Annotated in this window: 51 protein-coding genes, 1 tRNA gene and 2 pseudogenes (1 of these 54 cut by a window edge); 29 read left to right on the forward strand and 25 right to left on the reverse strand. The window is 69.3% G+C overall.

The features are described from left to right. From OG246_RS35095 to OG246_RS35110, 4 genes are all read right to left on the reverse strand, one after another. On the reverse strand, positions 1 to 395 hold the start of the coding sequence (locus tag OG246_RS35095; RefSeq protein WP_266472708.1) for a LacI family DNA-binding transcriptional regulator. 607 nt of this gene lie to the left of the window's left edge; 395 of the gene's 1,002 nt are visible here — the first part of the coding sequence; its start codon is at positions 393 to 395; its stop codon lies beyond the left edge, outside the window. 193 nt (positions 396 to 588) lie between these two features. Further along, on the reverse strand, positions 589 to 1,890 hold the full coding sequence (locus OG246_RS35100; RefSeq protein ID WP_266472709.1) for an ABC transporter substrate-binding protein: 1,302 nt from the start codon (positions 1,888 to 1,890) through the stop codon (positions 589 to 591). Between the two features lie 46 nt (positions 1,891 to 1,936). Continuing rightward, on the reverse strand, positions 1,937 to 2,857 hold the full coding sequence (locus OG246_RS35105; RefSeq protein ID WP_266472712.1) for a carbohydrate ABC transporter permease: 921 nt from the start codon (positions 2,855 to 2,857) through the stop codon (positions 1,937 to 1,939). After that, on the reverse strand, positions 2,847 to 3,821 hold the full coding sequence (locus OG246_RS35110) for a carbohydrate ABC transporter permease (RefSeq protein WP_266472714.1): 975 nt from the start codon (positions 3,819 to 3,821) through the stop codon (positions 2,847 to 2,849). The genes OG246_RS35105 and OG246_RS35110 overlap by 11 nt, the downstream gene beginning before the upstream one ends. A gap of 148 nt (positions 3,822 to 3,969) precedes the next feature. Between OG246_RS35110 and OG246_RS35115 the strand changes: the two genes are divergently transcribed. Further along, positions 3,970 to 5,331 (forward strand): glycoside hydrolase family 125 protein, encoded by a 1,362-nt coding sequence (locus tag OG246_RS35115; protein ID WP_266472716.1) that lies wholly within the window; start codon positions 3,970 to 3,972, stop codon positions 5,329 to 5,331. Positions 5,332 to 5,414: 83 nt separating this feature from the next. After that, positions 5,415 to 6,971, forward strand: a complete 1,557-nt coding sequence (locus OG246_RS35120) for a hypothetical protein (protein ID WP_266472718.1) — start codon at positions 5,415 to 5,417, stop codon at positions 6,969 to 6,971. A gap of 2 nt (positions 6,972 to 6,973) precedes the next feature. Here the strand turns inward: OG246_RS35120 and OG246_RS35125 are convergent, their stop codons facing one another. From OG246_RS35125 to OG246_RS35145, 5 genes are all read right to left on the reverse strand, one after another. Further along, on the reverse strand, positions 6,974 to 8,614 hold the full coding sequence (locus OG246_RS35125; protein ID WP_266472721.1) for a glycosyl hydrolase family 28 protein: 1,641 nt from the start codon (positions 8,612 to 8,614) through the stop codon (positions 6,974 to 6,976). Between the two features lie 304 nt (positions 8,615 to 8,918). After that, positions 8,919 to 9,488, reverse strand: a complete 570-nt coding sequence (locus tag OG246_RS35130; RefSeq protein WP_266474942.1) for a DUF305 domain-containing protein — start codon at positions 9,486 to 9,488, stop codon at positions 8,919 to 8,921. Between the two features lie 137 nt (positions 9,489 to 9,625). Beyond that, positions 9,626 to 10,261 (reverse strand): DUF3105 domain-containing protein, encoded by a 636-nt coding sequence (locus OG246_RS35135; protein ID WP_266472723.1) that lies wholly within the window; start codon positions 10,259 to 10,261, stop codon positions 9,626 to 9,628. Between the two features lie 68 nt (positions 10,262 to 10,329). Further along, on the reverse strand, positions 10,330 to 10,698 hold the full coding sequence (locus OG246_RS35140; protein ID WP_266472724.1) for a hypothetical protein: 369 nt from the start codon (positions 10,696 to 10,698) through the stop codon (positions 10,330 to 10,332). A gap of 2 nt (positions 10,699 to 10,700) precedes the next feature. Continuing rightward, positions 10,701 to 10,991 carry a hypothetical protein gene (locus OG246_RS35145; RefSeq protein WP_266472726.1) on the reverse strand — a complete coding sequence of 97 codons (291 nt, stop codon included), beginning with the start codon at positions 10,989 to 10,991 and terminating at the stop codon, positions 10,701 to 10,703. 161 nt (positions 10,992 to 11,152) lie between these two features. Between OG246_RS35145 and OG246_RS35150 the strand changes: the two genes are divergently transcribed. Further along, positions 11,153 to 11,659 carry a hypothetical protein gene (locus OG246_RS35150; protein WP_266472728.1) on the forward strand — a complete coding sequence of 169 codons (507 nt, stop codon included), beginning with the start codon at positions 11,153 to 11,155 and terminating at the stop codon, positions 11,657 to 11,659. A gap of 297 nt (positions 11,660 to 11,956) precedes the next feature. Next, the gene (locus OG246_RS35155) at positions 11,957 to 12,973 is read left to right on the forward strand and encodes a DNA-directed RNA polymerase subunit alpha (RefSeq protein WP_266472730.1); all 1,017 of its coding nucleotides are present in this window, start codon (positions 11,957 to 11,959) and stop codon (positions 12,971 to 12,973) included. Positions 12,974 to 13,276: 303 nt separating this feature from the next. Here the strand turns inward: OG246_RS35155 and sigJ are convergent, their stop codons facing one another. Then, complete coding sequence (sigJ, locus tag OG246_RS35160; protein WP_266472731.1) at positions 13,277 to 14,215, reverse strand: RNA polymerase sigma factor SigJ; 939 nt, start codon at positions 14,213 to 14,215, stop codon at positions 13,277 to 13,279. A gap of 149 nt (positions 14,216 to 14,364) precedes the next feature. Between sigJ and OG246_RS35165 the strand changes: the two genes are divergently transcribed. Beyond that, complete coding sequence (locus OG246_RS35165; protein WP_266472732.1) at positions 14,365 to 15,465, forward strand: LUD domain-containing protein; 1,101 nt, start codon at positions 14,365 to 14,367, stop codon at positions 15,463 to 15,465. Positions 15,466 to 15,496: 31 nt separating this feature from the next. Here the strand turns inward: OG246_RS35165 and OG246_RS35170 are convergent. Continuing rightward, positions 15,497 to 15,753 (reverse strand): annotated as a pseudogene (locus OG246_RS35170) (IS5/IS1182 family transposase); the annotation flags it as partial. On the opposite strand from OG246_RS35170, the pseudogene OG246_RS35175 reads away from it, so the two are divergent. Next, a pseudogene (locus tag OG246_RS35175) lies at positions 15,692 to 15,897 on the forward strand (hypothetical protein); the annotation flags it as partial. The pseudogenes OG246_RS35170 and OG246_RS35175 sit on opposite strands and share 62 nt — an antisense overlap. Before the next feature lie 93 nt (positions 15,898 to 15,990). Here OG246_RS35175 and OG246_RS35180 read toward each other — a convergent pair. Next, positions 15,991 to 16,064, reverse strand: a tRNA-Pro gene (locus tag OG246_RS35180). 101 nt (positions 16,065 to 16,165) lie between these two features. Here OG246_RS35180 and OG246_RS35185 point away from each other — a divergent pair. The 3 genes from OG246_RS35185 (at position 16,166) to OG246_RS35195 (ending at position 19,699) form a co-directional block, all read left to right on the forward strand. Further along, positions 16,166 to 16,690, forward strand: a complete 525-nt coding sequence (locus tag OG246_RS35185; RefSeq protein WP_266472733.1) for a DUF309 domain-containing protein — start codon at positions 16,166 to 16,168, stop codon at positions 16,688 to 16,690. Between the two features lie 70 nt (positions 16,691 to 16,760). Continuing rightward, on the forward strand, positions 16,761 to 17,531 hold the full coding sequence (gene cobF, locus OG246_RS35190; RefSeq protein WP_266472735.1) for a precorrin-6A synthase (deacetylating): 771 nt from the start codon (positions 16,761 to 16,763) through the stop codon (positions 17,529 to 17,531). Positions 17,532 to 17,611: 80 nt separating this feature from the next. Then, complete coding sequence (locus tag OG246_RS35195; RefSeq protein ID WP_266474943.1) at positions 17,612 to 19,699, forward strand: MDR family MFS transporter; 2,088 nt, start codon at positions 17,612 to 17,614, stop codon at positions 19,697 to 19,699. 21 nt (positions 19,700 to 19,720) lie between these two features. On the opposite strand, the gene OG246_RS35200 is transcribed toward OG246_RS35195, so the two are convergent. The 3 genes from OG246_RS35200 to OG246_RS35210 all read right to left on the reverse strand — a co-directional run bounded on the left by OG246_RS35200 (position 19,721) and on the right by OG246_RS35210 (position 22,096). After that, a complete protein-coding gene (locus OG246_RS35200) occupies positions 19,721 to 20,467 on the reverse strand; it encodes a cobalt-precorrin-6A reductase (RefSeq protein WP_266472736.1) in 747 nt (248 codons plus the stop codon). 79 nt (positions 20,468 to 20,546) lie between these two features. Continuing rightward, on the reverse strand, positions 20,547 to 21,320 hold the full coding sequence (locus tag OG246_RS35205; RefSeq protein WP_266472737.1) for a sulfite exporter TauE/SafE family protein: 774 nt from the start codon (positions 21,318 to 21,320) through the stop codon (positions 20,547 to 20,549). 209 nt (positions 21,321 to 21,529) lie between these two features. Beyond that, entirely contained in the window at positions 21,530 to 22,096 is a 567-nt protein-coding gene (locus OG246_RS35210) for a MarR family winged helix-turn-helix transcriptional regulator (RefSeq protein WP_266472738.1), read from the reverse strand. 218 nt (positions 22,097 to 22,314) lie between these two features. On the opposite strand from OG246_RS35210, the gene OG246_RS35215 reads away from it, so the two are divergent. From OG246_RS35215 to OG246_RS35245, 7 genes are all read left to right on the forward strand, one after another. Continuing rightward, positions 22,315 to 22,866: a YceI family protein gene (locus OG246_RS35215; protein ID WP_266472739.1), complete on the forward strand. Its 552-nt coding sequence runs from the start codon at positions 22,315 to 22,317 to the stop codon at positions 22,864 to 22,866. Positions 22,867 to 23,408: 542 nt separating this feature from the next. Next, positions 23,409 to 24,473 (forward strand): LacI family DNA-binding transcriptional regulator, encoded by a 1,065-nt coding sequence (locus OG246_RS35220; protein ID WP_266472740.1) that lies wholly within the window; start codon positions 23,409 to 23,411, stop codon positions 24,471 to 24,473. A gap of 304 nt (positions 24,474 to 24,777) precedes the next feature. Continuing rightward, on the forward strand, positions 24,778 to 26,109 hold the full coding sequence (locus OG246_RS35225; protein ID WP_266472742.1) for an ABC transporter substrate-binding protein: 1,332 nt from the start codon (positions 24,778 to 24,780) through the stop codon (positions 26,107 to 26,109). A 4-nt stretch (positions 26,110 to 26,113) separates the two neighbouring features. Continuing rightward, a complete protein-coding gene (locus OG246_RS35230) occupies positions 26,114 to 27,046 on the forward strand; it encodes a sugar ABC transporter permease (RefSeq protein ID WP_323178360.1) in 933 nt (310 codons plus the stop codon). Beyond that, complete coding sequence (locus OG246_RS35235) at positions 27,043 to 27,969, forward strand: carbohydrate ABC transporter permease (RefSeq protein ID WP_266472744.1); 927 nt, start codon at positions 27,043 to 27,045, stop codon at positions 27,967 to 27,969. The genes OG246_RS35230 and OG246_RS35235 overlap by 4 nt, the downstream gene beginning before the upstream one ends. A gap of 64 nt (positions 27,970 to 28,033) precedes the next feature. Then, positions 28,034 to 32,566: a discoidin domain-containing protein gene (locus tag OG246_RS35240; RefSeq protein WP_266472746.1), complete on the forward strand. Its 4,533-nt coding sequence runs from the start codon at positions 28,034 to 28,036 to the stop codon at positions 32,564 to 32,566. A gap of 96 nt (positions 32,567 to 32,662) precedes the next feature. Beyond that, positions 32,663 to 33,199 carry an NUDIX hydrolase family protein gene (locus tag OG246_RS35245; RefSeq protein ID WP_266472748.1) on the forward strand — a complete coding sequence of 179 codons (537 nt, stop codon included), beginning with the start codon at positions 32,663 to 32,665 and terminating at the stop codon, positions 33,197 to 33,199. Between the two features lie 21 nt (positions 33,200 to 33,220). On the opposite strand, the gene OG246_RS35250 is transcribed toward OG246_RS35245, so the two are convergent. Further along, a complete protein-coding gene (locus OG246_RS35250; RefSeq protein ID WP_266472749.1) occupies positions 33,221 to 34,318 on the reverse strand; it encodes a PP2C family protein-serine/threonine phosphatase in 1,098 nt (365 codons plus the stop codon). 214 nt (positions 34,319 to 34,532) lie between these two features. Further along, positions 34,533 to 35,456 carry a nitrogen assimilation transcriptional regulator NAC gene (nac, locus tag OG246_RS35255; RefSeq protein ID WP_266472750.1) on the reverse strand — a complete coding sequence of 308 codons (924 nt, stop codon included), beginning with the start codon at positions 35,454 to 35,456 and terminating at the stop codon, positions 34,533 to 34,535. A gap of 290 nt (positions 35,457 to 35,746) precedes the next feature. Between nac and OG246_RS35260 the strand changes: the two genes are divergently transcribed. The 7 genes from OG246_RS35260 to OG246_RS35290 are packed head-to-tail and all read left to right on the forward strand — an operon-like array spanning position 35,747 to position 42,311. After that, positions 35,747 to 36,517: a LamB/YcsF family protein gene (locus OG246_RS35260; protein ID WP_266472751.1), complete on the forward strand. Its 771-nt coding sequence runs from the start codon at positions 35,747 to 35,749 to the stop codon at positions 36,515 to 36,517. A 1-nt stretch (position 36,518) separates the two neighbouring features. Further along, positions 36,519 to 37,292: an allophanate hydrolase subunit 1 gene (locus OG246_RS35265; RefSeq protein WP_266472752.1), complete on the forward strand. Its 774-nt coding sequence runs from the start codon at positions 36,519 to 36,521 to the stop codon at positions 37,290 to 37,292. Continuing rightward, positions 37,285 to 38,304, forward strand: coding sequence for a biotin-dependent carboxyltransferase family protein (locus tag OG246_RS35270; RefSeq protein WP_266472753.1), 1,020 nt, complete (start codon positions 37,285 to 37,287; stop codon positions 38,302 to 38,304). The genes OG246_RS35265 and OG246_RS35270 overlap by 8 nt, the downstream gene beginning before the upstream one ends. After that, on the forward strand, positions 38,301 to 39,614 hold the full coding sequence (locus tag OG246_RS35275; protein ID WP_266472754.1) for an MFS transporter: 1,314 nt from the start codon (positions 38,301 to 38,303) through the stop codon (positions 39,612 to 39,614). Before OG246_RS35270 ends, OG246_RS35275 begins: the two co-directional genes overlap by 4 nt. Before the next feature lie 52 nt (positions 39,615 to 39,666). Continuing rightward, positions 39,667 to 40,410: an SDR family oxidoreductase gene (locus OG246_RS35280; RefSeq protein WP_266472755.1), complete on the forward strand. Its 744-nt coding sequence runs from the start codon at positions 39,667 to 39,669 to the stop codon at positions 40,408 to 40,410. Further along, complete coding sequence (locus OG246_RS35285; RefSeq protein WP_266472757.1) at positions 40,410 to 41,609, forward strand: aspartate transaminase; 1,200 nt, start codon at positions 40,410 to 40,412, stop codon at positions 41,607 to 41,609. Before OG246_RS35280 ends, OG246_RS35285 begins: the two co-directional genes overlap by 1 nt. Before the next feature lie 27 nt (positions 41,610 to 41,636). After that, positions 41,637 to 42,311: a 4-carboxy-4-hydroxy-2-oxoadipate aldolase/oxaloacetate decarboxylase gene (locus OG246_RS35290; RefSeq protein WP_266472759.1), complete on the forward strand. Its 675-nt coding sequence runs from the start codon at positions 41,637 to 41,639 to the stop codon at positions 42,309 to 42,311. A gap of 45 nt (positions 42,312 to 42,356) precedes the next feature. On the opposite strand, the gene OG246_RS35295 is transcribed toward OG246_RS35290, so the two are convergent. From OG246_RS35295 to OG246_RS35305, 3 genes are all read right to left on the reverse strand, one after another. Further along, complete coding sequence (locus OG246_RS35295) at positions 42,357 to 44,171, reverse strand: ABC transporter ATP-binding protein (protein WP_266472761.1); 1,815 nt, start codon at positions 44,169 to 44,171, stop codon at positions 42,357 to 42,359. 245 nt (positions 44,172 to 44,416) lie between these two features. After that, on the reverse strand, positions 44,417 to 45,208 hold the full coding sequence (locus OG246_RS35300; RefSeq protein WP_266472763.1) for a polysaccharide lyase family 7 protein: 792 nt from the start codon (positions 45,206 to 45,208) through the stop codon (positions 44,417 to 44,419). A 72-nt stretch (positions 45,209 to 45,280) separates the two neighbouring features. Next, entirely contained in the window at positions 45,281 to 45,721 is a 441-nt protein-coding gene (locus tag OG246_RS35305; RefSeq protein WP_323178379.1) for an enolase C-terminal domain-like protein, read from the reverse strand. An 8-nt stretch (positions 45,722 to 45,729) separates the two neighbouring features. Here OG246_RS35305 and OG246_RS35310 point away from each other — a divergent pair, with 8 nt between their 5' ends. After that, positions 45,730 to 46,491: a substrate-binding domain-containing protein gene (locus tag OG246_RS35310; RefSeq protein ID WP_266472765.1), complete on the forward strand. Its 762-nt coding sequence runs from the start codon at positions 45,730 to 45,732 to the stop codon at positions 46,489 to 46,491. Here the strand turns inward: OG246_RS35310 and OG246_RS35315 are convergent. Next, positions 46,450 to 47,664, reverse strand: coding sequence for a transposase (locus tag OG246_RS35315; protein WP_266472767.1), 1,215 nt, complete (start codon positions 47,662 to 47,664; stop codon positions 46,450 to 46,452). The two genes, OG246_RS35310 and OG246_RS35315, sit on opposite strands and share 42 nt — an antisense overlap. Before the next feature lie 52 nt (positions 47,665 to 47,716). Here OG246_RS35315 and tnpA point away from each other — a divergent pair, with 52 nt between their 5' ends. Together tnpA and OG246_RS35325 are read left to right on the forward strand one after the other, a co-directional pair. Next, the gene (gene tnpA / locus OG246_RS35320) at positions 47,717 to 48,145 is read left to right on the forward strand and encodes an IS200/IS605 family transposase (protein WP_266472769.1); all 429 of its coding nucleotides are present in this window, start codon (positions 47,717 to 47,719) and stop codon (positions 48,143 to 48,145) included. A gap of 294 nt (positions 48,146 to 48,439) precedes the next feature. Next, complete coding sequence (locus OG246_RS35325; protein WP_266472771.1) at positions 48,440 to 49,246, forward strand: alpha/beta fold hydrolase; 807 nt, start codon at positions 48,440 to 48,442, stop codon at positions 49,244 to 49,246. Between the two features lie 25 nt (positions 49,247 to 49,271). Here OG246_RS35325 and OG246_RS35330 read toward each other — a convergent pair whose 3' ends face one another. Next, on the reverse strand, positions 49,272 to 50,606 hold the full coding sequence (locus OG246_RS35330; RefSeq protein WP_266472773.1) for a hypothetical protein: 1,335 nt from the start codon (positions 50,604 to 50,606) through the stop codon (positions 49,272 to 49,274). Between the two features lie 113 nt (positions 50,607 to 50,719). On the opposite strand from OG246_RS35330, the gene OG246_RS35335 reads away from it, so the two are divergent. Continuing rightward, positions 50,720 to 51,952, forward strand: coding sequence for a molybdopterin-dependent oxidoreductase (locus tag OG246_RS35335; protein WP_266472775.1), 1,233 nt, complete (start codon positions 50,720 to 50,722; stop codon positions 51,950 to 51,952). 322 nt (positions 51,953 to 52,274) lie between these two features. Here the strand turns inward: OG246_RS35335 and OG246_RS35340 are convergent, their stop codons facing one another. The 3 genes from OG246_RS35340 to OG246_RS35350 all read right to left on the reverse strand — a co-directional run bounded on the left by OG246_RS35340 (position 52,275) and on the right by OG246_RS35350 (position 54,796). Then, a complete protein-coding gene (locus OG246_RS35340; protein WP_266472776.1) occupies positions 52,275 to 53,156 on the reverse strand; it encodes a bifunctional 2-polyprenyl-6-hydroxyphenol methylase/3-demethylubiquinol 3-O-methyltransferase UbiG in 882 nt (293 codons plus the stop codon). Positions 53,157 to 53,438: 282 nt separating this feature from the next. Then, complete coding sequence (locus OG246_RS35345) at positions 53,439 to 54,056, reverse strand: DUF2064 domain-containing protein (protein ID WP_266472777.1); 618 nt, start codon at positions 54,054 to 54,056, stop codon at positions 53,439 to 53,441. Then, positions 54,053 to 54,796 carry a glycosyltransferase family 2 protein gene (locus tag OG246_RS35350; RefSeq protein WP_266472779.1) on the reverse strand — a complete coding sequence of 248 codons (744 nt, stop codon included), beginning with the start codon at positions 54,794 to 54,796 and terminating at the stop codon, positions 54,053 to 54,055. Before OG246_RS35350 ends, OG246_RS35345 begins: the two co-directional genes overlap by 4 nt. Before the next feature lie 103 nt (positions 54,797 to 54,899). Here OG246_RS35350 and OG246_RS35355 point away from each other — a divergent pair, with 103 nt between their 5' ends. Together OG246_RS35355 and OG246_RS35360 are read left to right on the forward strand one after the other, a co-directional pair. Next, positions 54,900 to 55,673 carry a response regulator transcription factor gene (locus tag OG246_RS35355; protein WP_266472781.1) on the forward strand — a complete coding sequence of 258 codons (774 nt, stop codon included), beginning with the start codon at positions 54,900 to 54,902 and terminating at the stop codon, positions 55,671 to 55,673. A gap of 117 nt (positions 55,674 to 55,790) precedes the next feature. Further along, positions 55,791 to 56,903: a sensor histidine kinase KdpD gene (locus OG246_RS35360; RefSeq protein ID WP_266472783.1), complete on the forward strand. Its 1,113-nt coding sequence runs from the start codon at positions 55,791 to 55,793 to the stop codon at positions 56,901 to 56,903. Positions 56,904 to 56,912 lie beyond the last annotated feature (9 nt).

Raw genomic sequence — 56,912 nt, forward strand, 5'->3', positions numbered from 1 at the left:
ATCTCGTTGAGAAACGCGTGGTCGCCCTGGTCGGGCACGATGATGAGCCCGGCGACCCGCCGCCCGATGAGTTCGCCCACCGCACGGCGCTCGACCTCCGGGTCCTCGTCGGCGGTGCTGAGGAGCACCGCGTACCCGGCCCGGTTCGCCACGTCGACGGCGGCCTTCGCCAGGGACGCGTAGAAGGGGTTGGTCAGGTCGCCGAGCAGCAGACCGACGGTCATGGAGTTCTGCCCGGGGCGCAGTGAGCGTGCGATCTCGTTGCGCTGGTACCCGATGGCGTTGATGGCGGCGTTGACCCGGTCGGCCGTCTCCTCGCGGACCGTGCCGATGCCGTTGACGACGCGCGACACGGTGACGAGGGCGACGCCGGCCCGCTCTGCGACATCGCGCATCGTCGGCCTGGTGCTCTGGCGCTGCGGGGGACGACTGCTCACGTGGGGCGGAGACCAACTTTCATCGCCGGGGCGGCCGGGTGATCGCCCTCAGGATACGTTTCCGGATCCGGACGCATACCCCGGTCGGCAGGGTGGATTCCAGGGGCGACCGGGGCTGTGCGTCCACGCGGTTCGGGCGTTGGGGCCAGTCCTAACCGTTGCTCTTGATCACGTCGTTGATCTTGTCGGTCATGGTCTGCAGATCGGACAGCGGCTTCTTGCCCTGGAGGATGTCCGGCCAGTACGCCGTGATCAGGTCGTTGGACTGACTAGCCCACTGCGTGGTGAAGCGCACGCCCTGGGTCAGCGGGGCGTCGAGGTCCGCCTTGACGGTGGACGCCACGGTCGTCAGCCCCGCCTTGTCCAGGGCGTCGAAGTACGCGTCCTGAGCCGCGGTGTAGGCCGGCACCGCGACGGGAGAGTCCGGGAGCACCTTGGTCCACACGGTGGAGTCAAGGTACGAGAGGACCTTGAAGGTGACGTCCGCGTTCTTGGTGTACGAGGGGGTGCAGATGCCCACCGCGTCGTACAGGGTGGCCGCCTTGTCGACCTGGGGCAGCGGCGCGAAGCCGTACTCGATCTTCGGCTTGTCGGTGAGGAACCCTGCGGCCAGCCACTGGCCGCTCCACAGCATCGGGATCTCTCCGGCGGCGAACAGCGACTGCTGGCTGGAGATGTCGTAGCCGGGCGGGGCCACGGCGCCGCTCTTGATGCCCGCGACGAGTTTGCCGACGCCTTCGGTGTAGGTCGCGTCGGCGGTCACCTCGGTGGGCTGGTGGACGCTGTCGGCGAAGGCCGCGCCGCCGGCGGACAGGGAGTAGAGACTGGCGCTGAAGGGCCCGTCCAGTGCGGTCATGGCGTCGGCGACCAGGCCGTACTTGGCGCCCTTCTTGTGCAGCTTGTCGGCGGCCGCGTACATCTCGTCCCAGGTCCAGCCGGCGGCCGGCACGGGTATTCCGGCGGCCTTGAACGCGTCGATATCGTACCAGATGCCGTAGGTGTTCATCAGGGAGGGGACTCCGCCGATCTTTCCGTCGGCGGTCTTCCAGTTCTTCATGGCGGTGGGGACGAAGCTGCTGGTGGTGAAGTCACCGGAGCCGGAGCCGGACAGCCTGTCGGACCAGTCGGTGAGCAAACCCTGGCCGGTGTACTGCAGTTCGGTGTCGTTGCCGCACCAGAACAGGTCGGGCAGCTTCTTGGCCTGGGTGAGGGAGGCGAGCTTGTCCCCGTAGTTGCCGTTGGGGGTGTCGATGCGCTTGACCGTGATGTCGGGGTCGTCGAAGCCGGCCAGGGCCTTGTCGATGAGCTGGTTGGTCGCGTTCGACTCCCAGGTCATCACGGTGACCGTGGTCTTCCCGCCGGACTCGTTGCCCGAGGAGCCGCCGCAGGCGGACGTGGCCAGCAGTCCGCCTGCCGCCAACAGCGCTCCGGCGGTGTGCAGTGTTCGTTTCAACGTGGCCTCCTGGTACGTGTTTTGGGTCGGCCGACCCCGGTTCGGGTCAGCGCTGGTTGACGGTGCCCAGTGCGCTCAGACCTTGGATGAAGTAGCGCTGGGCCACGAAGAACACGGCCAGTGGGGGGAGCATGTAGAGCAGGTTCGCGGCCATGAAGAGGTTCCAGTCCGGGGTCTGGCCGGCGAACTGGGAGACGAAGGAGGCCATGCCGACGCTCAGCGGCCACTTCTCGGACGAGTACAGGTAGATGAGCGGGTTGAGGTAGTCGTTCCACGAGAACTGGAAGGCCAGGATGGACATGGTGATCCAGGCCGGCCGGGTGATCGGGAGCATGACGCTGAAGAAGATCCGGATGTGTCCGGCGCCGTCCACCTTGGCGGCCTCGTCGATGGAGTGGGGCACCGAGAGGAAGTACTGGCGGGCGAGGAAGATGAACAGCGGATTGCCGCCCAGGAAGGCCGGCACGATCAGCGGTAGCCAGGTGTCGTACCAGCCGATGTCCTTGAAGAGCTGGAACAGCGGGATGATGCCGACCACCGGGGGCAGCATCATGGAGCCGACGAAGACGTAGAACCAGAGCCTGCGGCCCGGGAAGCGGAGCCGGGCCAGGGCGTATCCGGTCATCATCGAGGTCATGACGCCGCCGATCACCGACAGACCTGTGATGACAAGGGAGTTCAGCAGCAGGCGGGGGAAGTGGATCGCCTTCGGTCCTTCGATGAAGTTCTCGAAGTGGAACTCGTTCGGCAGCAGCCGGGGCGGAACCTGGAAGACCGCCGAGTGGCCCTTCAGCGCGATGGTGAGCATCCACAGGATGGGCAGGACCATCACCGAGGAGATCAGCAGTGCGACGGCGTACCAGGACGCGGTCCGCAGTGCCTTCCGGGGCGGCCGGGGCGCACGCGTGGCGGCGGGCGGTCGAGGGGACGTCGCCGGCTCCGAGGCCGTCGTGACGTCAGGAGACATGGTCACTGTAGGTCCAGACGGAGGAGAAGCGGGCGGTGGCGGCGATCACGACGACGATGACCAGGAAGAGCACCCACACCTGGGCGGAGGCGTAGCCGAAGTCGGCGACCCGCCCGAGCGTGGGGAAGCCGTTGTTGTAGATCGACAGCATCAGGACCCTGGTGCTGAATCCGGGTCCGCCGAGGCCGTCCGGCGAGAGGATCTTCGGCTGGTTGAACGTCTGCAGGGCGGTCACCAGTTGGAGCACGACCTGTAGCACCATGATCGGGCTGATCAGCGGCAGGGTGATCCGGAAGAACATGGTCCCGGGGCCGGCGCCGTCGATGCGGGCAGCCTCGTAGAGCTCGGTGGGCACCGCTTGGAGCGCGGCGAGAAAGATGATCATCGTGGAGCCGACGCTCCACAGCATGACGATCACGATCGACGGCATCGCCGAGTTCGAACCCGACAGCCACTCGCTGGTCGGGAGGTGAAGCCACGTCAGCACCTGGTTTGCCAGGCCGACTTGGGGGTTGAAGACGAACTTCCACAGCGTGATCGTGGCGACCACCGGCAGCACCACCGGCAGGTAGACCAGGGTGCGCAGGACACGGACGCCCCGGATGCGCCGGTTGCAGAACACCGCCAGCGCAAGGCCGATGACCAGCGACGCCGGCACATACAGGACGACAAGGAGCAGGGTGGCGCGCACCGAGGGCCAGAACGACGGGTCGGTGGTGAACATCCTGCGGAAGTTGTCGAGGCCGACGAAGGTCGGGGCGGTCAGGCCGTTGTACCGCGTCAGCGCGAAGTAGGCCGACCGGATCAGGGGGTAGACGACGAAGACCGTGAAGCCGAGGAGCGCCGGCGCCATGAACGCGTACGCGGCCCGGGTGTCCGAGCCGAGCTTCGCGCGCCTGCGCGGTTTCGGGTACGGCGGTGGATGCGGGGGGCGGTGTCGCTGCTGGTGCGGAGTGGCTGTCACACGGGCTCACCTTCTCCTCCGAGGAGTTGGCGAAGACTCAGACCGGGCGGACCCGACCGTCTGGTGGTCTCCAGCTCCTTCAAGGTAACGTTTCCATTCCCTGTTGATCACACGGTGGCGCACGTCACAGAGGGAGTCAAGAGGCGCGATGGTAACGTTTCCCGGATCAACATCCGCAACAGCATGGGCAGTTCCGGATTCCCTGAGGACGCTCGGACGACGGCTGGCCACCGAGCTGCGGGGCAGCCCGGCAGCGGACATCGTCGAGAGCTGCCTGACCAACACATGGACCACGTCGATGAGTTGGGGCACACCACCATCGGCAGCCCCGGAGGTCTCGGAGGTCTTCGTCGGGACGGGAGACATCCCGGCGATGTGGCTGCGCGACAGCACGGCCCAGGTCCGCCCCTACCTCGCCGTGGCCTCGGATCCGGAGGTCGCCGACGTCCTGGTCGCCGTATCGCGCCGCCAGATCCGCTGCGTCCTCCAGGACCCGTATGCCAACGCCTTCAACGACGGACCCACCGGCGCGCACGGAGAGCCCGGTGACCGGCCCACTCCCCGGGAGTGGGTATGGGAGCGCAAGTACGAACTCGACTCCCTCTGCGCACCGTTGCAGTTGGCTTACGCGATCCGGCGGGCGACCGGCCGCGAGGACCACCTGGACGGCGCCTTCCACCGCGCCGCCTGGACAATCGTGCGGCTGTGGCAGGCAGAGCAGTCCCACACGCACTCGCCCTACTGGTTCATCCGGCCGTCCGGACCCTTCGCCGGTGACAGCCTTCCGCACGACGGCCGCGGAGCCAGCGTCCGGCGGACCGGCATGACGTGGTCGGGCTTCCGCCCGAGCGACGATCCCTGCCGGCACGGCTACCTCGTCCCGGCCAACGCACTGGCGTCCACGACCCTGCACGGGCTGGCCGAACTGGCCACGACAGCGCTCCGCGACACCGAACTCGCCCGACATGCCCGGACGTTGGCCGACGAGATCGACGCCGGAATCCTGGCGCACGCGGTGGTGGAGGCCGGCGGCGCATCCGTACTGGCCTACGAGGTGAACGGCCTCGGCGCGGTGCTGCTCGGCGACGACGCCAACCTGCCCAGTCTGCTGAGCCTCCCCCTGAGCGGCTGGTGCACACCGCAGGACCCGCTCTATCAGGCCACCCGGCGTCTCGTGCTCTCCGAGGCGAACCCCTCGTTCTTCAGGGGCAGTTACGCGTCCGGTATCGGCAGTACGCATACGCCGGACGGTCACGTCTGGCCGCTGGCGATCGCCACCGCGGGCCTGACCGGCGGCAAGAACGCGACGGCACGGGCCCTGGAGAGACTGGCGGCCACGACCGCGGGCACCGGCCTGATGCACGAGAGCTTCCATGTCGAGGACCCCGGCCGGTTCACCCGGGACTGGTTCGGCTGGGCCAACGCCATGTTCTGCGAACTCGCTCTCGACCTGTGCGGGAGCGGCGTACGGCACCTGTTTCCCGTGCACCCACGGACGCTGCCCACCTGATCCGCGCCGACGGCCGAGGCACCGTCTCCCCCAACTACCCCGAGGATCCTGCCGTGTTGCACCTGCCCGACACCGTCCACGTCATGACCGACGACACCCGACCGCGTACGGCGCTCTCGGCCACCGAAGGCGTCTGGACGGTGCGCGGCGCCCAGGTCACCGCCGAGCGGACGTGTGACGGTCTGCGGGTATGCGCCCGCGCGGGCGCCGAGGGCCTGTCGAGGATCGTGCTGCGCTGGAGGCACCACGCACCCGAAGGCGCGCGGATCTTGGGAGACGCCTGGGAACGCGGGTACGGCGATCTTCAGTGGCGCACTCTGCAGCCGGATCGCGCGCTGCCCTGGTACGTCCTGATCACCGGCGCCGACGGGGGAACGACGACCGGGTGGGGGGTGCGGACCGGAGCCGGCGCCCTGTGCTCCTGGACCGTCGACGAGGGCGGTATCGCCCTCTGGGCGGATGTCCGCAGTGGCGGCCTGCCGGTGCTGTCGGGGGAGCGCGTGCTGGACGTGGCCACGGTGGTGACCGCCGCGGCCCCGGCCCCGTTCGCCGCCCACGAAGCGCTCTGCACTGCGATGAGCCCGGACCCACTCCCTGTGAAAGGCCCCGTCGTGGGCAGCAACAACTGGTACTACGCCTACGGACGCGACTTCGGCCCCGAAGCGGTCCTGCGGGACGCGCGGACGGTCGTGGAGTACGCCGACGGGCACCCCGTCCGCCCGTACTGCGTGATCGACGACGGCTGGACCGAGGGCGGCGGAACCGCGCCCGGCGGTCCCTGGGACACCGGGCTGCCGGGCGTGTTCGACGACATGGGAGACATGGCCGCCCGGATCACGGAGACCGGCGCCCGGCCGGGCCTGTGGTTCCGCCCGCTGCTCTCCCGGACCGAGACCCCCGCGGTCCGGCCCGGCATACGGAGGGACGCCGGTTTCCCCCTCGACCCGTCGCTGGACCTTGCGCTGGAGACGGTCGCCGAGGACGTGACCCGGTTCCGGCAATGGGGGTACGAACTGATCAAGCACGACTTCTCGACGTACGACGTGTTCGGCAGGTTCGCCGCCGACTCCCCCGCCGAACTCGCCTCGCCGGGCTGGGTGTTGGCCGACCGGTCCCGCACGAGCGCCGAGATCCTGGTCCGCCTGTACCGCACGATCGCCGAGGCCGCCGGAGACACGGTGGTGATCGGCTGCAACACGGTCGGCCATCTGTCTGCGGGCCTCGTGCGGGTGCAACGGTGCGGCGACGACACCTCGGGACGGAGTTGGGAGCGGACTCGGCGGATGGGCGTGAACACGCTCGCCTTCCGACTGGCCCAGCACAACAGGTTCTTCACCGTGGACGCGGACTGCGTGCCCTGCACACCACAGACGGACTGGAGCCTCAACCGGCAGTTCCTGGACCTGGTTTCGCGCTCCGGTACCGCTTTGTTCGTCTCGGTTGATCCCGCCGCCCGCACGGACCGCACGGACGCCGACCTCGCCGCGGCCATCAGGCTCGCGCTGGACGGCGGGACACCCGGTGGCGTCGAACCGCTCGACTGGCTGTCCACCACTGCTCCTCGTCGCTGGCGGGCCGGTGCGGAGACCCTCGTCTACGACTGGGCCGAACCCTGGGGAGCGACACCCCTGCCGGTTTGAGTTCAGGGCGTGATGGTGAGGGAGCCGTAATCCGAGAGGTTGGTGAGATTCACCTGGCTCAGCGTGGTCGCCGGGGTCGTGCTCCCGGGCATCACGATGTTCTTCAGCGCGACCCCCGTGATGGGAGCGCCGGGCAGGCCGTTGACGCGCGCGGCGGTGATACCGGCGTTGCGTACCTTCACGTTGGAGATCGTGACCCCGGTGACCGGGCCGATTCCCGCTGTGTTTCCGGTCATCAGGGCCAGCCAGGTCCGGTTGTCGTCGTTCTTGAAACTGAGCCGTTCGATGTCGATGTCGTCGAACTTGATGTTCGTCGCGCCCGCCGTTCCGTACTTGTGGTGGACGCCGATGCCCACGGCGGCGTCGTACACGACGACGTGCTGGAAGGTGACCTTGTTCTGCGGCTGGAAGACGCCCTGGCCCACCTTGACGCCGTAGCAGTAGGTCCAGGAGACCAGGTCGTTGAAGGTGACGTTCTCCAGCGGGCGTGCGGTGCCGGGGACGGTGTTGTAGATGTCGGTGCCGGCGGCCCAGGTCTTGGTGCTGAACGGGTCGTCGGTCCCGATGCCGATCGCGTGGTCGACGGTGACGTCGGTGGACTCCATGACGTCGATGCCGTCGTTCTCGCCCATGTCGAACCTGTTGAACAGCTTGATGTTGCGGAAGGTCATGTTCGAGGACCGCAGGGGAATGACCGCCCAACTGCTGGCCTCACGGAAGGTGATGCCGTCGACCGTGAAGCCGCTCGTGTAGATCGGGGCGAGGAGGTTCACGCCGAGGTTGTCGGGCGCGAGTGCGGCCTGGCCGTTGCCGTCGATGATTCCCCGGCCGTAGATCTTGATGTTGGTCGAGGAGTACCGGGTGGAGATGAACCAAGTGAGGTCCCGCTGCTGCGAGTTCTTGTGCCCGTTCACCACGTAGTGGTCACGGTCTCCCGTGTAGCGGAGGACCGCACCGGGTGCGAGGTAGAACGCGAGGTTGCTGCGCAGATAGAGGTTGCCCAGCGTGTAGACGCCGGCCGGCACGTACACGATGCCCTGGGTGCCGTTCGCGGATCCGTACGCGGCGGCGTCGTTCAGGGCGTTCTGGAAGGCCGTCGTGGTGTAGGCGCCGGTGTTCGGCTGGGCCGAGTAGGGCGCGCTCTGCACATTGAAGATCCCGGTCCCACTGGCCGCCGGACGGTTGGTCTCTGCCGGGTCGGCGGCGATGACCAGGTTGGGGCGGCCGTCGAGCTTCACGATCAGGTACTCGTCGTTCTGGACGGTGAAGGTCAGGGTCGAGCCGCTGACGGACCCGGCGATGCCCAGCTTCTGCGGGCTGATGCTGTACGAGCCGATGTCCGTGTTGTTCACCTTGGTCACCGCGATGGTAGCGGTGCCCGTCCCCAGGGAGAGCTGCGCGATGTCGTACCCCGGGTACTTGGTGACGGGCACGGACGTTCCGTTGACGGTCAGCCTGTAGTCGGTCGACGCCGAGTAGATCGACGGGACCGGGTACACCCCCACGGCCCCTGGCGCGGCCTGGGCGGACTGAGGCAGGCCCAGCAGCGTCGCGACGCCGAGCAGCAGAGCGGTCAACCCCAGTGCCAGACAACGCAGTACGCGACCTTCGGCTCCGTCGGCCGCAATCAGTGGTGATCTCATCCGGTGTCCTCCCCGTCGGACGATCCATCGGGCGCACCCGTTCTGGTCATGTGCTTGGTGAATCGGGTGGCCGGGTCGGTGCGTCACGCTAGGCAGCGCATGGAAACGTTGTCAATGGCATGACAGCCTCGCCATCGAGCGGTTCGGTTTCTCCCCTTCGGTACTCGTCCCGAACACGCTGCACGTTCCTGGGGAACCGCTGTCCGAACCTGAAGCAAGATCGTCACGTGTGGGGCCGGTCGCGCACAGCGGCCGCCGGACACTCCCGTCCAACGGCCGCTGTTCACACATAAGACCGGACGCGTCACGCCTTCGCGCCACGCGCCTTGAGCATGTCGGCCATGAGCTGAATCTCGGCCTGCTGGCCCTCGACCATGCCCTGGGCCAAGCGACGTACCTCCTCGGTCTTCGCCATCCCGGCCGCGCTCTCGGACATCGCGATGCCGCCCTTGTGGTGCGCGGTGAGCAGCTGAAGGTAGAGGATCTCCGCGGCCTTGCCCTTGGCCTGACGCAGCTGGTCCATTTGCCGGTTGGTGGCCATGCCGGGCATCAGGGAGCCGTCGTGCGGCTTGTAGTCCATGCCCTTCATGCCGTCCATGCCGCTCATGTCATGGTCCATCCAGGACATGTACGGCTGTTGCGAGGACTTCGGCAGACCCCACACGTCCAGCCAGCCCAGGAGCATCCCGCGCTGGTTGGCCTGGGTGTTGATGACGTCGTACGCGAGTCGCCGTACGTCCTCGTCAGCGGTGCGGTCGCGCACGATGAACGACAGCTCCACCGCCTGCTGGTGATGCACCGCCATGTCCCGTGCGAAGCCCGCGTCCACCGAGTCCTTCCGCGGTACGGCCGCGGCGCTGCTCGACGGCCACATCAGCGCCGCGAACACCGTGACCGCCGCGAGCACGGCGGCGAGCGACCCGCCGATCAACAGCCGTGACAGCCTCCTGACGTGCCGGTCACCGGTGTCCTCCTCGTGCTCCTCCTCGTGCTCCCGCGTCTCGTCGTCACTCACGAGGACTTCCCGCCGGTGCAGGCGGCACCCGGTTCCGGGGTCTGCGCGCCCTGCACGTACTTCTCGAGGAACTCGGCCACCCTCGGGTCGGACTCCTTCGTCACGTTCAGCTGGTGGCCCCAGGCCGTCAGCGAGATCGGCGAGGACTGCGTCTTGTACGGGCTCATCAGGGTGTACGGCGTCTTGGCCACCTTGGCGGAGAGCGTCTTGACGTCGGCGTCGGCGGCCTTGTCGTTGTAGGTGACCCAGACGGCGCCGTGCTCCATGGAGTGGACGGCGTTCTCGTCGCGCAGTTCGCTGGTGTAGACGTCGCCGTTGCAGTTCTGCCAGACGGGGTCGTGGTCGCCGCCGGCGGGCGGTGTCATGGGGTAGGTCACGTCCTTGTCGACGTGGTTCTGGGTCAGCTTCGACCAGGTCTTCTCGCCGGAGACGGGCGCGGCCTTGGCCTGCTCCTTCTCGTTGGCGGTGTCGACCAGGTACCAGCCCCCGCCCGCGACGCCGACGAGGATGGCCGCGGACACTGCGATCGTGATGATCCGGTTGCGGCGCTCGCGGGCTCTTTCGGCGCGGCGCTGCTCTTCTATTCGGGCGCGGCGGGACGCGGCCTTGGTCTTGGAGTTGGCGGAACCCATGGTGAAGTCCTTTTCGTGCAGCGGAAATTGACGGATGCCGGTGGATGGAGAGGGACGGGCATCCGGTTCTAGGTCCGCAGGACTTGAAGGACGTGCAGGTTCGGCGGGCGCGGGGCGACCCCGTACGCCGTGGTCTGTGCCGGGACGGCGGCCGGCCTGGCGTCCACCTGGACGGGCAGGCTCTGAGGTTGCGGGTGCGGTCCGGGGCCGGTCGTGGGGGTGTCCATCACCCACTGGGCGCCGCACTCGTCCTGGCCGGGGGCAGCGCAGACGTGCTCGTGGTCGTCGCCGTCCGGCCCGTGGTACGCGGTGGACGACATGGCGGCGACCGGCTGCACGGCGGGCCCGTGCGTACACAGGCACGCCAAACCCAGCACCGTGGCCAGGGCCACCAACAGGCCCAGCACCACGGAGCCGGTACGGCGCCGCACAGTCATCGTCAGTCGCCTGCGTCTTCCAGGTAGGTGAAGCAACGGCGGATCAAGTGGTCGGGGGCGACCAGGGTTTCCCGGACGACCCGGTTGTCCTCGTCCAACGTCAGCTCCAGTGCAAGCCGTTCCCCCGGATGTCCCAGGGCAAGCACGGTGTGGCCCTCGGCGTCGGTGAACCGGGACGTCCGCGTCGCCTTGCCCTGCGCATACGGATCGGAGTCTACGAAGTTGTCGCCGGACATCTCCAAGGGGGGCGGGGCGACGGCGGCGTGGGGGACCTCGCACGACCACATCGACATGCAGCCTTACTGTGCCTGCCGCACACCCTGGGGTGGGGGCCCGGCCGCCCCACTGATCATCGGTGACATACGCGGTGAACAGCCACAGCCGTTCACCCGTACCCCTGGTCGTATACCTGGCCGCTCTCGCGGGCAGGGCCAGCACGGATCAGGAGAGGCACGTGCCGCAACAACAGCCGCGAGTACGCACCGACCGTACCCAGCTCACCGCCCGTCTGGCGCGCGCATCCGCGCTGACCGCCGGCCTGGCCCTCCTTCCCCTGGCCACGGCGTGCAGTGGAGGCGAGGACAGCGCGGCGAAGAGCAAGCCGACGACGACCTCCGTGACGGCCGCCGCCGCAGCCGGGGTCGTGGCGCCGGCGAAGGTCGAGGTGATCGCCAATCTGACCGGCTGCAAGCCCACGATCCGTATCGAGGCGGACGAACTGCGCCAGGGTCTCTGCCACACGAAGGAGATCGACTACCTCATCACCACGTTTCCGGAGGACGAGTACAAACAGGCATGGCTGGACGCCGCCGCCGTCTACGGAGGCAAGTACCTGGTCGGCTCACGCTGGATCGTCAGCGCGAAAGAGCCGGAGATGCTGGAGCAGTTCCGCACCAAGCTCGGCGGGACGATCGAGCAACTGCGCGGCATAGGCCCGACCATGGCACCGAGCTCGTCGTAGGCGACGGCCCGTCAAACCCGCTGCGTACATCCCACCGGCCTGGAGGCTGCTGCTCCTACGCGGAGATGGGCGGCCTGTGGGTCTGCCAGTGCCGGGCATCCTCCGCCCGAGCAGCCCGTTCGAGAAGATCATCGCCGCGTCGACGAAGGCGCCCGCGAGCGGCGTGCGACGGGTCATCGCGGATGGCGCGCGCCGAGTCACTGGCCCGGTCGGCCGCCACGGCCCCGCATCGCCCGTACCCTTCGTGGTGTCTACGGCGTCAGATAGAGGGCGCCAAATCACTGGAGGCAACACCTCGTGCTTATTGCTCAGCGTCCGTCCCTGACCGAAGAGGTCGTCGACGAGTTCCGTTCCCGGTTCGTGATCGAGCCGCTGGAGCCGGGCTTCGGCTACACCCTCGGCAACTCCCTGCGTCGTACGCTCCTCTCCTCGATCCCGGGTGCGGCTGTCACGTCCATCCGCGTCGACGGTGTCCTGCACGAGTTCACCACCGTGCCGGGTGTCAAGGAGGACGTCACCGACCTGATCCTCAACATCAAGCAGCTGGTCGTGAGCAGCGAGCAGGACGAGCCCGTCGTGATGTACCTGCGCAAGCAGGGCCCGGGTCTGGTCACCGCCGCCGACATCGCGCCCCCGGCCGGTGTCGAGGTGCACAACCCCGACCTCGTCCTCGCCACGCTCAACAGCAAGGGCAAGCTGGAGATGGAGCTGACCGTCGAGCGCGGTCGCGGCTACGTCTCCGCCGTCCAGAACAAGCAGGTGGGCCAGGAGATCGGTCGTATCCCGGTCGACTCCATCTACTCGCCGGTGCTGAAGGTCACGTACAAGGTCGAGGCCACGCGTGTCGAGCAGCGCACCGACTTCGACAAGCTGATCGTCGATGTCGAGACCAAGCAGGCCATGCGTCCCCGTGACGCCATGGCGTCGGCCGGTAAGACGCTGGTCGAGCTGTTCGGTCTCGCTCGCGAGCTGAACATCGACGCCGAGGGCATCGACATGGGCCCGTCCCCCACGGACGCCGCTCTCGCCGCCGATCTCGCCCTGCCGATCGAGGAGCTCGAGCTCACCGTCCGGTCGTACAACTGCCTCAAGCGTGAGGGCGTCCACTCGGTGGGTGAGCTCCTGGCGCGCTCCGAGGCCGACCTCCTCGACATTCGCAACTTCGGTGCGAAGTCCATCGACGAGGTCAAGGCGAAGCTCGCCGGTCTGGGGCTGGGCCTCAAGGACAGCCCGCCCGGATTCGACCCGACCGCCGCCGCCTTCGGCGCGGACGACAACGCGGACGCGGGTTTCGTGGAGACCGAGCAGTACTGAACACTGCGCTACGGCGGTCGATGCCGACACCCGCCTGATGGTTGCCACCCGTCGTCCGGTGGCGGGCAACATCGCCGACGCGCACACCTTTCGGGACACCGGCCTGGCCGAGGTCTGCTCCGGCACCGCAGTGCTCGCCGACGGCGCCTACTGCGCACCGGCCTCGTCACCCCGCATCGTCGGGCGCACCGCACTGCCCGCACACGGACTTCTGGAACACGCTTTACGGCGTGTTCCAGATGTGCGCTCGGTGCGGGTTGGTGCTGGTCACGATCCAATCGCTGCGGCGTTTCGGATCGTTCCTCAGCGAATCCGCCAGGGTCGGAGCTTCTCGGGGTTTCGCACCGCCCAGATATGCCTGATCCGGTCGCCCGCGATCTCGAACGCGAACACGGTCGCGAGGTTGCCGTCCTGCTGCGCGACCAAGCCGGGCAGGCCGTTGACCGTGCACTCCAGGAACTTCGTGCGGTCGCCCGACACACGCGCGATCTCGGCGTAGGCACGTGCGATCTGCTCACCGCCCACGATCGGGTGCAGGTGGGTGACGGCCAGCCCGCCGCCGTCGGCGGTCGCTGTGGCGTCGGGGTCGAGCAGGCTGATCAGGGCGTCGATGTCCTTGGCCTCCCACGCCGTTTTGAACTGCCTGACGATGCCGGCCTGCCCGGCGCTCGGGCCCGCCGGGGTCTGCGCAGTGCCGATGCGACGGCGGGCGGACGAGGCCAGTTGGCGGCACGCCGCCGGAGTGCGGCCGACGATCTCGGCAACCTCGCCGAAGGGGTAGCGGAAGACGTCGTGCAGGACGAACGCGACACGCTCGGCCGGGGTCATGGAATCGAGGACGACCAGGAAGGCCATCGTCACCGACTCGTCGAGGGTGACCCGATCGGCCGGGTCGATCCCGCCGACGCCGGAGCGCCCGGTGATCCACTCCGTGGGCTCGGGCAGCGGTTCCGGGATCCAGTCACCCACATACGTCTCCCGCCTGGCCCGTGCCGAGCCGAGCAGGTTCAGGCAGATGCGGCTGGCGACCGTCACCAGCCAGGCGCCGGGCGACTCGATGGCCTGCTGCTCCCGTGCGGACATGGCGTACCAGCGGGCGTAGGTCTCCTGCACGACGTCCTCGGCGTCGGCAAGAGACCCGAGGAGTCGATAGCCGAGGTTGATCAGCCGGCGCCGCTCGCTCATGATCGCGCTGAGACCCGGATCGCTCTGATCGTCGCCGGGCTCGGCTCTGGTGGTCATGGTCCGGCCGTCTCCCTCGCTCGCTTCTGTGCCTCTACCCGATACGACAAGACAGCGCACGGGAATGTGAGGCCGACGCTCCGCCTCACATTCCGAAGGGCTGCGTTGTCGTACCGGTGATGACGACAACAAGACCGAGAGGGACCCCGATGAACGACTTCCAGGCCATCGCGGACCGCGTCGAGATCGAGGCGCTGCGCGGCGAGTTCACCGACGCGGTGATGATGCGCGACCGACCCCGCCTGGCATCGCTGTTCACACCGGACGGTGCCCTGCGTATGCCCGACATCCCCGCCGAGCAGATCGGCCGCGAGGAGATCCGTGCCGGGGGCGAGCGGCTGCAGAGCCAGTGGGACTTCTTCGTGCAGACCACACACCCCGGCACGATCCTGCTCGACGGCGACACCGCGACCGGCCGCGCCTACGTCCAAGAGCTCGCGCGCACCCTCGACGGACGCCAGGGTCTGAACTACGCCGTCTACCACGACCGCTACCAACGCACCACGGAGGGCTGGAAGTTCGCCGAGCGGTTGTACGAGGTCAGGTACCTCGACACCTCCCCGCTGGCGGGCGCGGCGCCCCACCCGGCGCAGGGCTCCGGGACCAACCCGGCAGACGCCACGGCCACCCCGGCGCCGGCCGCATCCTTCACCGACCCGGCAACGGCCGAACGACTGGAGCGGGTAGCCGCCGCGCTGCGTGCGGGCGGCTTCGCCGCCGAGATCCTGGAGGACGCCGCAGAAGCGCGCGCCCGCATCAAGGACCTGGTGCCCGAGGGCGCCAGCGTCCTCACCGGAGCCAGCGAGACCCTCCGGCTGTCCGGCATCGACGAGGACATCAACACCGGCGGCCGGTACGACGCCATCAGGCCGCGCCTCCTGGCCATCGACCGTGCCACCGGCGCCGACGAGATCCGAAGGCTGGCCGCCGGCCCGGAATTCGTCGTCAACAGCGTCGCCGCGGTCACCGAGACCGGCTCGCTCGTTCTTGCCTCGGGCAGCGGCAGCCAACTCCCTGCCAACGCCGGCGGCGCCGCCCACGCGGTCTGGATCGTCGGCGCGCAAAAGGTGGTGCCTGACCTGAGCACAGCGCTGCGCCGCGTCGAGGAGCACGCCCTCCCACTGGAGAACGCCCGCGCCCAGGCGGTGTACGGGATGCCCAGCGCCGTCAACCGCCTGCTCATCCTCAACGCGGAACCCCACCCAGGGCGCGGCACCGTGCTGCTTCTCCGAGAGGCCATCGGATACTGACCCCGGCCCAGGGTCCGTTTGACTCACGGGCTCAGAGCCAGTCATCGATGGCGGCGATCTGGACGGCGGCTTCGTAGCGGACTGCGAGCTTGTCGCGACGGGTCGCCACGGTTCCGTGCCGCTTGAGGCGGTTGCTTCCACCGCTCCCCGGCACCTGCGATGACCCGCCTGATCTGCCGGTTCAGGGATGGTGCACCGAATGCCTCGGCGCCACGGAAGGGCGCGGTTGGCGCGAGACGAGTGGGCCCGGTCATCCCGCACCGGTAGCGGGCGAGCGCGAGGACGGCCGCTCGCCCTGGTCCCCGGTGTGGGCCACACCGTCGGTATCGGCGTCGGCATCGCCCGCCGGCCGGCAGCGTCGGGCTGGGACATTGCCTTCACCTACTGGCCGCCTACGACGACCGCACGACCTGGGGCACGGAGCCCGGCGCGGCGGGGCGATCAGCCAAGCTCTGGCCGAGATCGGAAACAACCCATACGAAAAGGGCCCCCACAGGCTCTCGCCTGCGAAGACCCTTCACACCGTCGGGACGACAGGATTTGAACCTGCGACCCCTTGACCCCCAGTCAAGTGCGCTACCAAGCTGCGCCACGTCCCGGTGCGTTTCACCCGCGATATCCCGCGAGATCGTGCGAACAGAACTTTACCCCACGCCGGGGGCTGCTCCGTGAGGGGCTCGGGGCGCGCGACAATCGGCTCATGAGCGGGACATCTGAGGTTGAGCAGGGCGACGGGCGGGACCGGGACCCGGACGGGCGGGCGCGGAATGCCCGGCCGCGTGACGGGCTGGGGCGGCCGCTGCCGTATGGCGCGGACGGTGTGGAGCGGCAGCCGGAGGGTCTCGTACGCAGTCCCGAGGCGACCGTCGCCGAGGCGCAGGCCCTGCTGGACGGCGGGAAACCGTTCCACGCGCACGAGGTCTTCGAGGACGCCTGGAAGGCGGGCCCGGAAGAGGAGCGCGCGCTGTGGCGGGGCCTGGCCCAGCTCGCAGTGGGGCTCACACACGCGGCCAGGGGCAATACGACGGGTGGCGCCCGGCTGCTGCGGCGCGGTGCCGGGGCGGTGGAGGAGTGGTCTTCGGTGACCGGCCGGGCACACCCGTACGGGATGGAGCTCGGGGAACTGGCAGCCTGGGCAAGGGAGTTGGCGGGAGTCGTGGAGCGGGACGGTACGGCGATCAGCGCGGAGACATGGGCGCCGCGGCTGCTGGGACGCGGAGCCTGACGCGGCCGTCGCCTCGGGGCACCCCGGATGCGGTGGACCCACTGTCAGTGGCGTGCGGCAGACTCTCGGTGTGCGAAAGATTCATGTCATCGGGATTGGGTCGGGTGACCCCGACCAGCTCACGCTTCAGGCGGTCAAGGCGCTGAGGGACACGGACGTGTTCTTCATCCTGGACAAGGGCGAGGTGAAGGCCGACCTCGTCCAGCTGCGCCGTGACATCCTCGACGCGCACATACCCGAGGGGGCGTACCGGCTGGTCGAGGCACGTGACCCGGACCGCGACCGGGCCGCCGGGGGTTCGGCGTACTCGCCGGCGGTCGGGGACTGGCGCAGCGCCCGTGCCGACATCTACGAGCGGCTGATCTCCGAGGAGCTGGGCGAGGAGGAGAGCGGCGCGTTCCTGGTGTGGGGCGATCCCTCGCTGTACGACAGCACGCTCGGGATTCTGGAGGAGATCCTGGAGCGGGGTGCGGTGGCGTTCACGTACGACGTCGTTCCCGGGATCAGCAGTGTGTCGGCGCTCGTCGCCAGGCACCGCACGGGGCTGAACCGGGTCGCCCGGCCCGTCCAGATCACCACGGGCCGCCGCCTCGCGGAGGGCTTCCCCGACGGCGTCGACGACGTGGTCGTCATGCTCGACGCCCATCAGACCTTCCGGCAGTACGCCGACGAGGACATCGACATCTACTGGGGCGCCTACATAGGCACCCCCGACGAAATCCTCGCCTCCGGCCCGATAGCCGAGGCCGCCCCCCGTATCGAGCGCCTGCGCGCCGAGGCCCGGGAGCGCAAGGGATGGATCATGGACACGTACCTGCTGCGCAGGCGTCCGAAGGGCTAGCGCGCTCGACGGGCGGGGGCCGTACGCCGGGCGGGTCGTCCCGCATGCACATGGCGTCCTCCGGTGTGAAAGTGACGAATGTGACGACCACCGAGGAATCCGTGCCGCCCGCCGCAGAGGCGTCCGCGCCGCCGGTGCTGGACAAGCGGCGGCGCAATGTCGTCTTCGTGACGATCATGCTGGGCATGCTCCTCGCAGCCCTGGACCAGACGATCGTGGGCACCGCCCTGCCGACGATCGTGTCGGATCTCGGCGGCGCCGCGCACATGTCGTGGGTGGTCACGGCGTACCTGCTGGCGGAGACCGTCGCCACGGTGCTGGTCGGCAAGTTCGGTGATCTGTTCGGCCGCAAGGTGGTCTTCCAGGCCTCGGCGATCATCTTCATCACCGGTTCGTTCCTGTGCGGCCTCTCGCCGAACATGACGATGCTGATCCTCTGGCGAGCAGTCCAGGGCATCGGCGCCGGCGGCCTGATGGTCACCGCCATGGCCCTGATCGCGGATGTCATTCCGCTTCGGGAGCGTGGCAAGTACCAGGGCGCGATCGGTGCCGTCTTCGGTGTGGCCACCGTCATCGGGCCTCTGCTCGGCGGTCTGTTCACGGACCACCTGACCTGGCGCTGGGCCTTCTACGTCAACGTGCCCATCGCAATCGTCGTGGTCATCGCCGCGGCCCGCACCATCCCCGTCGTGAAGACGGCGATCCGCCCCGTCATCGACTATCTGGGCATCGCCTTCGTCGCGATCGGCGCCAGCGCCCTGATCCTGGCTACGAGTTGGGGCGGCAACGAGTACGCCTGGGGTTCGGGCATGATCATCGGCCTGTTCGTGGGCGGTGTGATCGCGCTCGGCCTGTTCTGCTGGGTCGAGACACGCGCGGCCCAGCCGACGCTGCCGATGCGCCTGTTCGCCAACCCCGTCTTCACGGTGTGCTCGATCCTCAGTTTCATCGTGGGCTTCGCGATGCTCGGCGCGCTGACGTTCCTGCCGACGTATCTGCAGTACGTCGACGGCGACTCGGCCACGGTCTCCGGTATCCGCACGCTGCCCATGGTCATCGGCCTGCTCATCGCCTCGGTGTTCAGCGGCAATGTGGTCAGCAAGACCGGGCAGTACCGGATCTTCCCGATCGTCGGCTCCCTGGTGATGGGCGTCGGCCTCTATCTGCTCTCCCTGATGGGACCGGACACCAGCGCCTGGCTGGCATCGCTGTACATGTTCGTGCTCGGCACCGGGATCGGCCTGTGCATGCAGGTGCTGACGATCGCCGTGCAGAACACCGTGGCCTACTCCGACCTCGGCACGGCGACCTCCGGCGTCACCTTCTTCCGTACGCTGGGCAGTTCGTTCGGCACAGCCGTCTTCGGCACGATCTACACCAACATGCTGAAGACGAACCTCGCCGACGGGGTCGGCGAGGCCACCCGGACCGGTGCGGCGGATCCGGCCGTGATCGCCCAGGCCTCGCAGAGCCCGGAAGGGCTGCACAAACTGCCGTCGGCCGCGGCCGAGCCCATCGTCAGGGCGTACGCCGACACACTCCAGGCCGTCTTCCTCTGGACGGTCCCGGTCGCGGTCCTCGGCTTCATCGTGGCCCTGTTCCTCAAGCAGGTGCAGCTGCGCGACAGTGCGCGGATGGGCTCGACCGACATGGGCGAGGGCTTCGCGTCCCCGTCCAGCGCCGATTCGCGGCGGGTCCTGGAAGCCTCGGTGGGAAAGATCATCGGCACTACTCGGCTGGAGACCGCGCGCCGCATCATCGCGGAGTCCGACACCCGCCTCGACATCGCCGGGGCGTGGGCCGTGATGCAGGTGGAGCTGTTCACCCGGATGGTCGGCCATGCCAGTCTCGAGCTGATCTCCGCCCGGCGCCGAATGCCCCCGGAGGTCCTGGTCCCGGTCTTCGACCGCATGGTCCAGGAGGGCTACCTCACCCGTCACGGCTCACTCTTCTCGCACACCGCGGCGGGCGAGCGGGAGGCGCAGGTCATCGGCAATGCGTGGGGTTCCTGGCTCGCCGAGCGCGTGGAGCAGGACATCGGCCGCCCGTCCGGCGACGACCTGCGCGTCGCCGTCGACTCCATCGCCAAGCGTCTTCTGGTCGAGGACCTGACGACCGGCCTGCCGGCCAGCCGGAATCCGGAGCAGGCCTCCAGTACGTCGAGCTGACGGGTCAGGCACGCACGCCCGTCAGAGCGGGCCGAGGTCCAGCCGGGCCAGAGCCGACGCGACGTCCGGGACCGGGTTCACGCCCTCCGGGAGAGGCGGGCGGCGTACGACGACCACGGGCAGCCCGAGGTCCCGTGCGGCCGTGAGCTTCGCCGCCGTCGCCGCTCCCCCGCTGTCCTTGGTCACCAGGACGTCGATGCGGTGCTCGCGCAGCAGCGTCCTCTCGCCGTCCACCGTGAACGGACCGCGCGCAAGCAGCACCTCGACATCCCTGGGCAGCGGCGGCTCGGGCGCCTCCACCGACCGTACGAGAAAGTGGAGTCCGGGCAGCTCCGCGAAGGCCGCGAGTCCCAGGCGGCCCGTGGTGAGGAAGACGCGGCGGCCCAACTCCGGGAGCAGCGCGGCGGCTTCGGCGAGGGACGCCGTCGAATGCCACAGGTCACCGGGGCCCGGACGCCAGCCGGGGCGGCGCAGCACCACGGCCGGAACTTCCGTCGCGGCCGCCGCGAGCGCGGCGTTCGCCGTGATGCCCGCCGCGAACGGGTGCGTCGCGTCCACCACGGCGTCCACGCGGTGCTCGCGCAGCCATCGCGCCAGCCCGTCCGCCCCGCCGAATCCGCCGATCCGTACGTCCCCTTCGAGCGAACCCGGCCGGGACACGCGCCCCGCCAGCGACGTGGTCACCCGCACACCCGGACAGGCAGCCAGCCGGGCGGCGAGTTCTCGCGCCTCGGTGGTGCCGCCGAGGATCAGGACGTGGGGGGACATGGCGTCGAGCGTACGGAGGTTGGGGAGGGGGTTCGCGGGGCGGGTCCGGCAGGCAGTGTGTGCGACGGGCCTAAGCGGGTCAGCGCAGCAGCAGCTGCACTCCGCCCACCACCGTCGCCGCGATCACCAGCTGTTCGAAGAGCCGCTGGTTGATCCGGTTCACAGCCCATTTGCCGAGGACCGCACCCGGCAGGACGAAGGCGGCCAGTGCCGCGTCCAGCAGCAGTGAGTTCCCGTCGATCAGGCCGAGGCCGACGCTGAACGGCACCTTCGACACATTGACGATCAGGAAGAAGAAGGCGGACGTGCCGAGGAAACCGAGCTTCCTGAAGCCCGCCGACAGCAGGTACATGGACATCACCGGGCCGCCGGCGTTGGCGACCATCGTGGTGAAGCCGCCGAGCACGCCGTAGGAGCGGGCCTGGATCCGTCCCCTGCGTGTCGCCACGGAGTCGGGTTCCTCGTCCTTGTCGGCGGTCCGTCTGCGCCACAGCGTGACCGCCGCCATCAGCAGGAGGATCGCGCCGATCGAGGTCCGCACCACACCGTCGTCGGCCCACACCAGGAACAGCGTGCCGAAGACGACTCCCACGGCGACCGCCGGGAACAGCCGCCACAGCGTGGGCCAGTGGGCGTGGCGCCGGTAGGTGAGCACCGCGAGCACGTCCCCGACGATGAGGATGGGCAGCAGCACCCCCGTCGAGGCGCGGGCGGGCAGCACGGCGGCGAAGATCGCCAGGCTGACCGTGTTGGCCCCGCTGACTGCAGTCTTCGAGAAGCCGACGAGCAGAGCCGCGGCGGCGAGAGCGGCGAACTCCCAGACGGATATGTGCCAGAGCGTCATCGTGTTCATGCGGGAACCGATGCTATGCCCATGCATCTCGCGCGCGTAAGGACCGTCTCGCCCATTGGCCCCTGGGGCACCGTCGGACCGCAGATGGATGCGGCGCCACCCTCATCGGCTCTTCGCGGGCCACACGCGTACACGCCTCAGGCAAAAAACGCGCCGGCCGGCCGCAGCCCGCCGCCGATGCGCAGAACCGTACGCCGTGACTTCCGGCGTCAGGACTTCCCCGCCGCCGCACCCCCGGGGCACGAATCGCCGCCCACAAGTCCCAACGTGGCGAAGGCGCCCGCGAACGACGCGAAGCCCTCCTCCCCCAGCGGTTCCACGACGCGGCGGCGCACCGAGTCCGCGAACACCCTGGCCGTGGCCGTGGCGGTCTCGCGGCCCTGCGGCGTCAGCGCGGCGTACGTCACCCTGCGGTCCGAGCTCGACGGCCGGCGTTCGACGAGCCCGGCTTCGGCCAGCCGGTCGACCACTCCCGTCGTGCCCGCGGTGGAGAAACCCAGTGTCTGGGCGAGCAGCCGCATCGGGGCCGCCTGCTCCGGAGCGGTGGCCAGGAAGCAGAGCACTTCGAGCAATGACGGCGGCAGTCCGACCTCGCGCTGCGCATCGCCGAGGAGCTGGTCCGTGAGCTCCCGGAATCCGGTCGCCAGAGAGTTCCAGCGCTGGAGCAGCTCAGCCTCCTCGGCACTGGGGCACCCGTCCGCGGCCGCGGCCGCACTGGGGCACTCGGCCGCGGCAGCCCACTCGATCCGCCCCGCTGTCTGCTGGGACTCCCCCATGTACTGGCTCCCGTCGCCCGGTCCCACATCCTGACCCTCTTGTCGAGAATACCCCGGCGAGCTATTATCTCGCTAACTACCTAATAGCTGGCAATATATTGATTCTTCAAGCGGCTGGCTCGCTCAGCAGCATGCGTTCCGGCGCACGGACCGCCGCCGATCTCCCACGGATCACCGTCGACTCCCCCCAGAAACGCTCACGAAAGGCACGACCGATCATGTCCAACACCACCTCGAACTCCCGCTCCTCCGGTTCGCTCACGGACGTCGGCCCGGGCCGCTGGACACTCGATGCGGCCGGTACGTCGGTCCGCATCCAGCACAGGACGATCTGGGGCCTCGTCAATGTCAAGGGCGTGTTCACCAAGGTGAGCGGCGAGGGCGAGGTACTCGCCGGGGGCGGTGCGCACGGCAGTATCACGATCGACGCCGCTTCCCTGGACACCAAGAACGCCAAGCGCGACAAGCACCTGCGCTCCGCGGACCTCTTCGACGTCGACAAGCACCCCTCGATCGTCTTCACCGCCACCGGTGTCACCCCGGCCGGCAACGGCACCGCCCAGGTCACCGGCGAGCTGACCGTGCTCGGCGTGAGCCACGCGCTCTCCTTCACCGCGGAGGCCTCCGAGGTCTCGGCGGACGCGGTCACCCTCACCGCTGAAGTCCAGGTGGACCGCAAGGAGTTCGGCATGACCTGGAACCAGGCCAACATGCTCAAACCCCTGACGTTCGTCACGATAGCCGCGCGCTTCACCCGTCGGTCCGCCTGACGCGGCCCACCCAAACCCCGGGGACACCACCGAGAGCGGAGTGTGGAGGCCCCGGACCGCACCCGACCCGTGGGGACGGGGTGAGGGCGCGGAAACCAGGCCCCGGCGGCGATCTTCTGTCACCCCTTCAGAAGATCGCCGCCGGGGCCTCCGTCATGGGAGGACGGGGCAGGGCGGGGATCCGTGCGGTACCCATCACTCTCCTCCACGACGGCGGCTTGGAGTCGCTCACCGGACCGAAATAGAAACCGGTCACTGTAGGACGATCAGCAAATCCAGCCCCTCGCGCTGCGAAACTACCTGACCACAGGCCCCATTTGACGTACCCGGCCATTGACCCTCTCGTCGAGCGGCACCTACCGTAGAGAACGGTTGCTATCACCCACCAGGTCGACCACATGGAACTGGAACGCGCCGCATGACCCCGGCCGCAACAAGGCCGCGGGTCGCCCTGCCGGAGCCGTCTCGGCCGTACTCCCGCAGGTGGCACGCCGTTAAGGTGAGCGTCTACGCAGGTGCACGGGGTGGAGGGAAGTAAAACGGTGGACAAGAACGCGGCGGCCTCACCCCACGGCGATGCCTCGACGGTCAGGGATGTCGCCGCGCGGGCGGGAGTGTCGGCGTCCACGGTCTCCCGTGTGCTCGGTGGCACCTACCCGGTGGCCAAGGCCACCCGCGCCAGGGTCCTCAAGGCCATGCGCGAGCTCGACTATGTGGTCAACGCACACGCCCGGGCCCTTGGCGGCTCGACCAACAAGACCGTGGCGTTCGTCGTCGACGATGTCACCGGGCCGTTCTACGCCTATATCGCCCGGGGCGTGGAGGAGCAGGCGTCCGCCGAGAGCAGGCTCTGCATGCTGTGCACCACGCACGGCGATCCGCAGCGCGTCCTCGCCGTCGTCGAGACGATGCGCGAACAGCGCGCCGACGCCGTGATCGTGGTGGGCGGCGCGTGGGACGACAAGGCCTACCACGACCGCATGACGCACTTCGCGCACGCGCTGGACCGGGCGGGCTCACGACTCGTTCTCATCGGCCGGCCACCGCTCGGCCCGGGCGTGCCCGCCACCGTCGTGGACTACGACAACGAGGGCGGCGCCTTCGCCATGACGACCCATCTGCTGAGCTCGGGCCACCGGCGGGTCGCCTATCTGGGGCGGGTGCCGGGTCTGTCCACCAGCAGCCAGCGCATCAGCGGCTTCACCCGGGCGCACGAGATGCTCGGCCTCGAACTCGACCCGAAGCTGATCGTGGACGGCATCTTCACCCGTAGCTTCGGCTACCGGGGAATGCGTGAACTCCTCGCGTCCGGCATGGAGTTCAGCGCGGTCTTCGCGGGCACCGACATGGTCGCCGCGGGTGCCCTCCAGGCGCTGCGCGAGGCCGGCGTGCGAGTGCCGGACGACATCGCGCTGGCGGGCTACGACGACATCCCGACCGCCATCGACGTGTGTCCGACTCTGACCACGGTCCACGTGCCCTCCGAGGAACTCGGCCGCACCGCCGTCCGGTTGGCGCTGCACCGCGAGGAGTTCCCGGAACGGCAGCACCAGGTGCTCGGTACGCATGTCGTCATACGGGAATCGACTCGGCGGCCCGTCCGCTGACCGCACGTACATCCCACCCGGGGTGCCTCCCGCGCGAGCGCGTGGGAGGCACCCCTTTCCGCTGTTCACCCGCCCCTTTCTAGAAAACGGTTCCTAGCCGACGGAGCGCCGGTCCCCGATGTCGCCTGTTCGAAATGCCGTGCATACAGGGGGCATTCACTGCGAACAGAAGATTTCCGCGTACGACGTCTTGTCCGACGAGTGGCACGGCCCTAGCTTCCGTAGAGACCGATTTCTATCCGTCGCTCAGGCGGGGCCGGGAAGCGGATCGCCACGCCATGCCCAAAATCCGAGGAGGACCCTCATGAACCGCAAGCAGGGCAGAGTGGCCGCTGCGACCGCAGTGGCGCTCTCCGTCGTCCTGGCCGGCTGCGGCAGCGGCGGTGACGACGCGGACGCCGAGGACAAGGGGCCGGTCACCATCGAGATGTGGAGCTGGCGGGAGAACAGGGTCGTCGACCCCATCGTCAAGAAGTTCAACGCGACCCACGCCGGCATCAAGCTGAAGTTCGTGAAGCAGGCCGACAACACCAGCGCGGCCGCCAACCTGCGCAATGCCGTCGCGGCCGGCAAGGGTGTGCCGTGCCTGGTGCAGAACTGGGACGCCGAGGCGCCCAGCGTCGCCGCCGAAGGGCTGGCCGCGGACGTCACGGAGTACATCGAGCCGTACGTCGAGAAGGGGGTCTTCAACGAGTCGGCGCTCGCGTCGGCCCAGGTGAACGGGAAGTACTACGGCATACCCAGCGGCGCCGAGCCGTCGTTCATGATCGTGAACAAGGCGGTCTACGACAAGTACGGCGTCGCGGTCCCCAAGACCTGGGACGAGGTCATCGCCGCCGGCAAGGAGCTGAAGAAGCACGGCGTCTACATCATGAACATGGCCGGAGAGGACCCGTCCACCCTGGTCGGTCTGGTCCAGCAGGCCGGCGGCACCTGGTACAAGATCAACGGCGACAGCTGGCACGTCGACTTCCTGTCCCCCGAGTCGCTGAAGGCCGCCGACGTCATCCAGCGGCTGGTCGACAACAACCTGGTGGCGAACCAGACGTACATGGACAAGCCCGCGCTGATCAACTACTTCGACTCGGGCAAGATGGTCTCCCTGATGACCCAGGTCTGGCAGCTGGGCGCCTACGAAATCGACTACAAGAAGTCGCTGGGCGACTGGCAGCCGGTCGATCTGCCGCAGTTCTCCGACGCGACACGGTTCACGACGATGGCGCACGGCAGGCCCGAGTTCGTCCCCAAGGGCTGCGCGCACCTGAAGGAAGCGGTGGAGGCCGGGATCTGGAAGTCGACCAGCAAGGACGCGATCGACGCCTCTTACGACCCCAAGACCAAGTCGTACCCATGGCCGAGCACCATTGCCGACCCGTCGCCGTGGATCGACTCGGCGGTGCCCGACAAGCTCTTCGGCCCGCGCAAGTCGGAGGCCAAGGGCGTGATCCAGAAGGCCGTCGAGGGCGGTCAGGACACCTGGGTGGTCGGGCCGAACTACACCGGTGTCTTCGCCGAACTCCAGGACCAGTGGGCCAAGGTCGCCGCCAAGAAGATCACCATGCGTGAAGCCCTTGAGCACATGCAGGAGTTCACCGTCGACGACCTGAAGTCGAAGAACATCAACGTCGAAGGCTGATCACGTGTCCACCGCCGCCAAGCAGCCGCCCCGCGCCCCGCACCTCCGCTGGAAGAGGGTCATGGCGCTCAAGGGCGCCTCCTTCACCCTCCCCTTCTTCCTCGGGTTCGCGCTCTTCACCGTGACCCCTCTGTTCATGGCCCTCAAGGAGAGCCTGTACAGAGCGAAGAGCTCAGGTCTCGGCTTCGGTGAGAAGACCGTCGAGTTCGTCGGCTTCGACAACTTCGCCGAAGGCCTCGCCGACGCCAAGTTCTGGGGCGGCATGGGCCGGGTCGCCGTCTTCGCGGCGATCTGCATCCCGCTGATCCAGGTGGCGAGTGTCGGCCTGGCACTGCTGCTCGACGCGGCCTCGCAGCGCCTCGCCGACCGCTTCCGGCTCCCGCTCCTCGTCCCGTTCATGGTCCCGGGCATCGTCGCCACCCTGATCTGGATCTACCTCTACAGCCCGGACGTCGGTCCGCTCACCCCGTTCTTCGCCCTGTTCGGGATCGACGCCGACTTCTACAGCGGCTCGCTGATCTGGATCTCCATCGGCAACCTCATGGCCTGGAGCAGCATCGGCTTCAACATGCTGATCGTGTACGCCGCCCTGCGCGCCGTACCGCCCGAGATCTACGACAGCGCGCGCATCGACGGCGCCTCGGAATGGCGTATCGCCTGGTCCATCAAGGTGCCGCTGGTCCGCCGCTCCCTGGTGCTCACCACGGTGCTCAGCATCATCGGCACCCTGCAGATCTTCAGCGACCCGATGCTGTTCCGGTCGATGACACCGGAGACCGTCACCCGGGACTTCACCCCGATCATGGCGATCTACGACTGGGCCTTCGCGCAGGGCGAGTTCAACTACGCGGCAGCCCTGTCGATCATCCTGGCCGTCGTGGTCGGCACAGCCTCCGCCATCTTCTACCGGCTCACGAACAAGGCGCCCACCTCATGACCGTAACCATGGACAGGAAGACCGGTCCTGCCGCCGGCAGCAGGCCCCCGCGAGCGAGCCGACGCACGGAACCGGGCCGGGTCCGCCAGACGACTCGCACCAAGACCCTGGTCATCAGCGGCCTGGTGCTCTTCTCTCTGTACTCGCTCCTCCCGGTCTGGTGGCTGATCGTGTCCGCGACCAAGAGCCGCGGCGACCTGTACACCACCAACGGCCTGTGGTTCACCGACATGAACGTCGGCGAGAACCTCCGGCAGCTCTTCACCTATCAGGACGGGATCTTCCTGAGGTGGATGTGGAACACCCTGTTCTACGGCTTCGTCGGCACCGCGGGCATGACGCTGATCTGCGTGGCCTGCGGGTACGGCCTCGCGATGTACGAGTTCCGGGGCAAGGGCTTCCTGATGGGCTGCATCATCGGCTCGTTCCTGGTGCCGGGGGCCCTGCTCACCATCCCGTCGTTCCTGCTCTACACCGACCTGAACCTGATCGACACCCCGTCGGCGATCATCGTGCCGAGCTTCTTCAACGCCTTCTCCGTCTATCTCGCCAAGGTGTACGCGGAAGGCGCCATCCCGCCCGAACTCCTGGAGGCGGCCCGTATCGACGGCGCCGGTGAGTACCGCATCTTCTTCCGGATCGGTGCCCGGCTGATGTCCACCGGAGCCGCGACGATCTTCCTGCTCGGCTTCGTCGGCTCCTGGAACTCCTTCTTCGGACCGCTGGTCTTCCTGCGCAGCAGCGAGAAGTGGACGGTCATGCTCGGTCTGTACTCCTGGCTGAAGGTGAAGACCGACAGCTCGTACGACCTCACCGGCATGGTCGTCGTCGGCTCGATCGTCTCCCTGATCCCGATGGTGATCCTGCTGATCTCCATGCAGCGCTACTGGCGCTCCGGCGTCACGCTCGGCAGCTTGAAGTAGCCCCGGCCCGGCCAACCCCCCATCCGCTCGCATCCATTCACCCTGCTCGAAAGGGCTCCTCGTCATGCCCAAGCCAGGTCTCAGCCGTCGTCACTTCGTCCAGATCGCAGGTGCCGGAACCGGCGCCGTCACCGCGAGCGGTTGGCTCTGGCAGCAGGCGCCCGCCGCCCACGCCGCCGAGTCGGCGCAGACCAGACAGGCCGGACTGCTCGACAGACTCGTCCTCGGCGACGAGGACTCCGAGGCCGGCCACGGTTTCACCAGCGACGGCAGCGAAGTCGTCACGGGCGGCAACAAGGTCAGGGCCAGGGTCGCCGTACCGCTCGACCCGATCGGCGTGAGACTGGGCGAGCTGCGGTTCACCATGAAGACCGACCCGCAGGCGCAGAACTACCTCACCGTGAAGCTCTGGGGCTCGGACCCCGGCTCGTACAACACCCTGGCCTACCTCAACGGCGAGCAGATCGGCTACCGCCGGACCTTCGACTACGGGCCGGTCGCGCTCGGCCTGGCCAAGCCCGTCCCGGAGCGCTTCTACTACTCCACCGTGATGCTGCCGCTGGAGATGACCACCGGCCGGGACCAGGTGGAGATCACCTTCCGCGCCTACGAGGGCAGTTACACCGGCAAGGCCACCCAGAAGTCCCGCGGCTACTACAGCGTCTACACCCACACCGCCGCCCAACTGGACGTCTCCAGCGAGGACCTACCCAGCTACACCCCGCCGGCCAACACCCCCGACGACATCAGCGACTTGGCCAAGCAGGCGATGATCGACGGCTTCCGGGCCTCCCAGGTCACCCTCTTCGACAACCACTCCGCCACGATGGACAGTTCGGACTCCGCCAAGCTCTCGATCGTCCGCTACGTCGACGAACTGCGCTTCTACGCGAATGTCCTGACGACCGACTGGTGCCCGGCCAGGACGGCCGAGGAGAAGAAGAAGGCCCTGCTGCGCCTCTTCAAGTCCATCGACAACCACGTCAAGGACTACTACGGCAACACCAGGCTGCTGCTGCGCGGCGGCCACCAGGGCGACTGGGGCGGTTATTACGGGGCGCTGGGTGAGGCCCTGTACATCGTGGAGAACGTCATCTCCGACGCGGACATCTACGGCGCCGAGGCCTTCACGGCCCTGCTGGACGAGGAGTTCACCACCGGCACCCCGGAGGGCGAAACCTCCCTGAAGGACGTCGACTTCGACGGCGGGACCCTGACCCGCCGGGCCGCCTGGGGCCGCTGTCTCAAGGCCAACTTCGACTTCGCCCGCGCGCGGCTCTCGTACATCTACAACCAGGTCCTGTTCACCTACGAGGGCGCCTGGGAGGCCCATGAGGGCCTGCGTGTCATCGGCTCGGAGTACTACGAGGGCAGGAAGCGCAGCCACGCGATCCTCGGGGAGACGCTCGGCACGGTGCCATGGCTCGGCGAGGAGGTCCTGGTCGGCCCGGACGGCGAGGATCTGGACCTGTTCCACTCGCTCTTCTACCACGACACCACGGCGCGCTTCACCGACGACTTCGTCCAGGTCGTGGGCAAGGGCCTGGCCAGGAGCAAGCTCGACGCTAACGGCGAGGTCGTACGGCGGCTGCCCTATGGCCGGCACTACACCGGCATCACCGCCGCCGGTCTCACCCGCGAGAACACCTACGTAGGCAATTACGGCGAGGAGGCCTCCCGCTTCCTCGGCGAGTACTACTTCAAGACCTTCGGTCACGCGGGCGACGAGGACCTGGGCGACGACATCCTCAAGCTCACCCTGCGCAACTCGCACGCCCGCGGCCACACCCGCTACCCGGCGGCCGACGACAACAACGAGCACCGCCTGATGCGCACCGAGGGCTTCATCGACGAGCGCAACGTGTACGTCCCCGGCATCCCCGCCTACTCCACCCGCATCAACGCCGGGCAGTCGCTCTACCTCGCCGCCGTCGAGGCGCACATGAAGGCCAACGCCGAGCGGTACACGGGCCCCGGCTGGGACGTCTACTGGGAGTACGCGGCCGAGGCCGTCGGCTTCGCCCAGCAACAGCTGGTCGACCACCAGTACTTCAACCAGTTCAACCTCACCACCAGCAACAACAAGGCGGACCTGCGCCTGGCGGAGACCTGGGCCTACCTGGCCGAGCGCGGCCCGACCGGAAAGGTCCTGCCGCAGACGAACTTCGCCTCCTACACCGACGCGGAGATCTCCGAACTCGGTGTGGACCAGGCCGACTACGAGCAGTTCGCCTGGGTCGACGTCGACAACATGTTCGTCTCGATGCGCGACGGGGACCTGCGTGCCTTCGGCTCGCTCTTCGCCCAGAACCGCGGGGTGGCCGGCAGCGGCAAACTCCACGTGATCACCCCGACGTACGAGCACGTGGTGCAGCTGCGCACCAACGGCCAGTTCCAGTACCGCGACTACTGGGCGCGCACCGACAACATCGACGCCGACTTCATGGAGGACATCAACACCGGCGACAACTGGGCCCCGCAGGCGCTGGCCGGGGAGATCTGCCCGATCGCGTACCAGCCGGGGGTCGGCACGGTCCGCCGCGAGAACTTCGAGGCGGACACCCCGTACTCCGGCTACACCGACTTCCTCACCGCCCGCTACGGCCCCTACCTCTTCGGGATCAACACCACACGCAAGGCGTACGGCAACAAGCAGACCCACCAACTCGCCGTCCCCCGGGGCCATTCCGGCTCCACCGTCCTCGACCTGGTCTCCGGGAAGCGGCTGCCGGTCAGCGGCGGAAAGGTGACGGTCCCGCCGTTCACCGCCGTGGTTCTCAAGCTGTCCGAGGGCGCGAGCGAGGTGCTGCTGCCGTCCGTCGTGCGGTACGCGGCGGCGCTGCCCGGCGAGGCGTACATCGGGGTCACCTGGACCACGACCGCGGGCGCCACCTCGTACACCGTCAGGCGGGCCACGCGGGAGGACGGTGCGTACGAGACCGTCGCCGAGGGGGTCAGGGGCCTGTACTGGCGCGATGGGAAGGTCAAGCAGGGGCGCCGGTACTTCTACACGGTCACCGCCGTGAACGAGGCGGGCAGCGGCTGGGCGTCCTGGCGTGCCGAGGCCGAGCTGTCCGGACCTGTGTCGCGGGGCCTGACCGGCTCCGGGTGGCGGGACGACCGGCTCGGTTCGCAGCGGAGCGGCAGGACGTCGGTCAGCGGGGCGCGTATCACGATCGCGGGCGGCGAAGGCGAGGGGCTGGGCAAGGGCGACGACTACATGGTCGCCACCCGCGACATCGAGGACTCCCTCCTCTTCGTCAGCCGCGTACTCGCCGGCACCGGCACGGTCACCGCCCGCATCGACGACCACCAGGGCCCGCTGACCGGGCTGATGCTGCGCGACAAGCTCGACGCCGACACGCGGTACGTCTACTTCGGCGCCGATTCCGAAGGAAAGCTGGTCCTCGCCAACCGCGACCGCGACAGCCGCCACGACTGGCAGGACCAGGTGCGCTCCCCGCGCGACGCGGGGATCTCCGGCTTCACCGCCTCCAACTACCCCTGGCTGCGGCTGATCCGGGACTACGAGACCCACCAGATCCTCGCCTTCGCCTCGCCCGACGGCACTTCATGGACGTACACCGGGTCTATGCTCACGCCCTTCCCGCACGCCGTGCACGCGGGCGTCGCCGCCTCCGGCGACGCGGTGCTCGCCACGGTCCGGGTGCGGGACACGGCATCCGGCGCGCTGCTGCCGTACGTGGCCGGGCGCGAGGCGGACCAGGCCGTCATCGCCTGGAACAAGCCCGAGGACGCGACCGGTTTCACCCTCTACCGGACGTCGGACGCGGACACGGCCGCCACCAACCCCCTGAAGAACCCGGCGGGTTGGGACACGGTCAGCATCGACACGCGCGACCGGCGCTGGACGGAGCAGGAACTGCGCCACGGCAGGCGCTGGTTCAAGGTCGCCGCCTCCCTCGCCGACGGCGGGAGCAGGGTCAGCGAGGACGCGACGATCGCCGTCGCCGAGACCCTCGCCCAGCTTCTCGCCCGTGCGGGGAAGACCGACGCGGCGGACTGGACGAAGAAGAGCTACGCGGCCTTCACCGCCGAACTCGGCCGAATCGGGAAGGCGGCCGCGGAGCCGGGCGCGGACCAGGAGGCGCTGATCGACGAGGTGTACGCCGCGTACGACCTGCTGATGTCGAAGGACACGCTGCTGGTGAAGTTCGGGATCACGGCGGCGATGGTGGAGGCGTCCACCGTCCAGTGGCCCGGCACCGGCACCAAGGCCGCCAACGGCTGGCGGGCCTTCGACGGCGACCTCGCCACCTGCCCCGACACGCTCGCCGCCGAGAGCTGGATCGACATCGACGCGGGCGACGCCGGGCCCGTCACCATCGACAAGATCCGCATCCGCCCGCGCGGTACCCATCTCTCCCGGGCCAACGGCACGGTTTTCCGCGGCTCCGACGACGGCGCCACCTGGACGGATCTGCACACCATCAGTGGCGTGAGCGCGGATCAGTGGTACGAGGTGAAGCTCGCCGAGCAGGCCTCGCACCGGAGGATCCGTGTGTACGACAACCACGACGGCCGGGTCAATCTGTCCGAAATCGAGTTCTGGTACTACCTGCCCGACGAGGCGTGAGCCGGGCCGGGAAGTGGTGCGGGTCACGGTCTACTTGGAGGGTCTGACCTGGAGCGGCGCGCGCCAAGGGGCAGTCATGGAAAGTACGATCAACGAATGGCTGACACGACCGAAACCACGCCCGGCTGGCTGAGTCCCGACGACCTCGAGCTGGCGCGCGCACGCATGCCGATCCTTTACGTCGAGGCCGTGCCGGTGCGCGTCGACGACAACGGCGAAGTGACCAGCATCGGACTGCTGCTCCGTATCGGGTCGGAGGGGACGGTCAGCCGTGCCCTCGTCTCCGGCCGGGTACTGCACCACGAGCGGGTCCGGGACGCGCTCATGCGCCACCTGGAGAAGGACCTGGGCCCGGTGGCGCTGCCCCGGATCCCGGCCTCCCCGCAGCCCTTCACCGTCGCCGAGTACTTCCCGACGCTGGGGACCACGCCCTTCCACGACCCCCGCCAGCACGCGGTGTCCCTCGCCTACATCGTCCCGGTGGCCGGCGACTGCCGCCCCCGGCAGGACGCTCTCGACCTGGTCTGGTTCAGCCCGCAGGAGGCCTCGTCGCCCGTGGTCCAGAACGAGATGCAGGGCGGACAGGGTGTCCTCCTCAAGCAGGCCCTCGCGCACGTGGGCTGCCTGTCCTGAACGACGGCGTGCAGCCTGTGCTCAGGGCGCCGCTCTGTGCACCGCGAGCAACGCCTGGTCGTCCTGCGGGCGGCCGCCGCAGTGCCGGCGTACGTCCGCGGCGAGCACATGCAGCAGCCGCTCGGCGATCCCGCCGTGGTGGCGGCCCGTGAAACCGTGCGGGAACAGGTGGGGCAGCCGGGTGACCGGGTCGTAGAAGCGCCCGTGCCGGTCGCGGGCCTCGGTGAGACCGTCGGTGAAGCACAGCAGGGTCGCTCCCGCGGGGAGGCGGAAGGAGTCCACCGGCGACTCCCAGACGCCGAGGGCGGTCATGCCCAGCGGCGGGGCTTCTTCCGCCGGGGGCAGGGCGAGGACCGTGGCGTCCACGGAGAGCAGCAGCGGCGCGGGGTGACCGCGGTTGATCACGCGCACCGTTTCCCCGTCGGGGTCGAACTCGACGACGAGTGCCGTGGTGAATCCCTCCTCCTCTTCCAGACCGCCGCGCACCTCCGCTTCACGCAGCAGCGCGGCCTCCAGCATGCCCAGCAGTTCCGGCAGATCGCGGGCATGGTCCGCGGCGTACCGGAAGGCCCAGACGTCGGCGCACGCCGCGCGCACCGCGTCCAGGCCCTTGCCCCGTACGTCACCGATGAGGACCCGCGTCCCGAAGGCCGAGTGCCGTACGGCGTACAGGTCGCCTCCGATCAGCCCTTCCTCCTCGGCAGGCTCGTACCGGGCCGCGATCCGCAGGTCACCGATGCGGGGCGGCGGAGTGGGCAGTACCGCCTGCTGTACGACGGCGGAGATCCGGCGTACGCGACGCAGGCCGTCCTCCCGGCGCGCGAGCATGCGGTTGATGCCGACGGCGAGCACGGTGACCCCCGCGAGGGTGAGCTGGTTCGCCAGTCCGTGATGCCAGCCGAACGTGTGATCGATGGCCGCGAGGAACGCGTGCACGACCATGGCCGTGACTCCCACCGCCACGATGCCCGGCAGGCTCAGCACCGTCGCGGCGGCGACCGGCGCGGCAACGGTGAGCGGAGCCGTGGTCACGTCCGTCGGCGTGGCCAGGTCTCCCACGACGGCCAGCACGAGGATGCCCCAGGGGAGGATCGCCCAGGCGCCTCGATGCCGGTCCACATGCCCACCTTGTCCGGGCGATGGGAGTTCCGCATCCCGGACCGGCGGCGGGGCGATCGGCCCTCCGCCCTTGACCGCGCATCCGCAGGCGTGTGGAAATCCCCGGGATTCGGACCGGCGGGACCAATTCCCGAAAAAACCCTTGGCCGATACGGGGAGCTGTCCCATATCCATTCCGCATGACGTCATCGGCGGCGGAAATGTCCCGCCACGTTTATTTCCGCCGGACCTCGTCCCCGTCGAAGTCGCGGATCAGTTCGTGAAAGAGGTCGTGCACCGCGAGGGCGGGTTCCGACAGGGGCTGGTGGTCGGATGTGCACAGGGAGAGCTTGACCTCGATGGCGGGGTCGGTGATCCGGCGTACGACCAACTTCCGTACGTCGAGGATGGCTTGGGCCGCCGACCAGGGCAGCACCGTCGCGCCGAGGCCGGCGCCGATGGCACTGGTGAGGGTGAGGACGGACTCGATCTCGCCGACGACCCTCGGTTCGAGTGAGGCGTGCCGGAAGGCTGCGTCGACGACCTGGCGGATGGTGTGGATGCGGCTGGGCAGGAGCAGGCCCACGTCGGCGAGTTCCGCGATGGTGACGTCATCGCCCGGGAGAGCGGACGCGGCGGTGCCGGGCGCGCCTATCAGGTAGAGGTCCTCGGTGCGCATGGGCTCGAACTGGACGCCACGCAGGGGCCCGGCGCCGTAGATGAACGCCATGTCCATGCGGCCGGTCATGATGGCCTCGCTGATCACGCCGCCGAAGTTCTCGTTGATGTGCAGCACGATGTCGGGGTAGCGCTCGCGCACGGCACGCAGCAGGGGCAGGGCAAGCGCGGCGCCTGTGCTGTACGGGGCGAGGCCGACGGAGACGCTTCCGGCGGGGGCGCGGCCGGACACGTCGACCGCGGCCTGGGCGAGTTCGAGCTGGCGAAGGATCAGCTGGGCGTGCCGGTAGAGGGCGCGGCCCGCCTCGGTCGGTGCGACACCGCGCTTGCTGCGGATCAGCAGCTGCTGTTTGAACTGGGTCTCCAGCGTGGAGACCTGCTGGCTCAGCGCGGGCTGCGCGATGTGCAGGATGTCGGCGGCGCGCGTGATGCTCCCGGCGTCGACGATCTTCACGAACGAGTACAGACGCCTTGTGTCCATCGGCGGCCTCCAGCCCAGCAGCCTGAGAAGGGGCTCATCGTACGGGCCGGGCGCCCGGCCCGGTGTCATACCGGGGGCCTATCACGTCACACCCAACGCGTATTTGATGCGCCAACACCCCGGTATTACGGTCACCGAAACGCTTAATTCCCGGACGGCGTCCAACGTCCGAAGAAAATGTAACGCCCGAGTTAATCGCGTTACGAATTCTTTTCCGGGAGCCCGCGCGAAGAGGCGCGACGACGCGTGAAAACACGTAATTGGGCACATTCCTGTTTCCGGAGGACGACATGGCACTCAGGGTCGATCTCGTGGCCGACCTCGGTGAGGGGTTCGGCGCCTACACGATGGGCGACGACGAGGCGCTCCTCGATGTCCTCACCTCGGCCAACATCGCCTGCGGCTTCCACGCGGGCGACCCCCGGATCATGGACGCCACCGTCCGCCGGTGCGTGGAGCGCGGGGTCGCGGTCGGCGCCCACCCCAGCTTCCCCGACCTGGTCGGCTTCGGCCGCCGCGCGATGGACCTGTCCCCTGACGAGGTCCGCACCGACGTCCTCTATCAGGTGGGCGCGCTCCAGGCGTTCGCCGCCGCGCACGGAACCCGCGTAGGGCATGTGGCACCGCACGGCCGCCTCGGCAACCTGGTCGCGACCCGCGCCGACTACGCGGACGCGGTGGCCGAAGCGGTGGCCTCGCTTGATCCCGCGCTGACCGTGCTGGCGCAGGACGGTGCCCTCGCCGACGCCGCCCGCGCCCGTGGTCTGCGGGTCGGCATCGTCGGGATCGCCGACCGGGCCTACCGGGACGACGGCACGCTGGTGCCCAGGAGCGAGCCGGGCGCGGTCATCCACGACGAGCACGAGATCGCCGAGCGCACCGTACGGATGGTCACCGAGGGGGTGATCCGCGGGGTCGGCGGCCGTGACATCCCGGTCGCGTGCGACACCGTCCTCCTGCACGGCGACACCCCCGGGGCCATCTCCCTCGCCCACCTCATACGCAAGGAACTCCTCGCGGCGGGCGTAACCATCGCCCCGCTGAACGGCAGGGGTGCCTGACATGGGCGGGCAAATCCTGATCGCGGACTGCGGAGACTCGGCCGTCGTGGTCAAGGCCGAGGGCGCGAACGCCTGGGAGACCGTGCACACGCTGGCCGACGCGATCGAAGCGGCCCGCCTCGACGGGGTGTACGGGATCGTGCCGACGTACGACTCGCTGCTCGTCGAGTTCGACTGCACGGACACCGACCACGACACGGTCCGCGACGCGTTGACGCACGAGATCGGCCGGCTCGCGGAGAGTCCGATACGACGGCTCCCGGCCCGGCGGTTCGTGGTTCCGGTGGTGTACGGGGGCGAGTACGGGCCCGATCTCCCCGTGGTGGCCGAGCAGTTGGGGCTCACCGAGCAGGACGTCGTCCGGCTGCACGCGGGCACGGATCTGACCGTCCGCTGCCTGGGGGCGCCGGCGGGGGCGCCGATGACGGACGGCCCCGCCTTCCCGAGGCCGGTCCCCCGGCTGGCCTCACCTCGTACCAGCGTGCCGCCCGGCTCGGTCGCCGTCGCCGGCCGACAGGCAGTGATCTGCCCCATGCGATCCCCGGGCGGCTGGCCGCTCCTCGGCCGCACCCCGCTCCGCGTCCTGGACCTCGACTCCGAGCCGCTGACCCCCTACCGGCCCGGTGACACCTTCCGGTTCGTGCCGATCACTCCCGAGCGATGGGACGAGTACGACGGCCTCGCGCTGGCGGCTGCGACGTGGGACGAGTACGACGGCCTGGCCCTGGCGCCTGACGGCCTGGCCCCGGTGCCCACGGGGGGCACCCATGGCTGACACCCTCACCATCCACCGCGCCGGTCTCACAGCCGTCCAGGATCTCGGCCGCCCGGGCCGTTCCCGGTTCGGACTTCCGGTCAACGGCGCCCTCGACCAGTACTCCGCCCGCGTCGCCAACGTCCTGACCGGCAACGCCGAGACGGCGCCGCTGCTGGAGATCACCGCGCTCGACTTCAGCTGCACGCCCTCGGCCGATGTGCTCATCGCGGTGACCGGGGCTCCCGCCGACTTCACCGTCGACGACGTACGACGCCCGCAGTGGGAGCCCACGATCGTCCGGTCCGGCGAGACCATCCGGATCACCGGGATCCGGCGGGGCGTACGTGTCTACCTCGCGGTGTACGGCTCAGTGAACGCGCCGTCACTGCTGGGCAGTTGCGCCCCGGACACCATCCTGGGCTTCGGCCGGCAGTTGCGCGACGGCGACGAGATCGCCGTGCGCATCCCCTGCCCGCCCCTCGATCACCCGGTGTTCCGCATCCCGCTCTTCCAACTGCACGCCCCCGTACCGCGGTTCGGCGAGGCGTGCACGGTCGATGTCACCGACGGCCCGGAACTGGCCGAGTTCGGCGCCACCGCCGGGCGGCTCTTCGACTCGCGGTTCACCGTGACCCCGCAGAGCAACCACATCGGGCTGCGGATGAGCGGCGACGTGCCGCGCCGGGTGACAAGCGGCGAGGTGCTCTCCCGTGGCGTGCCCGTGGGAGCGGTCGAGGTGCCCGCGGGCGACGAGCTGCTCGTTCTGCACCGCGGGCGCGGTGTCACCGCCGGCTACCCCGTGCTCGCGGTAGTCACCTCGACAGGCCTTTCCGCGCTGGGGCAGGCCCGGCCCGGCCAGACCGTCCGCTTCCGGCGCCGGACGGTCACCGAAGCCGTGGGCGCCTACCGCGCCCAGCGCCACAGCATCAACGCCCTCCGCACCCGCGTCCGCAGGGTGTTCGACGCCCTCCACATCCCCGTCCCCGTCCCGCAGTTCAGCCACCTCGTCCAGCAAAGGAGTCAGTCATGAGTACCCTGGCCGCCGCTCAGCCAGTGCCCAACACGGTCGACCCCACAACAGCGCGCAAAGTCACCCTCGCCGGCTGCGTCGGTATCTTCGCCGAGCTCTACGACAACGGCATCTTCGGCTTCATGGCGGGCACCCTCGCCGCCGTCTTCTTCCCCGGCTCGGAAAACGCCGTCCAGCTCGTCTTCCTCGGCTACGCCGTCTCCTTCTTCTTCCGGCCGCTCGGCGGGGTGATCTGCGGCCACCTCGGCGACCGCATCGGGCGCCAGCGCATGCTGGTCTTCGTCATCATGCTGATCAGCGTCGCGACAGCCGCGATCGGCCTGCTGCCGACGTACGCGAGCATCGGCATCGCCGCCCCCGCGCTCCTCATCCTGCTGCGCGTACTCCAGGGCTTCTCCGTCGGCGGCGAGGCGTCCGGCGCGATGAGCTTCCTCGCCGAGCACGCCCCCGAGGGCAAGCGCGGCCGCTACACCAGCTACGCGCAGATCGCCTCCTTCCTCTCCCTGCTCACCGGAACGCTGATCGCCGCCGCGATGACCAGCGGCCTCGGCACGGAGCGCATGGAGTCGTGGGGCTGGCGGATCCCGTTCCTGCTGGCGATACCCCTGGGCATCACCGGCATCTACATCCGCAAGCGGATCAGCGACACCCCCAACTTCATGCGGCTGCAGGAGGAGGGCGGACTGTCGAAGAACCCGCTGAAGGAGGCCTTCTCGTCCGCCGAGCACCGCCGCGCGATGCTGCTCGCCCTGTTCATCCCGCTGATGAACGGCTCCGGCTACTACGTGCTGTTCGGCTACATGCCCACCTTCATGAGCACCGAGCTGGACTTCAGCAAGGTGCAGGGCCTGCTCGTCACCGCGACCAGCCTCGTCGCCATCTGTCTCGCGATCCCGTACATGGGCTCGCTGTCCGACCGGATCGGCCGCAAGAAGGTCCTGGCGGGCGCCGCGATCGCGATGGCCGTCGCCGGAGTCCCCTGTTACCTGCTGATCGGCACGGGCAGTGTGCCGCTCGCCATCCTCGGGGCCTGTCTGATGGCGGTCATCTTCGCCGGTCACACGGGCGTCATCCACATCCTGCTCGTCGAGCTCTTCCCGACCCGGGTCCGCTACTCCGCCTACGGCCTGGGCTACAACGTCTCCGCCGCCCTCTTCGGCGGCACCGCCCCGCTGCTGATGACGTACCTCATCGACCGCACCGGCAACGTCAACATGCCCGCCTTCTACGCCGTCCTCACCGCTCTCGGCACGCTCCTCGCCGTGTCCCGGGTGAAGGACAGGGCACACCTGCCGCTGCGCGACGCATAAGCGCCCGGCACCACGGCACCCGCACCCACCTCTCCCCCAGGAGCACCCCACCATGCCTTTCTCCGACTACAGGACCGCGCTGGTGACAGGCGCCTCGACCGGCATCGGAGCGACCGTCGTCGAGCGCCTTGCCAAGCAGGGCCTGGAAGTTCACGCCGTCGCACGCAACGCGAACCGGCTCGACGACCTCGCCCGACGCACCGGATGCACCCCGCACGCCGTCGACATCACCGACACCGCCGCGCTCACGGAACTCCTGAGCGGCATCGAGGTGGACGTCCTCGTCAACAACGCCGGCGTCTCCCGCTCCGGGAACATCCTCACCGCCGACGAGTTCGCCATCGACGAGCAGGTCGCGGTCAACATCCAGGCCGTGCTGCACCTCGTACGCCTGGTCATGCCGGGGATGGTCGAACGCGACCTCGGGCACATCGTCAACATCAGCTCGATCGCCGCGGTCTACAACTTCGGCGGCAACACGATCTACCACGCCACCAAGGCGGCCGTGCACACGCTCTCCCGGCAGCTCCGCGTCGACGGCTACGGCCGCCGTATCCGGGTCACCGAGATCTGCCCCGGCCGGGTGGAGACGGAGATCTTCGGCCGGCTCCTCGGCGACATGGAGGAGGCGCAGCGTACGTACTACGACGGGTACGAGTCGCTGAAGCCGGAGGACATCGCCGACGCCATCGAGTATGCGGTCGGCTCACCGCGCCATGTGAACATCGGCCATCTGGAGATCATGCCGACCTTCCAGGTGCCCGGTGGCCTCAACTTCGAGCGGAGGACCGGCTGATGGCCCTGGCCGAGCGGGTCCACCGCATCAAGCCCTCCCCCAGCACCGCCGCCGCGCAACGCGTCCGCGAGCTCAAGGCGCAGGGCCACGAGATCCTCGATCTCACCGTCGGCGAGCCCGACTTCGACACCCCCGACCATGTGAAGGCCGCCGCCGTCGCGGCGATCGCACGGGGCGAGACCAAGTACACGCCCGTCAACGGCACTTCGGAGCTGCGCGCCGCCATCGCCGACAAGCTGCACGAGCGCCACGGGCTGCGCTATCCGGTGGACCGGATCACGGTGGGCGGCGGTGCGAAGCAGGTCATCTTCCTGGCCCTGATGGCGACGCTCGACGCGGGCGACGAGGTCATCATCCCCGCGCCGTACTGGGTGTCGTACCCTGACATGGTCCTCGCCAACGACGGCACACCGGTCGTCGTCGAGTGTCCGGAGGCGGACGGGTTCAAGCTGACGCCGGACCGCCTGGCGGCGGCGATCACCGACGCCACGCGCTGGGTCGTGCTCAACGCGCCGAGCAATCCGACGGGCGCCGCGTACACGGCGGACGAACTCCGGTCCCTGGCCGACGTGTTGCTGGGCCACCCTCATGTCCTGGTCCTGACCGACGAGATCTACGACGAGATCTGGTACGAGCCGGGCCACGTCCCCACGCTCCTCGGAGTGGAACCGCGCCTCGCCGAGCGGGTGTTCGTCACCAACGGTGTCTCCAAGACGTACGCCATGACGGGCTGGCGCCTCGGTTACGGCGCGGGTCCTGCCGAACTCGTCGGCGCCGTCAACAAGTTGCAGTCACAGATCTCGTCCTGCCCCTCGTCCATCAGCCAGGCGGCCGCCACCGCCGCGCTCACCGGCGACCAGAGCTTCGTCCGCGAGTGCGTAGCCGTGTACCAGGCCCGGCGCGACAGGATCGTGAAGATGCTGGCCGACATCCCGGAGCTCTCCTGCTCCACACCCAGCGGCGGCTTCTACGCGTTCGTCGGGTGCGCCGGGGCGCTGGGCAGGCGGACTCCCGCGGGTGAAGTGCTGCGTACCGATGAGGACTTCGCCCGCTACCTCCTTGAGTCCGGGCAGGTGGCGGTGATCCACGGTGCGGCCTACGGCTCACCCGGATATTTCCGCGTGTCCTTCGCGACGTCGAGCGACGTGCTGACCGAGGCGTGCGAGCGCATCGCCCGCGCCTGCGCCGACCTGACCTGAATCCTTGACCGTCTTCGAGAGGGAACCATGCCGCACGTCACCACGAAGTTCGACCGGCCCGATCCCGCGCTGGTCGAGCAGCTGAGCAAGTACTCCTCCGCGACCATCCACGAAGCACAGGGCCGGCTCGGCGCCCTCAGCTCGTCGATCAAGCCGGTCGACCACACCATGTCCCTGTGCGGCCCCGCGTTCACCGTGCGCTGCGCCCCGCGCGACAACATCATGCTCCAGGTCGCCATCGCCCACGCCCGGCCCGGTGACGTCATCGTGGTCTCCGCCGGCGAGTACGCCGAGGCCGGCTCCTTCGGCGACGTACTGGCCAACGCTTGTGTGGCCAAGGGACTCGGCGGTCTCGTCACCGACACCGGCGTCCGCGACACCCTCGAACTGCGCGAGCTGGGCTTCCCGGTGTTCTCGCACAGTGTCTCCATCAAGGGCACCGTCAAGGAGACCGTCGGCCCGATCGCCCAACCGGTGCTGATCGGCGGCGAGTTGGTCCGTCCGGGCGATGTGGTGCGGGGCGATGCGGACGGCGTCGTGGTCGTACGCCGTGAGGACGCGGCCGACGTCGTGGGCAAGTCCCAGGACCGCGTCGACGCCGAGGCCGCCTACATCGCCGCCTATCGCTCCGGCAGGAGTGTCATCGAGGTCAGCAACCTCGCCGACGTACTCGCGGCCAAGGGACTCGTCATCGACGAGTAGGCGCGGCCCGTGTTCAGGTACGGGCCGCGCCCATCGGGCTCGCGTTCAGTGCAGGTCCGCCCGCGCGGGGCTGTCGTCGAGGAAGCCGCCCGACTGGTGCTGCCACAGCTTCGCGTAAGCACCTTCCGACGCGAGCAGTTCCTGGTGCGTGCCCTGTTCGACGATCCGTCCGCGGTCCAGGACGACGAGCCGGTCCATGGTGGCGACGGTACTCAGCCGGTGCGCCACCACAAGTGCCGTCCGCCCCTCCATGAGCCGCCACAGCGCCTCCTGGACGAGGACCTCGCTCTCCGAGTCCAGGGCGCTGGTCGCCTCGTCGAGCAGCAGGACCGGCGCGTCGCGCAGGATCGCCCTGGCGAGGGCGACCCGCTGGCGCTGTCCGCCGGACAGCTTGACTCCGCGTTCGCCCACCATGGTGTCGAAGCCGTCCGGCAGTGCGTCGGCGAACTCCGTGACGTGCGCCGCCTCCGCCGCGCGGCGGATCTCGGCGTCGGTGGCGTCCGGCCGGGCGAAGGCGATGTTGTCCCGCAGCGAGCGGTGGAACATCGCCGGGTCCTGCGGCACATAGGCGATCAGGCCCCGCAGGTCGGACTGGCGCAGCCTGCTGATGTCCTGCCCCCCGATCAGGATCCGGCCGCCGTCTATGTCCGTCATCCGCAGCAGCAGCCGGCTGAGCGTCGTCTTGCCGCCGCCGGACCGGCCGACGAGACCGATCTTCGCCCCGCTGGGCACGGCCAGGTCGAGGCCCTCGAAGAGCGGCCGCGCGCCCGCGTGGGCGAAGTTCACTTGCTCGAAGCGGATGTCGGCGGCCCGGGACCGCAGCGGCTCCGGGGACGCCGGGTCGAGCACGGTCGGCGGCTTCCGCAGCAGTTCGGTGAACTGCGCGGCCTCCGTCATCGAGCTCTCCAGACGGCGGTAGATCTGGTTGAACTCGAACATGATCCGCGTCGCGTTGGTGTAGTACGTGAAGGCGACCACGACCGCCTCCACGCCGTGCCCGCCCCCGGCGAGCGCGACGGCAAGGAGCAGGCCGAGCGCGTTGGTCAGTACGGACAGCGGCGCCACCAGCGTGTCGATGCGCAGGTTTCCGTAGTCCCAGGACCTCAGCATGAGCCGCCGGGACGCCGCGACGCGGGACCGGTGCTCGGCGGCCTCGCGTTCCTCGGCCGCGAACGCCCGCACCGTGTCCATGTTCATCAGACTGTCGGCGACATGGCCCGACACCCGGGCGATCGCCTCCTCGCGCTGATCGACGAGCCTCTGGCGGCGCCGGATGAGGGGCACCACGCACAGTGCCGTCAACGCGATCATCGCCAACAGCCCGACGACGAGCAGCGGTTCGTAGCGCCACAGCACCACCGATCCGAACACCAGCGGTACGAGACTGCCCACGACCTGGAATGTCAGCGTGTCGACGCAGTCCTCGAAACGGGAGGCGAAGCTCAGGACCCGCTTGGTCAGCGATCCGGCAAAGTTGTCGTGGAAGAACGCGGCGTCCTTGGCGAACAGTTCGTCCATGCCGATCACGTACAGGTGCTCGATGCTGTTGGCGGCAAGGCGGTTCAGATAGTGCAGACCGATGCGCCACAGCGTCTCCGCGGCGAGCAGGACTCCGGTGAAGCCGAGGACGTAGGGCAGCGCCGCGCCGATCTCGATACCGGAGTCGTCGGCGATGCGGCCGACGAGCTTCGCGACGATCAGCGGAGCGATGTAGTTGATGCCGATGTTGCCCAGCGCCGGCAGCAGCATCGCGGGCGCCGTCAGCCACCGGTGCCGGGCCAACTCCCGTACGTAATAACGAAGCGCGAGGAGCACCGAGCCCTTGCCCGGTAACACCTCACGCGATTCAGGCGTTCCCATCTCCCCCACCCCGTTGTTCCGTCGTACGGCATCCCCCAGATGCGCGCGGCGGCGCCAAGGTACGAGTACGGGGAGGCCGGAAGAGGCAGTGTCCCGCGACGTCGCGTGCGCAGTCCAAGCGTTTTTCTCAGCCATCGGCATGCCGGAAACGGAGTGGCCTGGGGTGCCACCGCTCCCGGTGCGATCAGCGAGCCTCGTCGAGCGGACTCGCAGGTGAAGCACCGGGAGGAGTGGCCCCGTTCAGCTCAGCTGTGCGTCACGGTGACCTTGTACAGAGCGACCTCGCCGTAGTTGGAGTTGTCGCACGGCGAGGAGTTGTTGCAGTTCGCCTGGGTGTAGTCGCCCGCCTTGAAGTAGCCGCTGCCGAACGCGGCGGCGACGGTCGCCTTGAGGGCGCCGTTGTAGTAGACGTCGACCTTCCCGTCGTGGGCCACGAACTTGCCCTGGAAGCGGGTTCCGAGCTGGTAGTTGGAGGTCACCAGCTTGTAGTGGGTGGTGTTGTACGAGGTGATGTACAGGCTGGTCCCCTCGAGACGGAACGAGGTGACGTCACTGTCCGAGTCATGTATCTGACCCGCCATCACATGCGGTTTGGTCTTGGGGAGATGAGTGATGGCCTGGTCGACGACCATGGTGTGGGTGCCCGACGTGGACGGCCAGCTCTTGGTCGCCGACCCGTCCGCTGTCATCTCACGCAGTTCCGACCGCGGGTACCCGGTGTTGCTGGTGGTGGCGCCGTTGACCGCGGCCCGCAACAGGATCGCCTTGCAGTCCGAAGTGGTCGTGAACCAGGGCGCGTTGTTGTAGGTCTTCAGCGCGGGCTGCTTGATCTCCACGGGAGAACCCGAACTGGTCGGGGTGGGCAGCTGAAGCTTCCAGGCGGTGCTCAGGCCGATGGCCGCGGCCGGTGCGGGGCAGGCGGCGGCCTTCGCCGACGCATTCTCCGCCGAGGCCAGGAGGCCGACGGTGAGTGCGGGTGCCGCGAGCAGACACAGGGTGCGGCGGCGAGACCTGCGTGAGGACATCGGGGATTTCATGAGCGGCTCCTTCAGTGTCAGGGCCATGACAGACTCGTTGGGGTTTTGAACAGACGGACACACCCGCGCGGTTCAGCAGGCGAGTTCTCGTACGATCCCTTCGTCGACGCCGATACCGAGGCCGGGGCCGGAAGGCACCTCGGCCACTCCTGCGCGCACCTGGATTACAGAGCCGGTGGCGTAGGGAGACTGCAGGAACTGCCGGCCGTTGAGGTCGGCCGGGGCGGTGAGGTCGTGGGCCGCGAACAGGTGCAGGGACGCGGCGAGGCCGATGTCGGACTCGGTCAGCCCCGAACCCATCAGCGCCACACCGCAGTCCTCCGCCAGCTGGCATTGGCGCAGCGCCAGGGTGAGTCCGGCGCAGCGCTGCACCTTCGCCACCGCGATGCCGATGGCGCCCCTGCGGACGAACGAGGCGAGGTCGGTGGGGTGCCGCAGGCTCTCGTCGACGGCGATCGGGACCGGGCTGAGGTCGCGCAGCCGGCGGAGTCCTTCGATGTCGTTGGCGGGCAGGGGCTGCTGTGGCCCGCTCCAACGGACGGCGGGTGATGGAGTCGGACGAGGGCGCGGCCAGTGAGCATGAGCTCGCCGAGGACCTCATGCGCTGTTGCGACGGTGTGCTGCTGTGCTCCCCACGCATGAACCGCACCGCGCTCATCGACCTGTCCTTGCGTGGCCACCCTGTGGTGCTGGTCAACCGGATCGTCCCCGGCCTTGGTATCCCCTCGGTCTCCGTCGACTTCTACGGAGGCATGACCCTGGTCTGCGGTCACCTCACCCAGCTCGGGCACCGCCGCGTGGCGTACCTGAGCGGCCCCGAAGCGTCCTGGGCCAATGCCGAACGCATCCGGGCCTTCGACGCCGCGGCGGCTTTCGGCGTCGAGGTCACGGTCATCCCCTGCGGCCACACCGCACGACACGGCTACGCCGCGGCGGATGCCGTACGGGACTCCGGTGTCACCGCTGTCGTCGCGTACAACGACCTCGAGGCGCTCGGCGCGGTGACCGCGCTGGAGAAGTCGGGCCTGCATGTCCCCGAGGACATGTCGGTCATCGGCTGCGACGACATCTCCCTCTACGACCTGCCCAGTTCACGCATACTCACCACGGCCTCGTTGGCCCGGCACGAGTTGGGCAGGCAAGCCGCCCAGACACTGGAAGCACTGATGACCGCCGACGGCGACACCGAGCCCAGAGTCATTCCGGTGACTCCTCCCCCGGCTGGAGCCGGGGGCTTCTCGCTATGCCGAGTTGGCGTCGCGACGGACCAGCCCGGCCCGTAGAACGTTGGTGGCTCCCACTGTGTCGGCGTGCGCGGTGCGGCCGCAGGCGACGCAGTGGAACTTTTCCTGGGCGGGCCGGTTCTCCTTCGCGGTGTGCCCGCATTCGGGGCAGGTGCGGGAGGTGTTGCGGGGGTCCACGGCGATCACTTCCCGTCCGGCGCTTTCAGCCTTGGCGTGCAGGATCGTCAGGAACACCCCCCAACCGGCATCGTTGACCGACTTGTTGAGCCCGGCCTTGGCCGCGGCCCCGTTGGGCAGGAACACGCCTGCCTGCTCGGGGTCGGGTCTTGGCGCGGGCGACCTGGTCATGTTGCGGATCTGGAGGTCTTCGTGCGCGATGAAATCATGTGCACGGACCAGGCCGAGGGCGGTCTTGTGTGCGTGGTCGAGCCGCTGACGCCGCACCTTGCCGTGCAGAGCGGCGACCTTCTCCACGGCCCGCTGGTGGTTGGCGGTGCGGTCCCTGGCCTTGCGGCGCGGGAACCGGGACAGGTCCTGCTGCGCGGCTCCGAGCTTCACGGCCGCACGGCGCCCGTGGCGCGGGTTGGGCACGAACCCGCCGTTCGAGTCGGCGAGGAAGTTCGCGATGCCCAGGTCGATGCCAATCATGGAGCCGGTCGCGGGCAGCGGCTGCAGCTGGTCCTGCTCGGCGGTGAGCACGACGAACCATTTACGGCCCTCGCGCTTCACCGACACCGTCCTGACCCGGCCAACCACCGGGCGGTGCTGGTTGACCTTGACGTGGCCGACCCCTTGGAAGCGGACCCGGGTGACCGGGTCGTGCGGGGCGGAGTCCCATCGGCAGCCGTCGCCGTCCTTGGGGAAGTCCACCGTGTCGAACCAGTTGACTCCACGGAAACGCGGATAGCCGGGCGTCTCGCCGGACTTGACCCTGCGGAAGAACGCGGCGAACGCCTTGTCGAGACGGCGTAGGGTGGTCTGCTGCGAGCTGAACGACCAGCGGCCCTGCCGCTCCGGGTCGAACGCCCGGATGTCCTTCAACTGCCCGGACTGCATCCCGTACTTGACACTCGTCTTCGAGACGTGCTGGTAGGCGTCGCGGCGTTCCCGCAACGCCCCGTTGTAGAGGGAGCAGTGGTCCCGCAGCATCTCGGACAGGGCTTGCGTCTGCCGGACGGTGGGCCGCAGGAGGAACTTGTACGCACGGATCAACGCGACCCATCCCCCTCAGGTCGAGCTCGCTCGATCCTACTACACTTGGCGCATGTCACCACGCTGGGAACCAGATCCCGATATCAGACGTGGAAACCACGTCATCTACAACCTCCATGCGCACTTGGTGTTTGTCACGAAGTACCGGCGTGAGATCTTCAACGACGAGATGCTGACGCGCTGCGAGGCGATCATGCGGGACGTGTGCGAGAGCTTCGACGCGGAGCTCCGGGAGTTCAACGGCGAAGGCGATCACGTCCACCTGCTCGTGCGCTACCCGCCAAAGGTCGCCCTGTCCAAGCTCGTCAACAGTCTCAAAGGCGTCAGCTCCCGCTACCTGCGCGCGGAGTACACCGGCCGGATCAACCGGATCGGCGCGGGCTCGGTGTTCTGGTCCCCGTCGTACTTCGCGGGGTCCTGCGGCGGCGCACCGCTGAGCATCGTCAAGGACTACATCGACAACCAGAAACGACCAGCCTGACCGCCGCCACACGAGCGCTCCGCCGGCCGTGCCCGCGCGCTGAGCCGCGGACTGCTCAGGGCTTCACCAAGGCGCCGGAAAGAAAATCTTACGAAACCGTGAAAAGCCGCGCGAAACGGCGCGGACAGACGGGGACTGAGGAGTGCACGCGACATAGTGGCGGGGATGCGGCGGACGGCTCAGCCGGCCTCGCGGACTTCATCCCGCCACCGGTTCAGGAAACCCTTCGAGCGTCGGCAGACGCCCGCGGGCATCGGTCCCTCACGGGCCGCGAACGAGTGAGGAAAACAGTCCTTGATCAGTCGACGAACATTTTCTGGTGCGCTCACCGCGGGAGCCGCGACGGCAGTGGCCGGTGTGCCGGCCACCGGAGCCGCGGCCCAGGAACGGCCCGCTCCCTCCCACCCGGGCGACGCGCCGGTGCGCAACGTCGTGCTCGTCCACGGTGCGTACGCGGACGGTTCATCGTGGTCGGAGGTGATCGAGCGGCTCCAGTCGGCCGACATGAACGTGACCTCAGTACAGAATCCGCTCACGTCCCTGGCCGACGACGTCGCCGCGACCGAGCGCGCCCTCGCCCTGCAGGACGGGCCGACCATCCTGGCCGCACACTCCTGGGGCGGCACAGTCATCTCCCAGGCGGGCCTCGCCTCCAACGTCACCGGGCTTGTCTACGTCGCCGCCCGTGCGCCCGACGCCGGAGAGGACTACACGGCGCTCGCCGCGAAGTTCCCCACCCCGCCCGCCAACGCCCAGCTCGTCGAGTCCGGCGGGTTCAAGCAGCTCAGCAAGGAAGGGTTCCTCCGGGACTTCGCGGGCGGGGTCCCCAGGCGCCGGGCGCTCGCGCTCTACGCCGCGCAGGGCCGTATCGCGTCCTCGCTGTTCCCGACCTCGACGACCACGGTGGCCGCATGGCGGCACAAACCCACCTGGTACGCGGTGTCGAAGAACGACCGGACCACCTCGACCGAACTCGAACGGTTCCTCGCCGCGCGCATGCGCGCCAAGACCATCGAACTCGACTCGAGCCACCTGTCGATCGTCACGCATCCCAACGCGATCACCCAGCTGATCCTCGACGCCGCCGAACACAAGTCCTAGCCCGGACCCTGCCCGCGGGCCACTCTCACCAGCCGGTCAGCAGCAGGTGGTTGAGGAGCAGGGCGAGAGTGGCCTGTGCGGCTAGCCAGGCGCGGGGACGGCCGAGGAACGCGCAGGCCGGGAGCAGCCACATCACGAACGGCAGCCAGATCCGTTCCGTCTCCGCCTTGCTCATACCCGAGAGGTCGGCGATGAGCAGGGCGAGCAGCGCGGCGAGTACGAGCAGGGCGAGGCGGAGTTCGGGAGCGGCCGTACGCAGGCGGGCGCGGAGGTCCTTGTGCAGGGACGCAGCGCCGGCCCGCCGCAGGCCCGCCACCGTTGCCGGGCCCGCGATCAGTACCGTGCAGGCGAGGTTCGCCCACACCCAGTAGCCGTACGGCCGGACGCGGGCGGCCCCTTGGTAGTAGCGGGTCACCAGCAGGCGGTACGCCTCCCACCAGTCGAACCCGGCGAGGGTGAACGCGAGCGGGACGACGAGGGCTCCGGCCACCAGGTAGGGCAGCGGGCGGAGTCTTCGCGTACCGAGCAGCAGGACGGCGGCCGCGATCACCGCGAACAGCGTCAGCCCGTACGAGAGATACATGGTGAGGCCGAGGAGCAGCCCGGAGGCGAGGCCGGTCGCCCGCGGCCGGTGTCCTGTGACCGCGAGGGCGAGGAACGCCACGGCCCACGCGGCGACCGCGGCGAAGTACCCGTCCGCGGAGGTCCCCATCCAGACGGCGGCCGGGGCCAGGACGAGGAAGGGCGCGGCGCGGCGGGCAAGCGCCTCCCCGGTCAGCGCTCGTACGGTGACGAGCACCGCGACCGCCGCCGTCGCGCCGACGGTGATGCACCAGACGCCCGCCCAGGCCCCGCCGCCGAGCCCGATCCGGTCGAGCAGGACGAAGGTGAGGGTGGCGGCCGGGGGATGTCCGGCGACGTGCGCGGGCCAGTGGTCGGGGCCGAGCAGGATGTGGTGCGTGAAGTCCCGCAGGGTGTGCGGGATGTCGTGGAAGCGGTCGATGACCTGGAGGTATTCGTACCTGGTCGTCAGCCGCTGGGCGATCCCGCGGTGCCAGCCGTCGACGAGGGCGAGGGAGAACGTCCACGCCATGCCGGTGCCCCAGATGCTCAGCAGCAGCGCGCGCCAGGGCAGCCGGGCGGCGACGAGCGGGCCGTAGGCGACGACCGCGACGGCCACCACGATCGCGGCCGGGGTGCCGGGGCCGACGTGCGGATCCCAACGGGCGAACAGCGGTGGCCAGCCGACGTGGAGCGTTCCATCGCGGTGCTCGATGGCGGTACCGACCAGCACGGCGGCGAGCACCAGCAGCGCGGCGGCCAGGGCCGCGGACAGGTCACGGAGAAGATCGCGGTTCACACCAGCACGTTAGGGCGGGGAACGGTCCCCAGGGCCGCCACCAGGGTGGACGTCAGAGTTTCGTCATGGTTCGCGGACCCTTTCGTGGGCTGTCCCGCGCCTACGGTCGAGGCATGCCTCGGTCCCCTTCCTCCCCCGCTTTCTGGCGCAGTCCGCTGCGCGGCCCCTGGTTCACCTCCGTGCTGGGCATCGTCCTGCTCGGCGGGATCACGGTGCTGTTCGTGACGGGTCTCCTGTCGTACGCCGCCTACAACCCGGGCCTGTCACGGGTGAACGACATGACCCCGGACAAGGGTCTGCTCGGCTTCTATCTCTTCTCGTGGCCGACCGACCCGCACTGGCTGTACCGGCTCACGCAGGGCGTCCACGTCACGCTCGGCATCACGCTGATCCCCGTACTGCTGGCGAAACTGTGGTCGGTGGTGCCGAAGCTGTTCGCACTGCCGCCCGCACGGTCCCTCGCACACGCGCTGGAGCGGATCTCGCTGCTTCTGCTGGTCGGAGGCGCCCTGTTCGAGTTCATCACAGGCGTGCTGAACGTCCAGCTCGACTACCTCTTCCCCGGCTCCTTCTATCGGCTGCACTTCTACGGGGCCTGGGTGTTCTTCGCGGCGTTCGTGACGCACGCGGTGCTGAAGGTGCCGACAGCGCTGCGCAATCTGCGCCATCTGCGGGAGGCACATCCCTCTGGGGATGAGGAGTTGGTGTCGCCGGATCCCGCCGAGCCCACCGTCTCGCGGCGCGGCGCCCTCGGTTTCGTCGGCGGCGGATCGCTGCTGCTGCTCGCCACGACGGCGGGCCACAGTTTCGACGGGCCGCTGCGGGAGACGGCTCTGCTGGCACCGCACGGCGGCCCCGAACCGGGTTCCGGGCCCGGCGCGTTCCAGATCAACAAGACGGCGAAGTCGCGCGGGATCAGCGCGACCGAGACGAGCGAGGAGGCCTGGCGGCTGGTCGTCGAGGGACGCGGGCGAACGGTCCGCCTGAGCCGGGACGAGTTGCTGCAACTCCCGCTGCACAGTGCCGCGTTGCCCATCGCCTGTGTGGAGGGCTGGTCGACGTCCGACCAGCGGTGGCGAGGAGTACGGCTGCGGGATTTGGCCCGGCTCGTGGGCTATGAGCAGGCGCCGGACGTCCTGGTGGAGTCGCTCCAGCGGCACGGGGCGTTCCGGCGGGCGGCGTTGCGTGTCAACCAGGTGCGTGACCCGGATTCCCTGCTCGCCCTGTTCGTCAACGGCGCGCAGCTGACACCCGACCACGGCTACCCGGCACGCGTCATCGTCCCGGCGGCGCCCGGGGTGCTGAACACGAAATGGGTCGCACGGATGACGTTCGGAGACCTGTGATGCGACGACCGTTCACGAAGGCTGCCATCGGCAGTCCACTGCAACTCCTGCTGCTCGCCTGCTCGTTCGGGCTCGCCGGATACGCGGGGGTGCAGCTGCTCGCGGGCGACTGGTTCGGGGTGGCCCTGTGGTTCGTGGGTGCGGCGGTGCTGCACGACCTGGTGCTGCTGCCGCTGTACGCGGGGGCCGACCGCGCTCTCTCACACGCGCTGGGAGCGGTCGGCCGCCGGGAGTGGACGGTCTTCGTCCGGGTGCCGGCGGCACTCTCCGCTCTCCTGCTACTGGTGTGGTTTCCGCTGATCAGCGGGCAGGTGGCGGACCACTACCGGTCCGCGACCGGCCTGTCGGGCGACGGGTTCCTGTCCCGCTGGCTGCTGATCACGGCCGCGTTGTTCGGGGGCTCCGCGGTGCTGCTCGTGCTGCGGTTGCGCAGGGCGACGAAGGAGCGGCCGCCCGCCTCCCACTGAGCGTCCGGGCGCCAGCCCGCGCGCGCCGCGTGCCTCAGCAGGGCCGGGGCGCCGAGGCGGGCCCAGGGAAAGGCCGGGCCCGCGGCGCCGTGGGCGTTGGCGACGCGGACGACATCGACGTCGACGCGTTCGTCGACGTCCATGTCCGGGACGGCCTCGACGATCAACAGGCCGCCGGAGGACAGGAGTTGGGACATCCGTCGGAGCAGGGCGGCCGGGTCGCCGCCGATGCCGACGTTGCCGTCGATGAGGAGGGCGGTGTCCCAGCGGCCTTCGCCGGGGAGCGGCTCGAAGACCGACCGGTGCAAGGCCTGCCCGCCAAGCCGCACGGTGTGGGCGACGGCGGCCTCGCTGACGTCGATGCCGAGCGCGGGCCTGCCCAGCGCCGCAAGCTCGGCGACGAGCCGCCCCGGCCCGCACCCCACATCGAGCACAGCGCCTTCGCAGCGCCGCAGCGCCTCCAGATCGGCCGCGTCGGCCCGTGCGCACCAGCGCTCGACGTCGAGGGGGAGCAACCAGCCGTCGGGACGGCGGAGGTAGAGGGGGCCTTGGCCGGTGCGCAGTGCGTCGGAGTACGGGTCGGCCGACCAGGGGGTGGTGGGACTCGACGACGTGTCCGGCGTTCGAGGTCGAGGCCGTTCGGGCCGGGAGCGGGACCCTCCGGAGGCGGGCACGGGTAGGGGTGACGGGGGCGGGGAAAGCCGCCCGGTGGCGGGAGCGCCAGATCCCGTGCTCATCAGCGGCTCACCGCCTGCACGCGGGCCGGCTCCACAGCAGGCGGGCGGGGCGAGGAAAGCCGTCCGGCAGAGGCAGCGGAAGCGCCAGATCCCATGTTCATCAGCGGCTCACCGCCTGCACGCGGGCCGGCTCCACAGCGAGCGGGCGGGGCGAGGAAGGCCGCCCGGCAGAGGCAGCGGAAGCGCCAGATCCCGTGCTCATCGGCGGCTCGCCGCGGAGCAGGGATGGCGGGGGCGGGGAAACCCGCCCGGCAGGGGCAGCGGGAGCGCCGAATCCCGTGTTCATCGGCGGTTCACCGCCCGCAGCCGGGCCAGCTCCGCGGCGAACCGGCCGCCGGGTGCCGCCGCCGCGACCGCCTCCGCGTCGGCAGCCGTGTCGACGTCCCGGAGAGCAGGCAGTTCGCGCACGCGCAGGCCCGCGGCTGTGAGGCGGTCCCGCTGCACGGCACCCGTGGTCGGCGTCGACATCGGTACGCCGCGCAGCAGTTCGGGGTCGGGGCTGGCGAGCCCCAGCGCCCAGAAGCCTCCGTCCTCGGCCGGTCCGAAGTACGCGTCGCAGTCGGCGAAGTCCACGGTGAGAAGTTCGGGCGTCACCTGAGGGGTGTCCATGCCGATGAGCAGCGTGGGCCCTTCGCAGCCGGCGAATGCGGCGGCGAGCCGCTCGTCCAGACCTCCCGCGCACTGCGGTACGACGTCGAAGCCGGGCGGCAGCCAGCGGCCCGGCGCTCCGTCGAGCACCAGCACGTGGCGCGAGGCTGGCGTCGCCGCCACTGTACGCAGGGTGTCCACGAGGGCCGCCTCGGCGAGCAGTGCCGCTTCCCGGGGCGTGAACGGCGGCGTGAGCCGGGTCTTCACCCGCCCCGGCCGTGGCTCCTTCGCGATGACGAGCAGGGTGCTCACTGGGCGGTTCCTCCCTGGGAGGGGGCGGCCGCCATGATCGGCGCCGGTGGTTCGGCCAGGACGCGGCGCATGTCCCGTACCGCCTGCCAGGTGCCGCGCCAGGTGCCGGTGACCTTGGAGGCGCCGGTACGGGGCAGGTACGGCACGTCGTGCTCGGCGACACGCCAGCCCGCGTCGGCGGCGCGGACGACCATCTGGAGCGGGTAGCCGCTGCGGCGGTCCGTGAGGCCGAGGGCGAGCAGCGGTTCGCGGCGGGCCGCACGGAGCGGACCGAGATCGTGCAGGCGCAGTCCCGTGCGGCGGCGCATCATCCGGGCCAGGGCGAGGTTGCCCGCCCGGGCGTGCACGGGCCAGGCGCTCCGGCTCTGCGGTCGGCGGCGGCCGAGCACGAGGTCCGCCTCCCCGTCCCGCACCTCGCGTACGAAGGGGACGAGCAGCGACGGGTCGAGCGAGGCGTCGCAGTCGCAGAAGCACACGAAGTCCGCGGTGGCGGCGGTCAGCCCGGCGTGGCAGGCGGCGCCGAACCCGCGGCGCGCCTCGCGTACGACGGTCGCGCCGAGGCCGCGGGCCAGTTCCGCCGAGCCGTCCGTGGAGCCGTTGTCCACGACCAGTGCGCGCCAGCCCGGGGGGATGCGGGCGAGTACCCAGGGCAGGGCCTCGGCCTCGTTCAGACAGGGGAGGACCACGTCGACCTGCGGGTCCGTTACGGGAAGGGCGCGATTTGCAGTCACGGCTTTCACCTTACGAACGCGAACGGGACATATCGGGCTTGGCCTCCTTACGAAACACGGACGTCGAGCCGCGCCGGCGGCACGGGGGCGAGGCCGGTGGGAGGCTGGAGGCATGCAGCAGCCGTACGAAACCCCAGGTGCCGGACGTGCTCCGAACGGCCACGGGGACACGACCCCGGGCGGGTCCGGGGCCACAACGCGCGTTCTCGTCGTCGACGACGATCCGACCGTCGCCGAGGTCGTCTCCGGCTACCTCGACCGCGCGGGGTACGCCGTGGACCGGGCCGCGGACGGGCCTGCCGCGCTCGCCCGCGCGGCAGCGCACTGGCCGGACATGGTGGTCCTCGACCTGATGCTGCCGGGGATGGACGGTCTCGAGGTGTGCCGGCGGTTGCGGGCGCGCGGTCCCGTGCCCGTCATCATGCTCACCGCCCGCGGTGACGAGGACGACCGGATCCTCGGCCTGGAGGTCGGCGCCGACGACTACGTCACGAAGCCGTTCAGCCCCCGGGAACTGGTGCTCCGGGTCGAGTCGGTTCTGCGCCGCTCACGGCCCGCCGCCGACGCCCGCCCCCTCCACGCGGCCGGTCTCACCGTCGACCCCGCCGCCCGCCGCGCCACTAAGAACGGTGCGGAACTCGCCCTCACCATCCGCGAGTTCGACCTCCTCGCCTTCTTCCTCCGCCATCCCGGCCGCGCCAGCAGCCGGGAGGACCTGATGCGCGAGGTCTGGGGCTGGGACTTCGGGGACCTGTCGACGGTCACGGTCCACGTACGCCGACTACGGGGGAAGGTCGAGGACGACCCGGCGCGACCGCGGCTGATCCAGACGGTCTGGGGCGTCGGCTACCGCTTCGACGCAACGCCCCGTGAAGAGGCGGTCTGACGATGCCCAATGCCACGCATCCCGGGGAAGCGACCTGACCATGCTCGACACGACACCACGCGAAGAGATGGTCCTGACCATGCTCGACACCACACCCCACCAAGAGATGGTCTGACCATGCGCGACATGCTGTTCATCGCCCTCTACGCCTTCCTCGGCGCCGCCGCGGCCGGGCTTCTCGGGGCGGGTGCGCTCTGGCTGATCCGGCGGCGGTCGCTGACCGCGTCCCTCGCCGTCGTCGCCGCCGTGGCCGTCACCGCGATGCTCGCCGGGACGCTCGCCGTGGCCTGGGCGATGTTCCTGTCCTCGCACGACCTGAGCGTCGTGACCACGGTCGTCGCGATGGCGGCCGTCGTGTCCCTGGCGACCGCCCTCCTCCTCGGCCGCTGGGTCGTCGGCCGCAGCCGGGCACTCACTCTCGCCGCCCGCTCCTTCGGCGACGACGGTGACTTCGCGGCCCCCGACGGCCCGGCAATCGCCGAACTCACCGCGCTGAGCCGCGAGTTGGCGGCCACCAGCGCCAAGCTCGCCGAGTCCCGCGACCGCGAGCGCGCCCTGGAGACCTCGCGCCGCGAACTCGTCGCGTGGATCTCGCACGACCTGCGCACCCCGCTCGCCGGACTGCGCGCGATGTCGGAGGCCCTGGAGGACGGCGTCGCGGCCGACCCGGACCGCTATCTCCGCCAGATGCGCACCGAGGTCGAGCGCCTCAACGACATGGTCGGCGACCTGTTCGAGCTGTCCCGCATACACGCCGGGACGCTCGCCCTCTCCCCCTCCCGGATCTCGCTGTACGACCTGGTCGGCGACGCCCTCGCGGGAGCGGACCCGCTCGCGCGGGAGTACGGAGTACGGCTGGTCGGCGACCGGATCGAGCCGGTGCCCGTCGAGGTGGACGGCAAGGAAATGAGCCGCGTCCTGGGCAATCTGCTGGTCAACGCGATCCGGCGGACACCGGCCGACGGCACGGTCGCGATCGCGGCAGAGCGGTCGGACGAGGGTGTCGTACTGTCCGTCACCGACGGCTGCGGGGGCATCCCCGAGGAGGACCTCCCGCGCGTCTTCGACACGGGCTGGCGGGGCACGCACGCGCGGACTCCTCCCGCGGGAGCCGGGCTCGGCCTCGCGATCGTCCGGGGCATCGTGGAGGCCCACCGTGGCCAGGCCGCCGTGCACAACGTGCCCGGCGGCTGCCGATTCGAGGTCACGCTTCCCACGGCCGAGGCGTGAGCGGAGGCA

The sequence above is a fragment of the Streptomyces sp. NBC_00620 genome, from assembly GCF_026341825.1.
Classification (GTDB): domain Bacteria; phylum Actinomycetota; class Actinomycetes; order Streptomycetales; family Streptomycetaceae; genus Streptomyces.

Excerpts from the sequence above, each read along its gene's own strand:
- OG246_RS35105 (WP_266472712.1), bottom strand. The coding sequence starts at position 2,857 with ATGTCTCCTGACGTCACGACGGCCTCGGAGCCGGCGACGTCCCCTCGA.
- OG246_RS35115 (WP_266472716.1), top strand. The coding sequence starts at position 3,970 with ATGGTAACGTTTCCCGGATCAACATCCGCAACAGCATGGGCAGTTCCG.
- OG246_RS35120 (WP_266472718.1), top strand. The coding sequence starts at position 5,415 with ATGACCGACGACACCCGACCGCGTACGGCGCTCTCGGCCACCGAAGGC.
- OG246_RS35125 (WP_266472721.1), bottom strand. The coding sequence starts at position 8,614 with ATGAGATCACCACTGATTGCGGCCGACGGAGCCGAAGGTCGCGTACTG.
- OG246_RS35130 (WP_266474942.1), bottom strand. The coding sequence starts at position 9,488 with ATGTGGCCGTCGAGCAGCGCCGCGGCCGTACCGCGGAAGGACTCGGTG.
- OG246_RS35135 (WP_266472723.1), bottom strand. The coding sequence starts at position 10,261 with ATGGGTTCCGCCAACTCCAAGACCAAGGCCGCGTCCCGCCGCGCCCGA.
- OG246_RS35140 (WP_266472724.1), bottom strand. The coding sequence starts at position 10,698 with ATGACTGTGCGGCGCCGTACCGGCTCCGTGGTGCTGGGCCTGTTGGTG.
- OG246_RS35145 (WP_266472726.1), bottom strand. The coding sequence starts at position 10,991 with ATGTCGATGTGGTCGTGCGAGGTCCCCCACGCCGCCGTCGCCCCGCCC.
- sigJ (WP_266472731.1), bottom strand. The coding sequence starts at position 14,215 with ATGACCACCAGAGCCGAGCCCGGCGACGATCAGAGCGATCCGGGTCTC.
- OG246_RS35165 (WP_266472732.1), top strand. The coding sequence starts at position 14,365 with ATGAACGACTTCCAGGCCATCGCGGACCGCGTCGAGATCGAGGCGCTG.
- OG246_RS35185 (WP_266472733.1), top strand. The coding sequence starts at position 16,166 with ATGAGCGGGACATCTGAGGTTGAGCAGGGCGACGGGCGGGACCGGGAC.
- OG246_RS35200 (WP_266472736.1), bottom strand. The coding sequence starts at position 20,467 with ATGTCCCCCCACGTCCTGATCCTCGGCGGCACCACCGAGGCGCGAGAA.
- OG246_RS35205 (WP_266472737.1), bottom strand. The coding sequence starts at position 21,320 with ATGAACACGATGACGCTCTGGCACATATCCGTCTGGGAGTTCGCCGCT.
- OG246_RS35210 (WP_266472738.1), bottom strand. The coding sequence starts at position 22,096 with ATGGGGGAGTCCCAGCAGACAGCGGGGCGGATCGAGTGGGCTGCCGCG.
- OG246_RS35215 (WP_266472739.1), top strand. The coding sequence starts at position 22,315 with ATGTCCAACACCACCTCGAACTCCCGCTCCTCCGGTTCGCTCACGGAC.
- OG246_RS35225 (WP_266472742.1), top strand. The coding sequence starts at position 24,778 with ATGAACCGCAAGCAGGGCAGAGTGGCCGCTGCGACCGCAGTGGCGCTC.
- OG246_RS35235 (WP_266472744.1), top strand. The coding sequence starts at position 27,043 with ATGACCGTAACCATGGACAGGAAGACCGGTCCTGCCGCCGGCAGCAGG.
- OG246_RS35240 (WP_266472746.1), top strand. The coding sequence starts at position 28,034 with ATGCCCAAGCCAGGTCTCAGCCGTCGTCACTTCGTCCAGATCGCAGGT.
- OG246_RS35245 (WP_266472748.1), top strand. The coding sequence starts at position 32,663 with ATGGCTGACACGACCGAAACCACGCCCGGCTGGCTGAGTCCCGACGAC.
- nac (WP_266472750.1), bottom strand. The coding sequence starts at position 35,456 with ATGGACACAAGGCGTCTGTACTCGTTCGTGAAGATCGTCGACGCCGGG.
- OG246_RS35260 (WP_266472751.1), top strand. The coding sequence starts at position 35,747 with ATGGCACTCAGGGTCGATCTCGTGGCCGACCTCGGTGAGGGGTTCGGC.
- OG246_RS35265 (WP_266472752.1), top strand. The coding sequence starts at position 36,519 with ATGGGCGGGCAAATCCTGATCGCGGACTGCGGAGACTCGGCCGTCGTG.
- OG246_RS35270 (WP_266472753.1), top strand. The coding sequence starts at position 37,285 with ATGGCTGACACCCTCACCATCCACCGCGCCGGTCTCACAGCCGTCCAG.
- OG246_RS35275 (WP_266472754.1), top strand. The coding sequence starts at position 38,301 with ATGAGTACCCTGGCCGCCGCTCAGCCAGTGCCCAACACGGTCGACCCC.
- OG246_RS35280 (WP_266472755.1), top strand. The coding sequence starts at position 39,667 with ATGCCTTTCTCCGACTACAGGACCGCGCTGGTGACAGGCGCCTCGACC.
- OG246_RS35285 (WP_266472757.1), top strand. The coding sequence starts at position 40,410 with ATGGCCCTGGCCGAGCGGGTCCACCGCATCAAGCCCTCCCCCAGCACC.
- OG246_RS35290 (WP_266472759.1), top strand. The coding sequence starts at position 41,637 with ATGCCGCACGTCACCACGAAGTTCGACCGGCCCGATCCCGCGCTGGTC.
- OG246_RS35295 (WP_266472761.1), bottom strand. The coding sequence starts at position 44,171 with ATGGGAACGCCTGAATCGCGTGAGGTGTTACCGGGCAAGGGCTCGGTG.
- OG246_RS35300 (WP_266472763.1), bottom strand. The coding sequence starts at position 45,208 with ATGAAATCCCCGATGTCCTCACGCAGGTCTCGCCGCCGCACCCTGTGT.
- tnpA (WP_266472769.1), top strand. The coding sequence starts at position 47,717 with ATGTCACCACGCTGGGAACCAGATCCCGATATCAGACGTGGAAACCAC.
- OG246_RS35335 (WP_266472775.1), top strand. The coding sequence starts at position 50,720 with ATGCCTCGGTCCCCTTCCTCCCCCGCTTTCTGGCGCAGTCCGCTGCGC.
- OG246_RS35340 (WP_266472776.1), bottom strand. The coding sequence starts at position 53,156 with ATGAGCACGGGATCTGGCGCTCCCGCCACCGGGCGGCTTTCCCCGCCC.
- OG246_RS35355 (WP_266472781.1), top strand. The coding sequence starts at position 54,900 with ATGCAGCAGCCGTACGAAACCCCAGGTGCCGGACGTGCTCCGAACGGC.
- OG246_RS35360 (WP_266472783.1), top strand. The coding sequence starts at position 55,791 with ATGCGCGACATGCTGTTCATCGCCCTCTACGCCTTCCTCGGCGCCGCC.